The sequence below is a fragment of the Parasulfuritortus cantonensis genome (assembly GCF_004337445.1).
Classification (GTDB): Bacteria; Pseudomonadota; Gammaproteobacteria; order Burkholderiales; family Thiobacillaceae; genus Parasulfuritortus; species Parasulfuritortus cantonensis.
In genome coordinates this window covers 55,551-112,656 of sequence record NZ_SJZB01000014.1, presented here as the reverse complement: position 1 = coordinate 112,656, position 57,106 = coordinate 55,551, and the positions used below count along the sequence as shown (strand labels likewise).

49 protein-coding genes (2 of these 49 only partly in view) are annotated in these 57,106 nt (G+C 69.6%); 30 read left to right on the top strand and 19 right to left on the bottom strand.

Annotated elements, in window-relative coordinates:
• From EZJ19_RS04315 to EZJ19_RS04225, 20 genes are all read left to right on the top strand, one after another.
• Positions 1 to 292 carry the 3' portion of a response regulator transcription factor gene (locus tag EZJ19_RS04315; protein ID WP_131445069.1) on the top strand. 344 nt of this gene lie to the left of the window's left edge, so only the last 292 of its 636 coding nucleotides appear in the window; its start codon lies beyond the left edge, outside the window; it ends in the stop codon at positions 290 to 292.
• Positions 293 to 440: 148 nt separating this feature from the next.
• A complete protein-coding gene (locus EZJ19_RS04310) occupies positions 441 to 842 on the top strand; it encodes an ANTAR domain-containing protein (RefSeq protein WP_131445068.1) in 402 nt (133 codons plus the stop codon).
• A complete protein-coding gene (locus EZJ19_RS04305; protein WP_131445067.1) occupies positions 839 to 5,257 on the top strand; it encodes a PAS domain S-box protein in 4,419 nt (1,472 codons plus the stop codon). The genes EZJ19_RS04310 and EZJ19_RS04305 overlap by 4 nt, the downstream gene beginning before the upstream one ends.
• Positions 5,236 to 6,690: an HD domain-containing phosphohydrolase gene (locus EZJ19_RS04300; RefSeq protein WP_131445066.1), complete on the top strand. Its 1,455-nt coding sequence runs from the start codon at positions 5,236 to 5,238 to the stop codon at positions 6,688 to 6,690. The genes EZJ19_RS04305 and EZJ19_RS04300 overlap by 22 nt, the downstream gene beginning before the upstream one ends.
• Positions 6,691 to 6,907: 217 nt before the next feature.
• Positions 6,908 to 7,987 (top strand): hydrogenase small subunit, encoded by a 1,080-nt coding sequence (locus EZJ19_RS04295; RefSeq protein ID WP_131445065.1) that lies wholly within the window; start codon positions 6,908 to 6,910, stop codon positions 7,985 to 7,987.
• A gap of 12 nt (positions 7,988 to 7,999) precedes the next feature.
• Entirely contained in the window at positions 8,000 to 9,787 is a 1,788-nt protein-coding gene (locus EZJ19_RS04290; protein WP_131445064.1) for a nickel-dependent hydrogenase large subunit, read from the top strand.
• 26 nt (positions 9,788 to 9,813) lie between these two features.
• Complete coding sequence (cybH, locus tag EZJ19_RS04285) at positions 9,814 to 10,530, top strand: Ni/Fe-hydrogenase, b-type cytochrome subunit (protein ID WP_131445063.1); 717 nt, start codon at positions 9,814 to 9,816, stop codon at positions 10,528 to 10,530.
• Positions 10,439 to 10,921 carry a HigA family addiction module antitoxin gene (locus EZJ19_RS16765; RefSeq protein WP_420813099.1) on the top strand — a complete coding sequence of 161 codons (483 nt, stop codon included), beginning with the start codon at positions 10,439 to 10,441 and terminating at the stop codon, positions 10,919 to 10,921. The genes cybH and EZJ19_RS16765 overlap by 92 nt, the downstream gene beginning before the upstream one ends.
• 11 nt (positions 10,922 to 10,932) lie before the next feature.
• Positions 10,933 to 11,616, top strand: a complete 684-nt coding sequence (locus EZJ19_RS04275; RefSeq protein ID WP_131445061.1) for a HyaD/HybD family hydrogenase maturation endopeptidase — start codon at positions 10,933 to 10,935, stop codon at positions 11,614 to 11,616.
• Entirely contained in the window at positions 11,616 to 11,921 is a 306-nt protein-coding gene (hypC, locus tag EZJ19_RS04270) for a HypC/HybG/HupF family hydrogenase formation chaperone (protein WP_131445060.1), read from the top strand. The genes EZJ19_RS04275 and hypC overlap by 1 nt, the downstream gene beginning before the upstream one ends.
• Positions 11,918 to 12,355 carry a thioredoxin domain-containing protein gene (locus EZJ19_RS04265; protein ID WP_131445059.1) on the top strand — a complete coding sequence of 146 codons (438 nt, stop codon included), beginning with the start codon at positions 11,918 to 11,920 and terminating at the stop codon, positions 12,353 to 12,355. Before hypC ends, EZJ19_RS04265 begins: the two co-directional genes overlap by 4 nt.
• An 8-nt stretch (positions 12,356 to 12,363) precedes the next feature.
• Positions 12,364 to 13,185, top strand: coding sequence for a hydrogenase expression/formation C-terminal domain-containing protein (locus EZJ19_RS04260; RefSeq protein ID WP_131445058.1), 822 nt, complete (start codon positions 12,364 to 12,366; stop codon positions 13,183 to 13,185).
• A 10-nt stretch (positions 13,186 to 13,195) separates the two neighbouring features.
• A complete protein-coding gene (locus tag EZJ19_RS15765) occupies positions 13,196 to 13,411 on the top strand; it encodes a rubredoxin (RefSeq protein ID WP_165873458.1) in 216 nt (71 codons plus the stop codon).
• Positions 13,404 to 13,886, top strand: a complete 483-nt coding sequence (gene hybE / locus EZJ19_RS04255) for a [NiFe]-hydrogenase assembly chaperone HybE (protein WP_165873457.1) — start codon at positions 13,404 to 13,406, stop codon at positions 13,884 to 13,886. The genes EZJ19_RS15765 and hybE overlap by 8 nt, the downstream gene beginning before the upstream one ends.
• On the top strand, positions 13,883 to 14,977 hold the full coding sequence (locus EZJ19_RS04250; protein ID WP_131445056.1) for a nickel-dependent hydrogenase large subunit: 1,095 nt from the start codon (positions 13,883 to 13,885) through the stop codon (positions 14,975 to 14,977). Before hybE ends, EZJ19_RS04250 begins: the two co-directional genes overlap by 4 nt.
• Positions 14,970 to 15,311 (top strand): hydrogenase maturation nickel metallochaperone HypA/HybF, encoded by a 342-nt coding sequence (locus EZJ19_RS04245; RefSeq protein ID WP_131445055.1) that lies wholly within the window; start codon positions 14,970 to 14,972, stop codon positions 15,309 to 15,311. Before EZJ19_RS04250 ends, EZJ19_RS04245 begins: the two co-directional genes overlap by 8 nt.
• A 40-nt stretch (positions 15,312 to 15,351) precedes the next feature.
• Positions 15,352 to 16,701: a hydrogenase nickel incorporation protein HypB gene (hypB, locus tag EZJ19_RS16760; protein WP_131445054.1), complete on the top strand. Its 1,350-nt coding sequence runs from the start codon at positions 15,352 to 15,354 to the stop codon at positions 16,699 to 16,701.
• A 77-nt stretch (positions 16,702 to 16,778) separates the two neighbouring features.
• On the top strand, positions 16,779 to 19,028 hold the full coding sequence (locus EZJ19_RS04235; protein ID WP_131445053.1) for an SLC26A/SulP transporter family protein: 2,250 nt from the start codon (positions 16,779 to 16,781) through the stop codon (positions 19,026 to 19,028).
• A gap of 58 nt (positions 19,029 to 19,086) precedes the next feature.
• Positions 19,087 to 19,503 carry a VOC family protein gene (locus tag EZJ19_RS04230; RefSeq protein WP_131445052.1) on the top strand — a complete coding sequence of 139 codons (417 nt, stop codon included), beginning with the start codon at positions 19,087 to 19,089 and terminating at the stop codon, positions 19,501 to 19,503.
• 27 nt (positions 19,504 to 19,530) lie between these two features.
• Complete coding sequence (locus EZJ19_RS04225) at positions 19,531 to 19,932, top strand: NifB/NifX family molybdenum-iron cluster-binding protein (RefSeq protein ID WP_131445051.1); 402 nt, start codon at positions 19,531 to 19,533, stop codon at positions 19,930 to 19,932.
• 15 nt (positions 19,933 to 19,947) lie between these two features.
• Here the strand turns inward: EZJ19_RS04225 and argB are convergent, their stop codons facing one another.
• Together argB and EZJ19_RS04215 are read right to left on the bottom strand one after the other, a co-directional pair.
• Positions 19,948 to 20,835 (bottom strand): acetylglutamate kinase, encoded by an 888-nt coding sequence (gene argB, locus EZJ19_RS04220; protein WP_131445050.1) that lies wholly within the window; start codon positions 20,833 to 20,835, stop codon positions 19,948 to 19,950.
• Positions 20,836 to 20,920: 85 nt separating this feature from the next.
• On the bottom strand, positions 20,921 to 21,349 hold the full coding sequence (locus EZJ19_RS04215; protein ID WP_131445049.1) for an Hsp20/alpha crystallin family protein: 429 nt from the start codon (positions 21,347 to 21,349) through the stop codon (positions 20,921 to 20,923).
• A 186-nt stretch (positions 21,350 to 21,535) separates the two neighbouring features.
• On the opposite strand from EZJ19_RS04215, the gene EZJ19_RS04210 reads away from it, so the two are divergent.
• Positions 21,536 to 21,925 (top strand): HvfA family oxazolone/thioamide-modified RiPP metallophore, encoded by a 390-nt coding sequence (locus EZJ19_RS04210; RefSeq protein WP_131445048.1) that lies wholly within the window; start codon positions 21,536 to 21,538, stop codon positions 21,923 to 21,925.
• A 42-nt stretch (positions 21,926 to 21,967) separates the two neighbouring features.
• Here the strand turns inward: EZJ19_RS04210 and EZJ19_RS04205 are convergent, their stop codons facing one another.
• The gene (locus EZJ19_RS04205) at positions 21,968 to 23,551 is read right to left on the bottom strand and encodes an inorganic phosphate transporter (protein ID WP_131445047.1); all 1,584 of its coding nucleotides are present in this window, start codon (positions 23,549 to 23,551) and stop codon (positions 21,968 to 21,970) included.
• A 130-nt stretch (positions 23,552 to 23,681) separates the two neighbouring features.
• On the opposite strand from EZJ19_RS04205, the gene phoB reads away from it, so the two are divergent.
• Together phoB and phoR are read left to right on the top strand one after the other, a co-directional pair.
• Complete coding sequence (phoB, locus tag EZJ19_RS04200; RefSeq protein WP_131445046.1) at positions 23,682 to 24,374, top strand: phosphate regulon transcriptional regulator PhoB; 693 nt, start codon at positions 23,682 to 23,684, stop codon at positions 24,372 to 24,374.
• A 33-nt stretch (positions 24,375 to 24,407) separates the two neighbouring features.
• On the top strand, positions 24,408 to 25,745 hold the full coding sequence (gene phoR / locus EZJ19_RS04195; RefSeq protein WP_131445045.1) for a phosphate regulon sensor histidine kinase PhoR: 1,338 nt from the start codon (positions 24,408 to 24,410) through the stop codon (positions 25,743 to 25,745).
• Here phoR and EZJ19_RS04190 read toward each other — a convergent pair.
• Entirely contained in the window at positions 25,690 to 26,115 is a 426-nt protein-coding gene (locus EZJ19_RS04190; protein WP_131445044.1) for an HIT family protein, read from the bottom strand. The two genes, phoR and EZJ19_RS04190, sit on opposite strands and share 56 nt — an antisense overlap.
• Positions 26,112 to 29,885, bottom strand: coding sequence for a DUF3683 domain-containing protein (locus EZJ19_RS04185; RefSeq protein WP_131445043.1), 3,774 nt, complete (start codon positions 29,883 to 29,885; stop codon positions 26,112 to 26,114). Before EZJ19_RS04185 ends, EZJ19_RS04190 begins: the two co-directional genes overlap by 4 nt.
• 152 nt (positions 29,886 to 30,037) lie before the next feature.
• Between EZJ19_RS04185 and EZJ19_RS04180 the strand changes: the two genes are divergently transcribed.
• From EZJ19_RS04180 to ptsP, 3 genes are read left to right on the top strand one after another with little or no spacing between them, the layout of a single operon-like run.
• Positions 30,038 to 30,442 (top strand): PTS sugar transporter subunit IIA, encoded by a 405-nt coding sequence (locus tag EZJ19_RS04180; protein ID WP_131445042.1) that lies wholly within the window; start codon positions 30,038 to 30,040, stop codon positions 30,440 to 30,442.
• On the top strand, positions 30,435 to 30,704 hold the full coding sequence (locus EZJ19_RS04175; protein WP_131445041.1) for an HPr family phosphocarrier protein: 270 nt from the start codon (positions 30,435 to 30,437) through the stop codon (positions 30,702 to 30,704). Before EZJ19_RS04180 ends, EZJ19_RS04175 begins: the two co-directional genes overlap by 8 nt.
• Entirely contained in the window at positions 30,701 to 32,422 is a 1,722-nt protein-coding gene (ptsP, locus tag EZJ19_RS04170) for a phosphoenolpyruvate--protein phosphotransferase (RefSeq protein ID WP_131445040.1), read from the top strand. Before EZJ19_RS04175 ends, ptsP begins: the two co-directional genes overlap by 4 nt.
• Before the next feature lie 3 nt (positions 32,423 to 32,425).
• Here ptsP and EZJ19_RS04165 read toward each other — a convergent pair whose 3' ends face one another.
• From EZJ19_RS04165 to EZJ19_RS04100, 14 genes are all read right to left on the bottom strand, one after another.
• Complete coding sequence (locus EZJ19_RS04165; RefSeq protein WP_131445039.1) at positions 32,426 to 33,286, bottom strand: HDOD domain-containing protein; 861 nt, start codon at positions 33,284 to 33,286, stop codon at positions 32,426 to 32,428.
• A gap of 19 nt (positions 33,287 to 33,305) precedes the next feature.
• Positions 33,306 to 33,680, bottom strand: coding sequence for an ATP-binding protein (locus EZJ19_RS04160; protein ID WP_165873456.1), 375 nt, complete (start codon positions 33,678 to 33,680; stop codon positions 33,306 to 33,308).
• Complete coding sequence (locus EZJ19_RS04155) at positions 33,671 to 35,014, bottom strand: SpoIIE family protein phosphatase (protein ID WP_131445037.1); 1,344 nt, start codon at positions 35,012 to 35,014, stop codon at positions 33,671 to 33,673. Before EZJ19_RS04155 ends, EZJ19_RS04160 begins: the two co-directional genes overlap by 10 nt.
• The gene (locus EZJ19_RS04150; protein ID WP_131445036.1) at positions 35,014 to 35,319 is read right to left on the bottom strand and encodes an STAS domain-containing protein; all 306 of its coding nucleotides are present in this window, start codon (positions 35,317 to 35,319) and stop codon (positions 35,014 to 35,016) included. Before EZJ19_RS04150 ends, EZJ19_RS04155 begins: the two co-directional genes overlap by 1 nt.
• A 29-nt stretch (positions 35,320 to 35,348) precedes the next feature.
• Positions 35,349 to 36,389, bottom strand: a complete 1,041-nt coding sequence (locus tag EZJ19_RS04145; protein WP_131445035.1) for a protein-glutamate methylesterase/protein-glutamine glutaminase — start codon at positions 36,387 to 36,389, stop codon at positions 35,349 to 35,351.
• Positions 36,390 to 36,429: 40 nt separating this feature from the next.
• Entirely contained in the window at positions 36,430 to 37,041 is a 612-nt protein-coding gene (cheD, locus tag EZJ19_RS15990) for a chemoreceptor glutamine deamidase CheD (RefSeq protein WP_131445034.1), read from the bottom strand.
• Positions 37,038 to 37,892: a CheR family methyltransferase gene (locus EZJ19_RS15985; RefSeq protein ID WP_131445033.1), complete on the bottom strand. Its 855-nt coding sequence runs from the start codon at positions 37,890 to 37,892 to the stop codon at positions 37,038 to 37,040. The genes cheD and EZJ19_RS15985 overlap by 4 nt, the downstream gene beginning before the upstream one ends.
• Before the next feature lie 47 nt (positions 37,893 to 37,939).
• Complete coding sequence (locus EZJ19_RS16570; RefSeq protein ID WP_131445032.1) at positions 37,940 to 40,687, bottom strand: methyl-accepting chemotaxis protein; 2,748 nt, start codon at positions 40,685 to 40,687, stop codon at positions 37,940 to 37,942.
• A 54-nt stretch (positions 40,688 to 40,741) separates the two neighbouring features.
• Positions 40,742 to 43,531, bottom strand: a complete 2,790-nt coding sequence (locus tag EZJ19_RS16565) for a methyl-accepting chemotaxis protein (RefSeq protein WP_131445031.1) — start codon at positions 43,529 to 43,531, stop codon at positions 40,742 to 40,744.
• Between the two features lie 13 nt (positions 43,532 to 43,544).
• A complete protein-coding gene (locus EZJ19_RS04120; RefSeq protein WP_131445030.1) occupies positions 43,545 to 44,027 on the bottom strand; it encodes a chemotaxis protein CheW in 483 nt (160 codons plus the stop codon).
• Between the two features lie 24 nt (positions 44,028 to 44,051).
• The gene (locus EZJ19_RS04115) at positions 44,052 to 46,421 is read right to left on the bottom strand and encodes a chemotaxis protein CheW (protein ID WP_131445029.1); all 2,370 of its coding nucleotides are present in this window, start codon (positions 46,419 to 46,421) and stop codon (positions 44,052 to 44,054) included.
• A gap of 49 nt (positions 46,422 to 46,470) precedes the next feature.
• Positions 46,471 to 46,836, bottom strand: a complete 366-nt coding sequence (locus EZJ19_RS04110) for a response regulator (protein WP_131445028.1) — start codon at positions 46,834 to 46,836, stop codon at positions 46,471 to 46,473.
• 18 nt (positions 46,837 to 46,854) lie between these two features.
• A complete protein-coding gene (locus tag EZJ19_RS16560) occupies positions 46,855 to 48,024 on the bottom strand; it encodes a methyl-accepting chemotaxis protein (RefSeq protein WP_131445027.1) in 1,170 nt (389 codons plus the stop codon).
• 88 nt (positions 48,025 to 48,112) lie between these two features.
• A complete protein-coding gene (locus EZJ19_RS04100; protein WP_131445026.1) occupies positions 48,113 to 49,120 on the bottom strand; it encodes a Crp/Fnr family transcriptional regulator in 1,008 nt (335 codons plus the stop codon).
• Positions 49,121 to 49,621: 501 nt separating this feature from the next.
• Between EZJ19_RS04100 and EZJ19_RS15755 the strand changes: the two genes are divergently transcribed.
• From EZJ19_RS15755 to gltB, 4 genes are all read left to right on the top strand, one after another.
• Positions 49,622 to 51,340 carry a hypothetical protein gene (locus tag EZJ19_RS15755; protein ID WP_165873454.1) on the top strand — a complete coding sequence of 573 codons (1,719 nt, stop codon included), beginning with the start codon at positions 49,622 to 49,624 and terminating at the stop codon, positions 51,338 to 51,340.
• Positions 51,229 to 52,224 (top strand): RecB family exonuclease, encoded by a 996-nt coding sequence (locus EZJ19_RS04095; RefSeq protein WP_165873453.1) that lies wholly within the window; start codon positions 51,229 to 51,231, stop codon positions 52,222 to 52,224. The genes EZJ19_RS15755 and EZJ19_RS04095 overlap by 112 nt, the downstream gene beginning before the upstream one ends.
• 66 nt (positions 52,225 to 52,290) lie before the next feature.
• Positions 52,291 to 53,565 carry a bifunctional O-acetylhomoserine aminocarboxypropyltransferase/cysteine synthase gene (locus EZJ19_RS04090; RefSeq protein WP_131445024.1) on the top strand — a complete coding sequence of 425 codons (1,275 nt, stop codon included), beginning with the start codon at positions 52,291 to 52,293 and terminating at the stop codon, positions 53,563 to 53,565.
• A gap of 140 nt (positions 53,566 to 53,705) precedes the next feature.
• Positions 53,706 to 57,106, top strand: partial view of a glutamate synthase large subunit gene (gene gltB, locus EZJ19_RS04085; protein WP_131445023.1) — the 5' portion only. 1,054 nt of this gene lie beyond the right edge of the window; only the first 3,401 of its 4,455 coding nucleotides appear in the window; its start codon is at positions 53,706 to 53,708; its stop codon lies beyond the right edge, outside the window.

Sequence of the window (57,106 nt, the reverse complement as noted above, 5' to 3'; positions counted from 1 at the left end):
GCTCAGGACCGTCCTGTCCGGCAACGTCTGGCTGTCCGCGGTGATCTCGCCGCACGTCCTCGGCAAGGCGGCCGCGCCGGCCGCCGGCCGGGAGGCGGAGCTGACGCCCAGGCAGCAGGTGGTGCTCAAGCGCCTGGCCGAGGGGGCCAGCGTCAAGGAGATCGCCTACGAGCTGGACCTGAGCGTGAAGACGGTGGAGACCTACCGGGCCCAGATCATGGAGCGCCTCGGCCTGGGCGACCTGCCGGCCCTGGTCCGCTACGCCATCCGGAACGGCATCACCCAGCTCTGAGCGCAGCGCGGCTCAGGTATTTCGAAGTCGATCCCGCGGATTCCCTGATACCGGCGAGCGGGCCGCGACGCTAGCCTTGAAACCGTAACGTCAGGCCGTCTGCCGCGTCCGCCCAAACCGGGCGGCGGGCCGGCCGGGGGAGCGGGATATGCAAGCGATCCGGGTGGTGGTGGTCGAACGCGACGACGGCGTGCGGGCCCAGCTGGCGGCACGCCTGCGGGAACTGGGCGTGGCGCCGGTCTGCGCGACGGCCGACCTGGAGGACGCGTTGGACCTGTGCGCGGCCCAGGCGCCGCAACTGCTGTTGTGCGGCCTGCCCGTCGGCCTGCCGGACTGCCTGGGCCTGCTCCACGGCGTGGCCGCCCTGAAGCCGGCGCCGGCCGTGGCCTTCCACGGCGCCGACAGCGACATCGACCAGCTCGAGACGGCCTGCCTCAATCTCGGCCTGCGCTACCTCGGCCTGCTGGCCGCGCCGGCGAGCCAGGCCCGGCTGCAGCGCATGGTCGGCCAGTTGCGCGCCTTCCCGGCGGACCGGGAGGCCAGGTCGTGAAAGCGCCCCTGCGCCCCCTGGTCCCGGCTGCCGCCGTCCTCGGGCTGGGCTGCCTGTTCGCCCTCTGGTTGCGCGGCGGCATCGTGCAGGCGCAGCAGACCGAAAAGGCGGCCCGCTTCGACGGCCTGGCCCAACGCATCGCCGGCCAACTGGGGCAACGCCTGCAGACCTACGAATACGGCCTGCGCGGGGCGCGCGGCGCCGTCATCAGCGCGGGTCCGGAGGGCATCACCCAGGCGCGTTTCCTGGCCTACAGCCGGTCCCGCGAACTGGACCGGGAATTCCCCGGCTCGCGCGGCTTCGGCTTCATCCGCCGGGTGGCGCCCGGCCAGGAGGCGGCCTTCCTGCGCCGGGCGCGCGCCGACGGCAAGCCCGACTTCGCCATCCGGGAACTGGCGCCCCACGGCGGCGACCGCCTGGTCATCCAGTACATCGAGCCGGAGGCCAACAACCGCCAGGCGGTCGGCCTCGACATCGCCTCCGAAGCCAATCGCCTGCAGGCCGCCGCCACGGCCATGCGGACGGGGACGCCGGTCCTGACCCGGCCCATCACCCTGGTCCAGGCCAGCGGCAAGCCTAAACGCGGTTTTCTGTTCCTGCTGCCGATCTACCGGTCGGGCATGGCCCTCGATACGCCGGAGCGGCGCGCCCGGGCGGCCTACGGCCTGGCCTACACGCCCCTGGTGATCGACGACGTGTTGGCCGATTTCGACCTCGGCGGCGGCACCGTCGCCCTGGCCCTCCACGATGCCGACCGCAAGGCGGCGCCGGACCGCTTCTATGCCTCGGCCGGGGCCGACGGCGCCGCCGCGGACGGCCTCGCCAAGCGCCTCCCGGTCTCCCTGTACGGGCGCGACTGGCTGGTCGAGGTCAAGGCGCAGCCCGGCTTCGTCGCCGGCCTCAACCTGGCCGACCCCGACCGCGCGGCCCTGGAAGTGGTGGCGGCGGCCGCTCTGGTGGCCATCCTGGCCTACGGCTTCCTGGCCAGCCGGGAACGGCGCCGCCAGGCCCTGCTCGACCAGGGCCGCCTGGCGGCCATCGTGGCCAGTTCCAACGACGCCATCATCGGCAAGACCCTGGCCGGGGTGGTCACCAGCTGGAACCGGGCGGCGGAGAAGATATTCGGCTATCGGGCCGAGCAGGCGATCGGCCACACCCTGACCGAGCTGACCGTTCCAGCGGAACTGTACGCCGAGGAGGCCGACATCCTGGCCCGGGTCGGCAACGGCGAAACCGTACCGCACTTCACCACCCGTCGCCGGCGCAGCGATGGCCGCCTGATCGACGTTTCGATCACCGTATCGCCCCTGCGCGACGAGGGCGGCCGGGTCGTCGGCGCCGCCAAGACGGTGCGCGACATCACCGAGCAGAAGCGCAGCGAGGCACGCTTCCACCTCGCCGTGGAGGCGGCGCCCACGGCCATGCTGATGGTCGACGCCGGCCAGCTCATCACCCTGGCCAACCGCAAGGCCGAGGAGCTGTTCGGCTACACCGGCGCGGAACTGCTCGGCCTGCCGCTGGCCCGGCTCATCCCGGACCGCTACCGCGCCGCCCACGCCGGCCACGTCGAGGCCTTCGTCGGCCACGCCAGCGCCCGCGCCATGGGGGCGGGCCGGGAACTGTTCGGCCTGCGCAAGGACGGCAGCGAAGTGCCGGTCGAGATCGGCCTCAACCCGGTCGAAACGCCGGACGGGCCGCTGATCCTGGCCTCGATCACGGACATCTCGGTGCGCCGAGGGCTCGAGCATCGCCTGCAGGCCACCGTCGAGCGCCTCAAGCTGGCCGTCGACGCCGCCGGCCTGGGCATCTGGGTCTGGCACCTGGCCGACAACCGCCTGGACTGGGACGAGCGCATGTTCGAGCTCTACCGCGCCCCCGCCTCGCTGCGCGACAGCGGTCTGCACTACGACTTCTGGCGCGACCACGTCCATCCCGACGATGTCGCCATGGCGGAGCGCAAGCTGCACCAGCACCTCGACGGCGTCGGCGTCTACGATCCGACCTTTCGGGTCATCCGGGACGACGGCAGCGTCCGCTACATCCAGGCCGCGGCCATCCTCGAACGGGGCCCGGACGGCCGCCCGGTGCGCATGGTCGGCATCAACCGCGACGTCACCGGGGCCAAGGCGGCGGAGGCCCGCATCCTGGAACTGAACGCCACCCTGGAGGCCCAGGTCGCCGAACGCACCGCCGAGCTGCACCGGGCCATGGGGGTGGCGGAGCGCGCCAACCAGGCCAAGTCCGAGTTCCTCGCCAACATGAGCCATGAGATCCGGACGCCGATGAATGCGGTCCTCGGTCTTTGCTACCTGCTCGAAAAACAGGAGCTGACGCCGGTTTCGCGCGACATGGTGCAGAAGATCCACGGCGCCGGGCGGTCGCTGCTCGGCATCATCAACGACATCCTGGACTTCTCCAAGATCGAGGCCCAGCGCCTGGTCATCGAGCAGGTGCCGTTCCGCCTCTCCGACGTCCTCGACAACCTCGCCAGCATCATGTCCTCCGCGGTCGGCAGCAAGGCCATCGAGGCGGTGGTGGCGCCCGTCCCGCTCGGTGCCGACTTCCTGCGCGGTGACCCGCTGCGCCTGGGCCAGGTGCTGATCAACCTGGCCGGCAACGCCATCAAGTTCACCGATGAGGGCGAGGTGGTGATGGCGACCGAACTGGTCACCTCGGACGCCGACGGCGTCCGCCTCCGGTTCAGCGTCCGCGACACCGGCATCGGCATCCCGCCGGACAAGCAGGAGGCCATCTTCAGCGCCTTCACACAGGCCAACAACTCGACCACGCGCAGCTTCGGCGGCACCGGCCTGGGGCTGACCATCAGCCGCCGCCTGGTCGAGCTGATGGGCGGCACCCTGCGGGTCGCCAGCGAGCCCGGCAAGGGCAGCGCGTTCAGTTTCGAGCTGCCCTTCGAGTTCAGCGACCCGGCCCACAACGCCATGCCCGAGATGCTGCACCAGCGCCTGCTGATCGCCGACGACCAGGCGACCGCGCGCGCGGTCCTGGCCGAGACGGCGGCCAGCCTGGGCTGGCACGCCGACGCCGTGCCCGACGGCGACGGGGCCGTCGAGTTGACGAGCCAGTCCGGCGCCCACCCCTACGACGTCCTGCTCCTGGACTGGCGCATGCCGGGCCTCGACGGCCTCGCCGCCGCCAGCCGCATACGCGCCCGCTTCGAGCACGGCGACGCGCCCATCATCGTCATGGTGACGGCGTTCGACCGCGACCTCCTGGCCGGGCAGCCCGGCGCCGACGCCGTCGACGTCGTGTTGTCCAAGCCGGTCACCGCATCGAGCCTGTACAACGCGGTCCTGGAGGCCAAGAACCAGCGCGGCCGCCTGCGCGACGTCGGCCAGCCCGCCCGCGACCAGGGCACGACCCGGCGCCTGGCCGGCCTGCGCGTGCTGGTGGTGGACGACAGCGACATCAACCGCGAGGTGGCGCAGCGCATCCTGGCGGACGAGGGTGCCACGGTCGAACTGGCCGAGGACGGCCAGGCGGCGCTGGCCGTCCTGAACGGCCGCCGGGACCATTTCGACGTCGTCCTCATGGACGTCCAGATGCCGGTCATGGACGGCTACGAGGCGACCCGGCGGATTCGCGCGACGGCCGACCTGGCGGACCTGCCCGTGGTCGCGCTGACGGCGGGGGCGTTCAGGAGCCAGCGCGACGCGGCCTTCGCGGCCGGCGTCGACGACTTCGTCGCCAAGCCGTTCGACGTCGACGAACTGGTCGGCGTGGTCCGCAAGCTGAGCCGGAACGGCCGGGCCGGCGCGGCGGTGGCGCCGGAGCCGACGGCCGAGGAACCGCCCGGCGCCGCCGCCGTCCTCGACCTCGACCGGGCCCTCAAGGTCTGGAAGGACGCCGAGGCCTACCGGCGCTACCTGCGCAAGTTCGCCGATGGCTACGCCGATGCGGCACGGCAACTGGCCGGCCTGGAAGGCGCCGACGCGGCGGCGGCGGCGCACCGGCTGCGCGGCGCGGCCGGCCAGCTGGGCATCGGCGTGGTCGCCGACGCCGCCGCGGACCTGGAGCGCCGGCTGAGCGCCGGCGAGCCGGCGGCGGCCGGGCTGGCGCGCCTGCGGGTGGCACTGGCGGACGCCATGGCGGCAATCGCCGACTACGCCGGCGCCCCGGTCCCGGCGCCCGCCGGGCTGTCCCGGGCGGCGGCGCCGGAGGCCTCGGCGCCGGCCCTGGCGGCGTTGCTGGAGGCCCTCGACGGCGACGACGCCGCACGGGTCGAGCGGGTCCTGGACACCCTGGCCGCCCTGCTGCCGGGCGAGTCGCTGCGCCGCCTGCGCACGCTGGTGGCGAACTACGACTATCGCGCCGCCGAGACGGAGGCCCGCCGCCTGCTCGGCGCAGCCAAGCTGGAAATGGAGGTCATGCCATGTCGAACGCCCCGATCCTGATCGTCGACGACGAACCGCTCAACCTGGACGCGTTGCGCCACATCCTGGAGCAGGACCACCGCCTGGTCGTCGCCCGCAACGGCCGGGAGGCGCTCGCCGCCGTGGCCAAGCACAAGCCGTCCCTGATCCTGATGGACATCCAGATGCCCGAGATGGACGGCTACGACGCCTGTCTCGCGCTCAAGGCCGACCCGGCCACCGAGGCCATCCCGGTGATCTTCGTCACCAGCCTGTCGGAGACCTGGGACGAGGCGACCGGCTTCGAATGCGGGGCGGTGGACTACATCGTCAAGCCGGTCTCGCCCCAGGTGGTACGGGCCCGGGTGCGCACCCACCTGTCGCTGGTGCGGGCCAGCGACCTGGAACGCAGCTATCGCGACGCGATCTACATGCTCGGCCGCGCCGGCCACTTCAACGACAACGACACCGGCGTGCACATCTGGCGCATGGCGGCCTACGCCCGCGAACTGGCGCTCGCCGCCGGCTGGCACCACGACGACTGCCACAACCTGGAGCTGGCGGCCCCGATGCACGACACCGGCAAGATGGGCATCCCGGGCAGCATCCTGCGGAAGCCGGGCAAGCTGGACGCCGACGAATGGCAGGTCATGAAGACCCACGCCCGCATCGGCTACGAGATCCTCCGCGGCAGCGACGCCCCGGTATTCCGGCTGGCGGCCGAGGTGGCGCTGCGCCACCACGAGAAATGGGATGGCAGCGGCTACCCGGACGGCCTCGCCGGCAGCGCCATCCCGGAGTCGGCGCGCATCGTGGCGATCGCCGACGTGTTCGACGCCCTGACCATGCGGCGCCCCTACAAGGAGCCCTGGCCCATGGCGCAGGTCATCGCCCACATGAAGCAGGGCGCCGGCAACCACTTCGACCCGGCCCTGATCGCCCATTTCACCGCGATCCTGCCCCGCCTCCTCGCCATCAAGGCGGAATGGGACGCCCGCGAGGCGGCCTCCGGCGGCGCCGCCGCCGCCGGCGCCGAGGCGGCCCGGCCGGCCGAGCGGGCGCTGGTATTGAGCGCGAAGGAGGTCATCCACGCGCACCGGGAATGGAAGGTCCGCTTCCAGCGCGCGATGGCCCAGCGCCTGCGCCTGAACGTCGAGGAGATCGCTTCCGACCAATGCTGCCCGTTCGGGAAGTGGCTCGGCTGCCTGGGCCACGGCCGCCGTCGCCCGCCGGCCAGCCACGAGGACTGCGCCGCCCTGCACCGGGCCTTCCATGCCGAGGCCGGCCGGGTCGCCGACCTGATCAACCGGGGCGACTTCCGGACCGCCGCGCGCATGCTCGCCCACGGCTCAGTCTATGCCCAGGCCTCGGACCGCCTGGTCGCCGGCGTCAAGGTGCTGTTCCGGGAGGTCCAGGAAGGGCAGGCGGTCGGCCACGAACCGGCGCTGGCGCGGCCGGTCGCGGCGCGGGGATGACGGCAGGATGTCGCCGGCCGGTCCGCCCGGATAAATGGCAAGCCAATTTCCTATTTTGGCGGCCGATAAAAAGAAAATAACTTTTTCTTTTTTGCGGCGCGATCCGTCCGGAGGTTTCGAAAATATTGATTTATATGAATAAAAAATAAACGTCCGGGCTGGCACGGAACTTGTTGTGACCTCTCCACCCATTCGACCGAGCGTCAGGAGGAGAGACATGACGGAAACCTTTTACGAGGTGATGCGCCGGCAGGGCATCACCCGCCGCAGCTTCATCAAGTTCTGCAGCCTGACGGCGGCATCCCTGGGCCTCGGCCCGTCCTACGTCGGGCGCATCGCCAACGCCATGGAGACCAAGCCGCGCACGCCGGTGATCTGGCTGCACGGCCTGGAATGCACCTGCTGCTCGGAATCCTTCATCCGCTCCGCCCATCCGCTCGCCAAGGACGTCGTCCTGTCCATGCTGTCGCTCGACTACGACGACACCCTGATGGCCGCCGCCGGCCACCAGGCCGAGGCCATCATCGCGGAGATCAAGGCCAAGTACAAAGGCAACTACATCCTCGCCGTCGAGGGCAACCCGCCCCTGAACGAGGACGGCATGTTCTGCATCCACGGCGGCCGGCCCTTCGTCGAGGTGCTCAAGGAGACCGCCGCCGACGCCAAGGCGGTGATCGCCTGGGGCGCCTGCGCCTCCTGGGGCTGCGTCCAGGCCGCCAAGCCGAATCCGACCCGGGCCACGCCGATCGACAAGGTCATCTCGGGCAAGCCGATCGTCAAGGTGCCCGGCTGCCCGCCCATCGCCGAGGTGATGACCGCGGTGGTCACCTACATGCTCACCTTCGACCGCATCCCCGAGCTGGACCGCCAGGGCCGGCCGAAGATGTTCTACGGCCAGCGCATCCACGACAAGTGCTACCGGCGGCCGCACTTCGACGCCGGCCAGTTCGTCGAGGCCTGGGACGACGAGGCCGCGCGCAAGGGCTACTGCCTCTACAAGATGGGCTGCAAGGGGCCGACCACCTACAACGCCTGTTCCACCACGCGCTGGAACGACGGCGTCTCCTTCCCGATCCAGTCCGGCCACGGCTGCATCGGCTGCTCCGAGGACGGCTTCTGGGACAAGGGCTCGTTCTACGACCGCCTGACCGGCATCAACCAGTTCGGCATCGAGGCCAACGCCGACAAGGTCGGCGCCACGGCGGCCGGCGTGGTGGGCGCGGCGGTGGCGGCGCACGCGGCGGTGAGCGCGCTCAAGCGCGGCCGCCTGGAACAGTCCGACGGCGACAACAAGTAATCAGGAGCGAACATGGCATACGAGACTCAAGGCTTCAAACTGGACAACTCCGGCAAGCGCGTCGTCGTCGACCCGGTGTGCCGGATCGAGGGCCACCTGCGCGTCGAGGTCAACCTCGATTCCAGCAACGTGATCCGCAACGCGGTCTCCACCGGCACCATGTGGCGCGGCCTGGAGGTCATCCTCAAGGGCCGCGACCCGCGCGACGCCTGGGCCTTCACCGAGCGCATCTGCGGCGTCTGCACCGGCACCCACGCGCTCACCTCGGTGCGCGCGGTCGAGGACGCCCTGGCCATCCAGATCCCGGAGAACGCCAACAGCATCCGCAACATCATGCAGCTGACCCTGCAGGTGCACGACCACCTGGTGCACTTCTATCACCTGCACGCGCTCGACTGGGTCGACGTGGTGTCGGCCCTGTCCGCCGACCCCAAGAAGACCTCGGAACTGGCCCAGAGCATCTCCAACTGGCCGCTGTCCTCGCCCGGCTATTTCCGCGACCTGCAGAACCGCCTGAAGAAGTTCGTCGAGTCGGGCCAGCTCGGCCCGTTTATGAACGGCTATTGGGGCAACCCGGCCTACAAGCTGCCGCCCGAGGCCAACCTGATGGCGGTGGCCCACTACCTGGAGGCGCTCGACTTCCAGAAGGAGATCGTCAAGATCCACACCATCTTCGGCGGCAAGAACCCGCACCCGAACTGGCTGGTCGGCGGCGTCCCGTGCGCCATCAACCTGGACGGCACGGGCGCCGTCGGCGCCGTCAACATGGAGCGCCTGAACCTGGTCAAGAGCATCATCGACCGTTCCATCGAGTTCACCGAGCAGGTCTACATCCCCGACCTGATCGCCATCGCCAAGTTCTACAAGGGCTGGCTGTACGGCGGCGGCCTGTCGTCCAAGAGCGTCATGTCCTACGGCGACATCCCGGACAAGGCCAACGACTACTCGGCCGGCAACCTGCTCCTGCCGCGCGGCGCCATCATCAACGGCGACCTCGGCAAGGTCCACGACGTCGACCTCAAGGACCCCGAGCAGATCCAGGAATTCGTCACCCACTCCTGGTACAAGTACCCGGACGAGACCAAGGGCCTGCACCCGTGGGACGGCGTCACCGAGCCCAACTTCGTGCTCGGCCCCAACACCAAGGGGACCAAGACCAACATCCAGGAGCTGGACGAGTCGGGCAAGTATTCCTGGATCAAGTCGCCGCGCTGGCGCGGCAACGCCATGGAGGTCGGCCCGCTGGCCCGCTACATCATCGGCTACGCGCAGAAGAAGCCCGAGTTCAAGGAACCGGTCGAGGCCTTGCTCAAGGAGCTCGACGCCCCGGTCCAGGCCCTCTTCTCGACCCTCGGCCGGACCGCCGCACGCGGCCTGGAATGCCAGTGGGCGGCGCACAAGATGTCCTACTTCTTCGACAAGCTCATGGCCAACCTGAAGGCCGGCGACCTGAGCACCGCCAACGTCGACAAGTGGGAACCGGCGACCTGGCCCAAGGCCACCAAGGGGGCCGGCTTCACCGAGGCGCCGCGCGGCGCCCTGGGCCACTGGGTGAAGATCCAGGACGGCAAGATCGACAACTACCAGTGCGTGGTGCCGACCACCTGGAACGGCAGCCCGCGCGATCCCAAGGGCCAGATCGGCGCCTTCGAGGCCAGCCTGATGGACACCCCGCTGGCCAAGGCCGACCAGCCCCTGGAGATCCTGCGCACCCTGCACAGTTTCGACCCCTGCCTGGCCTGCTCGACCCACGTCATGGCGCCGGACGGCCAGGAAATGACCAAGGTACGGGTGCGTTGACGCGCCGCTGAACCAAGGAGACAGACATGCTTTCAGCACAGGACATGCAGGAGGCCGCCGCCCACGGGCGCTCGGTCAAGGCGATCTACGTCTACGAGGCGCCGGTACGGCTGTGGCACTGGGTCAACGCCCTGGCCATCACCATCCTGGCGATCACCGGCTACTTCATCGGCTCGCCCCTGCCCAGCATGCCGGGCGAGGCCAGCCAGCACTTCGCCATGGGCTACATCCGGTTCGCCCACTTCGCCGCCGGCTACGTGCTGCTGGTCGGCTTCCTGGGCCGCATCTACTGGGCCTTCGTGGGCAACCAGCACGCCCGCCAGCTGTTCAAGCTGCCCATCTTCAACCCCAGGTGGTGGCGCGAGGTGCTGTTCGAGCTGCGCTGGTACCTGTTCCTGGAGCCGGACCCGAAGAAGTACGTCGGCCACAACCCGCTCGCGCAGCTGTCCATGTTCTTCATGGTCACCCTGACCATGGTGTTCATGATCTGCACCGGCTTCGCCCTCTACGGCGAGGGCGCCCAGGACGGCAGCTGGGCGCACACGGTATTCACCTCCTGGGTGATCCCCCTGTTCGGCCAGAGCCAGGACGTGCACACCTGGCACCACCTGGGCATGTGGGTGATGGTCCTGTTCGTCATGCTGCACGTCTATGCCGCCGTGCGCGAGGACATCATGTCGCGCCAGAGCATGGTCTCCACCATGTTGTCCGGCTGGCGCCTGTTCAAGGACGACAAGCCCTGAGCCCGGCCCGGCCATGACCGTTTCTCTCCTTCCTTGCTCCTTCGCAGCAGGCTTTGTCGGCGCCGCGCACCGCTCCGGTGCGCCGGCCCGGCCTCTTTTCTTGCGTACTCCGCCCGGCCTTTCCAGCCGCCGGCCGCCCCATCCGGGGCGCATGCTGCAGAGCCATTTCCTGGCCCCCAGCGGCATGACCCAGGGCGAACTCGCCCGCCTCCTCGGCGTCTCCCGGCGCCGCATCAACGAACTGCTGAACGGCCGCCGCGGCATCAGCCCGGACACCGCCCTGCGCCTGGCCGGCCATTTCGGCACCGACCCCACCCTGTGGACCGCCTGGCAGGCCGCCTTCGACCTGCACCAGGCCTGGCGCGCCCTGCGCCGGTCCGCGCAAGCCTGAGAGCCCGCGCCATGAACCCCACACCTGCCGCAGCCAGCCCTGTTACGGACCCCGTAACAAGGCGGCCGCTCGACTACGCCTGCGACACCCTGGTCCTGGGCATCGGCAACCTGCTCTGGTCCGACGAGGGCTTCGGCATCCGCGCCCTCGAGGCGCTGCACGCGCAGTGGCGCTTCGGGCCGCAGGTGCACCTGCTCGACGGCGGCACCCAGGGCCTCTACCTGTTGCCCTACGTGGAAGGCTGCCGGCGCCTGCTGGTGCTCGACGCGGTCGACTACGGCCTGGCGCCCGGCAGCGTCAACGTCGTGCGCGACGACGACGTCCCGGCCTTCATGGGGGCCAAGAAGATGAGCCTGCACCAGACCGGCTTCCAGGAGGTCCTGGCGGTGGCCGGCCTGCGCGGCTGGCGGCCCGAGGCGGTGGCCCTGGTCGGCGTCCAGCCGGCCATGCTGGAGGACTACGGCGGCAGCCTGACCGACACGGTCAAGGGCGTCCTGCCCGCGGCGGTCGCCGCCGCGCTCGGCCTGCTGGCCGAATGGGGCGTCGCGGCGGAGCCGCGCACGGCGCCGCCGGCCGCCGACGAACGCATCACCCTGGCCAGCCTGGACATCGTCCCCTACGAGGCCGAGCGGCCGAGCGCCGAGGCGGCCTGGCGCCTGGGCGACGCGCGTTTCCTGAACGAGGGGGTGGCCTGATGTGCGTCGGCATCCCCATGCAGGTGCTGACCTGCGACGGCCTCAGCGCGCAGTGCCTGGGCCGCGCCGGCGAGCGTCGCGTCGACCTCGCCCTGGTCGGCGCCCAGGCCCCCGGGACCTGGCTGCTGACCTTCCTGGACGCCGCCCGCGAGGTCATCGACGCCGAAGCCGCCGGACGCATCGAGGCCGCCCTGGACGGCCTGGCGGCGGCCATGAACGGCGAGACCGACCTGAGCCGCTTCTTCGCCGACCTGATCGACCGGCCGCCCGAGCTGCCGGAATTCCTGAGAGGAGAACCGAAATGACCATGAACCATCCCTTGCTCGACCGCCTGGCCGAGACCGTCGGCCGCACCCTGGCCAGCGAGGCCGACCTGGCCGCCCTGGCCGCCGAACCGGGCGACTGGGTGCTGTTCTGCGGCGGCAACCCGAGCCAGTTCCCGGAGTGCCTGGACGTTGCCGTGGTGCTGCCCGAATTGCTCGCCCTGCGGCCCGGCCGCCTGCGCGCCGCCGTCGTGGCGCCGGGCCTGGAGGCGGCGGTGCAGGCGCGCTACGGCTTCAGCCGCTGGCCCAGCCTGGTCTTCCTGCGCCAGGGCGACTACGTCGGCACCCTGTCGGGCATGCAGGACTGGACCGTCTTCGTGGCCCGGCTGGGCGAGATGCTGGCCGCCCCGGCCAGCCGCCCGCCCGGCATCGGCATTCCGGTCGCCGCCGCCCAATCCGCCCACGCCTGCCATTGAGGTCCGCCATGAAGCCCTTCCCGATCCCCGTCCACGCCGTCGGCCCCGGTTCCCAGCCCGAGGACGACGCCCTCAACTACATGCCCATGCCGCACGACATGCAGACCTACCGGCCGCCGGTGCTGCCCGAGCCCGAGCAGATGCAGGGCCGGGCCGGGGCCCGCCGGGCGCTGGCGGCGGTGCTCGCCGTCCTGGCCGGCGGGCAGCCGGGCCGCGTCGACCTCGGGGACCTCGAGCCGGCCGCCCTGGAACTGCTCGGCCAAGTGCTCGGCGAGGGCGAGGTGAGCGCCCGGGCGGAATCCGGCGATAGCCTCGTCCTGGCTCAGGAGAGCGTGTTCGCGGGCGTCTGGCGGGTGCGCGAACAGGCCGCCGGCCTGACCGTCGCGGACGCCGTCGAGGTCGCCGACGTGCCGGCCGCCTTGCGCGCCCGACTGCACGCCCCGGTGCCCGCCATCGCCCGTCCCGAAGCCGGCGCCGGGGTGGCCAACGCCCCGGCCCTGCTGGCCGAGATCGAGGAACAGCTCGGCCTGGGCACGGCCCAGCACGTCATCAACCTGACCCTGCTGCCCTTCACCCCGGGCGACGGCGACTACCTGGACCAGGCCCTGGGCCGCAACGGCGTCACCATCCTGTCGCGCGGCTACGGCAACTGCCGGATCACCGGCACCGGCGTGCCCCGGGTCTGGTGGGTGCAGTACTTCAACGCCCAGGACGCGCTCATCCTCAACACCATCGAGATCGCCGACGTGCCCGAGGTGGCGCGCGCCGCCGCCGACGACCTGGCCGACAGCCGGGAACGCCTGGCGGAAGTGCTGGACTGGATCGGCTGAGGTCGGCACCATGCAGACCTTCGAAGGCTCCTACCTGGGCGACGCCGCCCGCATCGACCCGGATGCGCGGCTGGAGTGCAAGATATGCTGGTACGTCTACGACCCGGCCGAGGGCGACCCGGTCTGGCAGGTGCCGCCCGGCACCGCCTTCGCCGACCTGCCCGAGCATTGGCGCTGTCCGCACTGCGATGGCGCCAAGGAACAATTCATGGTGTTGCATGACTGACAGACAAGACGATCCCAGTGCCCGCCTGGAGGCCACCTTCAGCCGCATCGCCGCCGAGCGCATGGCCGGGCTGCCCATCCTCAACCCCGCCCTGGCGGTGGCGGCGGTGGGTTTCCGGCCTTGGCAGGACTACTGGCTCGGTGTCCTGGTGACGCCCTGGTTCCTGAACCTGGTGGCCTGCCCGACCGGCGCCGACGAGGCGGCCGACCTGAGCGAGCGCGTCCTCGCCCTGCCGTCCGGCAATTACGAGTTCGCCGCCGCCCACGAGGACGGCCTCGGGCTCTACTTCGCCTGCCCGCTCATCTCGCCGATGTCCCAGTTCGCCAGCCAGGCCGACGTCATGGCGGTGGCCGAGGAAATCGCCAAGCGGGTCTTCGTGGCCCCGGCCAAGCCGGCGCCGCCGGCCAAGGACGAGCCGGACCAGGGCCGGCGCGGTTTCTTCCGCGCCCTGATCCCGGGCGCCAAGCAGGCATGATCGGGCTGCCCGAGGGCCGCATCGACGTCGCCCTGACGCGGCGTCCGGGCCGGCCCCCCGAGGTCGCCATCGCCAGCACCCGGCGGCCGCTCGCCCAACGCCTGCTCGCCGGCCAGACGCCGGAGCGCGCCGTGCAACTGGTCGGCATGCTGTTCAGCCTGTGCGGCCAGGCCCAGCGCAGCGCCGCCGAACTGGCCACCGAGGCGGCCGCCGGCCGGCCCGCCGCCGGGCCCGGGCCGGACCGGGCCGGCCGCATCCTGGCCGAGATGGCCCATGAGCATGCCTGGCGCCTCCTCCTCGACTGGCCGCGCCAGGCCGGCCTGGCCGACGCGGCGGCGGATCTGCGCCGGCTGCGGCCCACCGGGGCCGGCCTGGACCGGGCGCTGCTCGCCGACCTGGTGGCCGGGTCGGTCCTGGGCGAGGCCCCGGCCGCCTGGCTGGAACGGGTGTCCGGGCCGGACGGCCTGGCCGCCTTCGACGCCTGGCGGAACGCCGGCGCGACCCTGCCGGCCCGCCTCTGCGCCGGCCTCGAACGCGAGGCGGCGGTGGCCGCGCCGGCCCTGCTGCCGCCCCTGGCCGGCCTGGAGGCGGCCGCCATCGAGGCGGTGGCGCGCCAGGCCCTGGCCGACGAGGACTACGCCATGCGGCCGCGCCTGGCCGGTGCCCGGGTCGAGACCGGCGCCCTGGCGCGCGGCCGCGCCGAGCCGCTGCTGCGCGCCTGGTCGGCGGCCCGTGGCGCCGGCTTCGGCGCCCGCATGCTCGCCCGCCTGCTCGAACTGGTGCGCCTGGCGGTACGTCCGGCGGACGCCGGCGCCGGCCTCGCCGCAGCCTGGAACCCCGCCCCGGGACTCGGCATCGCCGCGGTGGAGACGGCGCGCGGCCTGCTCATCCATGCCGTGGCGCTGGAGTCGGGGCGCGTCGCGCGCTACGCTATCGTCGCCCCCACGGAATGGAACTTCCAGCCCGACGGTCCGTTGGCGGCGGCCCTGCGCGGCCTGCCCGACGCGGCCGACCTGGCGGCGCGGGCGCGCCGCATGGTGCTGGCCATGGACCCGTGCGTGGCGTGCGGGATCGAGGTGAGCGATGCATGAGATGTCCCTGGCCGAAGGGGTCATGGAGATCGTCGAAAAGGCGGTCGCCGAGGCCGGCTGCAGCAAGGTGAAGGAAATCCGCCTGGAGATCGGGGCCCTGTCCGGCGTCGAGGTGGAGGCCATGCGCTTCTGCATGGACGCGGTCCTGCGCGGCGGCCCGGCCGAGGGCGCGGCGGTGGTGTTCGAGGTCACGCCCGGCCTGGGCTGGTGCATGCAATGCGCCGACAGCGTGCCGATCGCGGCCCTGTACGAGGCCTGTCCGCGCTGCGGCAGCTACCAGGTGCAGGCGACCGGGGGCATGGAGATGCGGGTCAAGGACCTGCTGGTGGAATAAGGGGCCGCCCCGGCGGGGCGGTCCGAGTCAGGAGAACGGAATGTGCACGGTATGCGGTTGCGGTAAGGGCGAGACCCGGATCGAGGGTGAGGAACTGGAACACGAACACGTCGGCGCGGACGGCACGGTATACCGGCACGTCCACAGCCACGGCTACGGCCTGGGCGGCCACAGCCATGGCCACGAGCACGCGCATCAGCACGAGCACGGCCACGAACACAGCCACGCGCACAGCCACGCCGACGGCACCGTGCACGAGCACCCGCACGGCCATGTCCACAGCCATGAGCACGCCCACGAGCATGACCATGCCGACGCGGCGGCCGGCCACGGCCACGGCGAGCTGCACCCGGCCGATGCGCCGCACGGCCACGACCACGGCGAGGCCGAGCTGCACGCCGGCGCGCCGGGCCACGAGCACGAGCATGCCCACGGCCACGCGCACAGCCACGAACACAGCCATCAGCACGAGCACAGCCATTGGCACGACGACGGCACCGTGCACAGCCACGCCCACGGCCATGCCCACAGCCACGAACACCAGCACATGCACGTCCACGACGACGCCGGCACCGCCCACGACCATGGCGAGCTGCACGGCGCCGGCCTGGCGCACGAGCATGGCCACGGCGATGCCGCCCTGCACGCGCCCGATGCCCCCCATCAGCACGGCCACGACCTCCACTACGGCCTCGGCCCGGCCCATGCCCACGCGCCCGGCCTGAGCCAGGACCGCATGGTCCGGATCGAGCAGGACATCCTGGGCAAGAACGATGCCCTGGCGGCGCAGAACCGCCGCTGGCTGGCCGAGCAGGGCGTCTTCGCCGTCAACCTGGTATCCAGCCCCGGCTCCGGCAAGACCACCCTGCTGGTGAAGACCATCGAGGCCCTGGCCGGCGAACCGCCGGTCAGCGTCGTCGAAGGCGACCAGCAGACCAGCAACGACGCCGACCGCATCCGCGCCACCGGGGCGGCGGCGGTGCAGGTCAACACCGGCAAGGGCTGCCACCTGGACGCCCTGATGGTCGGCCAGGCCTTGACCCGGCTGACGCCGGCGCGCGGCAGCCTGCTGATGATCGAGAACGTCGGCAACCTGGTCTGCCCGGCCGCGTTCGATCTCGGCGAGGCGCACAAGGTGGTGATCCTGTCCGTGACCGAAGGCGAGGACAAGCCGCTCAAGTACCCGGACATGTTCCACGCCGCCGACCTGATGCTGCTCAGCAAGGTCGACCTGCTGCCGCACCTCAGCTTCGACGTCGAACGCTGCGTCGACTACGCGCGCCGGATCAACCCCAAGCTGGCCGTGCTCAAGGTGTCGGCGGTCAGCGGCGAGGGCATGGCGGCGTGGCTCGACTGGCTGCGGGCCGGCGCGCGCATCGCCGCCGGCTAGCCGGCGGCCCGGTGACGCGGCCCTGACACGGTCGCGCGCCATACTGCGCCGGTCCCGCGCAAACCAACGGCCGCCCGGTGCCGGAAAACGAACCGCAACACCCCCTCCCGGGCCGCGCGCCCAAGCCGCCCGCCGCCGGCCTGAGCGCCTACGCCGGCGCCGGCGCCGTGACGGCGCTCGGCCTGTTCGCGACCGACGTCGGCTACGGCTTCCTGGCCTACGCCGGCCTCGGCCACGGCTTCGCCAATACCGGCATCGTCGCCGCCTTCCTGGCCTCCGTGCTGGGCAGCCTGGTGCCGGCCCTGGTGGGCGGTTCCGGGCCGAGCTTCGGCGGCCCGCGCCCGGCCCAGACGCTGATCTTCGCGGCCCTGCTGGCCGGACTGGCCGGTCCGGGCGGCACCTTCGACCCGGCCCGGGTCGCCTTCGTCGCCATGGCCTGCGTCGTCCAGGCCGGCCTGATCCAGGCGGCCTTCGGGCTCTTCGACCTGGGCCGGATCATCCGCTTCACGCCGCTGCCGGTGCTGGCCGGCTTCACCAACGGCGTCGCCCTGTCCATGATGCTGGGCGCCCTGGCGATCATCTTCTCGGCCACGGGCGGCCAGGCCGGCAGCGGGCCCGGTGCCGTCGAAGTCCTGTCCCGGCTGCTGGTCGCGCTGGCCCTGCTGCTGCTCATGTACCGGGTCCAGCGCCGGCTGCCCAAGCTGCACTGGTCGCTGGTCGGCCTGGCGGCCGGCACCCTGGCCTATTTCGCGTTCGGCCACTGGCTGCCCGGCCTGGACCTGGGCGAGATGCTGCCGGCGGTCGCCGTCGCCACCCCCAGCAGCGGGGTCGCGGCACTCGACTTCACGTCGGCGGCCGGCCTCGACTGGCGCCGCGACCTGCTCCTCGCCCTGGTGCCGGCGCTCTCCGTCGCGACGCTGAATTCCCTCGAGGCGCTGGTCATCGCCAACCAGCAGGACCTGGTCGACGGCACCCGCCACGACAGCCGCCGCTTGCTGCTCGGCCAGGGCCTGGCCAACTGCCTGTGCGGGCTGCTCGGTGCCCTGCCCAGCGCGCCGTCCAACTCCAGGCAACTGGTCGCGCGCCAGGTCGGCGGCCACGGCCGCCTGGCCAGCGTCGCCTTCGCCGGCACCATGGCCGCCCTGTTGCTCATGACGCCCCTGTTCGTGGCCTGGATTCCCAAGCTGGCGGTGGCGGTCCTGCTGCTCTACATGGCCGGGAGCATCGTCGACCGCTGGGGGCGCATGCAGCTGCGCGCCTGGTGGCGGGGCGAGGGCAATGCCGAGTTCCAGGCCCAGGTGCGCAGCAACCTGGCCGTGATGGCGGTGGTCATGGCCGTGGCGGTCACGGTCAACCTGCTCGCCGCCATGGCGGCCGGGGTCCTGCTCGCCATGGTCCTGTTCGTCCGCCACCACAGCCGTTCCATCGTCGCCCGCGTCTATCCGGGCGACCGGCGCCACTCGGCGGTCATGCGGCCGCTGGCGGACATGGAGGTACTGCGCCGGCAGGGTGGCCGGATCGCCCTGGTCGAACTGTCCGGGCCGCTGTTCTTCGGCAGCGGCGAACTGCTCATGGACGAGGTGGAGGCCCTGGCCGGCGAGGTGCGCCACATCATCCTGGATTTCCGCCAGGTGGGTACGATCGAGGCCTCGGGGGCGGGGGCGATCCAACGCATCGCCCGGCAACTGGGCCAGCGCGGCATCACCCTGGCGCTCGCCTCGATCACGCCGGAGGAGACGCGCGGCCGCCTGATCGTCGAGTCCAGCGTGCACAACCGCCTGCCCGCGGCCGTCTGGTATGACGATGCCGACCTGGCCCTGGAGGCGGCCGAGGATGTCCTCCTGGCGGCCGACCAGGATGCCGCCGGCAAGCCGGCCGGACACGGGATCGACGCCCTGCACGGCCTGGACGCCGCGCAGGTCGCCGTCCTCCTCGAGTACACCGGCCGGCACCGCTACGGCAAGGGCGAGGCGCTGTTCCGGCGCGGCGATCCGGGCGATACCCTGTACCTGCTCCTGGCCGGCCGCATCGAGATCCGGGTCCCGCTCGGCGAGGGCGGCCGCTTCAAGCGCCTGGTGGTGCTGCGGGCCGGCGCCTTCTTCGGCGAGATGGCGATCCTGCGCGGCGCGCCGCGCTCGGCCGACGCCATCGCCACCGCCGACGGCTCCGAGGCGCTCAGCCTGCACGAGGGCGACATGGCGCGGCTGCACCGGGAGCACCCGGACATCGCCCTCGCCCTGATGCGCGACATCGGCGCCCATCTGTCGGCCCGCCTCGCCTCGGTCACCGACGAGTTGCGCCATGCCCTGGCCGGGGCGCGCGAATAGCCGGCCCGGCCGGGAAGCGGCTATGCTAGCGGCCGGGCATGCGAGAAGGACTACGGCAATGAAATATCTCCACACCATGGTACGGGTGCGCGACCTCGATGCGTCGCTGGCCTTCTACGGCGTCCTCGGCCTCGCCGAGGTCAGGCGCTCCGAGCATCCGGAGGGGCGCTACACCCTGGTCTTCCTGGCCGCGCCGGGCGACGAGGCGGCGCAGATCGAGCTGACCTACAACTGGGACGACGAGGATTACGGCACGGCCCGCAACTTCGGCCACGTCGCCTACGCGGTCGACGACGTCTACGCCGTGTGCCGGCGCCTGCAGGAGGCCGGCGTCACCATCAACAGGCCGCCGCGCGACGGCCGCATGGCCTTCGTGCGCTCGCCCGACCTGATCTCCATCGAGTTGCTCCAGCGTGGCCCGGCCCTGGCGCCGCAGGAGCCCTGGGCGTCGATGCCGAACACCGGCGTCTGGTAGGCGGACCGGCCGGGAAAGGACACGGACATGCGCATCGCGGTGGCGAGTCGGGACGGCCGCACGGTGGCCGGGCACATCGGCAAGTGTGCCGACTGGATCGTCTACGAGGCCGAGGCCGGCAGCCCGGGCGAGCCGGCGCGGGTGGCCGAGGTCGGCCGGGTCGCCCTGGCCAAGGAATTCGTGTTCCACCACTACCAGGGCGACGCGCCGCATCCGCTGGCCGGCTGCACGGCGGTGATCGGCGCCAGCGCGGGCGACAGCTTCGTCGCCAAGATGGCCAAGCGCGGCATCGAGGCGGTGCTCACCGCCGAGCCGGACCCGGCCCGGGCCGCGGCCGACTACGTCGAACACCACGTGACGCCGGCCAAGCCGCGTCCCATCGGCGGCCTCATCTGCAAGTTGCGCGACGCCCTCTCGGGCGAGAAGTAGCGCGCGCCGGCCCGCTCAGGACGACTTGATCAGGGTGCCGACGCCCTGGTCGGTCATGATCTCGAGCAGGAGGGCGTGCTCGACCCGGCCGTCGATGATGTGCACCGCCTTGACGCCGCTCTTGGCGGCTTCCAGGGCCGAGCCGATCTTGGGCAGCATGCCGCCGGACAGGGTGCCGTCGGCGACCAGTTCGTCGATCTTCTTCGGGGTCAGGCCGGTGAGCAGGTTGCCGTCCTTGTCCAGCACGCCGGGCGTGTTGGTGAGCAGGACCAGCTTCTCGGCCTTGAGTATCTCGGCCAGCTTGCCGGCCACCACGTCGGCATTGATGTTGTAGGTCTCGCCCTCCTCGCCGACGCCGATGGGGGCGATCACCGGGATGAAGTCGCCGGAGTCCAGGAAGGCGATCAGGCTGGGGTCGATCTTGGTGATCCGGCCGACGTGGCCGATGTCGATCAGGTCGCCCGGGTTGTTCTTGTCCTCCATCATCAGCTTCTGGGCGCGGATGAAGCGGCCGTCCTTGCCGGTCACGCCGACGGCCTTGCCGCCGGCCTGGTTGATGAGGTTGACGATCTCCTTGTTGACCTGGCCGCCCAGGACCATCTCGACCAGTTCCATGGTCTCGGCGTCGGTCACCCGCATGCCCTGGATGAACTTGCCCTCCTTGCCGACCCGCTTGAGCAGGTCCTCGATCTGGGGCCCGCCGCCGTGCACCACGACCGGGTTGAGGCCGACCAGCTTGAGCAGCACCACGTCGCGCGCGAAGGCCGCCTTGAGCACCGGGTCGGTCATGGCGTTGCCGCCGTACTTGATCACCACGGTCTTGTCCCAGAAACGCTGGATGTACGGCAGGGCCTCGGCGATCACCCTGGCCTTGTCGGTGGCGGAGATGTGGGAGAGCGGCATGGCGGGTTCCTAGGGCTGTGGGTTGCGCGGATTTTACAAAAGAAAAGGGCGGCATCGGCCGCCCTTTTGTACCAGCGCGCCGCCTTTATTCGATCGCCAGGCGGCGGCTCGCCGACGTCGCCCGCTTGGGCAGCGTCAGTTCCAGGACGCCGTTGTCGAAGCGGGCCTTGGCGTTGGCGTCGTCGACCTCCTGGCCGAGCGAGAAGCTACGCGACACCGTGCCGTAGTAGCGTTCGCTGTGGAGCACCTTTTCGCCTTCCTTCTGCTCGCTCGCCCGCTTCACTTCGGCCGCGATGGTGACCAGGCCGCCCTCGACGCTGACGTGGATGTCTTCCTTCCTGGCACCCGGCATCTCGGCGTGCACGGTATAGGCCTTGTCGTCTTCCTTGACGTCCATCTTGATCTGTACGGCTTCGCCGCTCGGGTAGCGCACCGGACGGACGAAGAAGCCCTTCATCAGATCGTCGAACAGGTCGTCTACTGCAAATGGATCACGGCGTACGATGTTGGCCATATCGAACCTCCTTTCTGATCTGGCTGGCGGTGTACCCGCCTGGTACTTTCAATATAGGCGTCCAGGCCGTTTTCAAGATCGACGTATCTTGTTAATTCGGCTCATTAAAATCGCCGAAGCGGGGGTAATATGGCGGCTCCCGGCGGCCCGCCCTGCGGCCGCCCGTCACGTTCCGAGGAGATCGCCATGCAACGCAAGCAAAAGAACCTGTCGTCCCTGGCCTGGGCATTGGCCGCCGGTGTGACCTTCGCCTTGCCGGCGGCGGCGGCCGACAACCCGTTCGCGACGCCGGCCGGCAACGGCGCCTTCCACCAGGCGGCGGCGGACGAGGCCAAGTGCGGCAAGTGCGGCGCCGCCATGGGCATGGGCGACGCCAACAAGGCGGAACCGGGCAAGACCAGCGCCGAGAAGGCGACCGCCAGCAAGGACAAGGCGAAGGCCGCCAAGGACAAGGCGAAGAGCAAGGCCAAGAGCACCGAGGCCAAGGCCGGCGAAGCCAAGTGCGGCGAGGGCAAGTGCGGGGCCGCCATGGGCATGCCCGAGCCGAACAAGTGCGGGGCCGGCAAGAAGCAGTAAGGCCACGCCGGTGCGGGTCCGGCGCCGCGGCGCCGGGCCGCTTCAGCCCAGCATCATGCCGCGGATCATGTAGTAGAGCAGGGCCGCCATCAGCGCCGAGGCCGGCACGGTGATCACCCAGGCGGCGCCGATGCGCAGCAGTTGCGAGCGCTTCACCAGTTCGTGCCGGTAGATCTTCTTCAGCCCCTTGCGCTCCAGCTTGGAGAAATGCGCCGGGTCGAGGGACTGCTTGGCCTGCTCCTTGAGGTCGGTGAGCATGTGTCCCTTTTCCTCGATCGAGGCGATCCGGAACTTGGCCATGAAGGCGTCGATGGCGGCCTGGTCGTCCTCGGCATGGTGCGCCTTGATCACCTCCAGCATGCGGGCGTAGTTGCTCTTCAGGTATTCGCGCAGGAAGCCGACCCCGAAGACGCCGCCCACGGCGATGTGGGTGGAGCTGACCGGCAGGCCCAGCTGCGAGGCCAGGATGACGGTGACCGCGGCGGCCATGGCGATGCAGTAGGCACGCATCTGGTCCAGCTCGGTGATCTCCGAGCCGATGGTGCGGATCACCTTGGGGCCGTACAGGCCGAGCCCGATGGCGATGCCTAGGGCGCCCACCACCATCACCCAGAGCGGGATGGAGGCCTTGGCGCCGACCTCGCCGCCGCTGTGGACGATGACGTCGGAGATGGCGGCCAGGGGGCCGACCGCGTTGGCGACGTCGTTGGCGCCATGGGCGAAGCTGAGCAGGGCGGCGGAGAAGATCAGCGGCGTCGTGAACAGCTGGTTGACGCTCTGCTTGGGGGTCTCGCCGGTGAGTTTCTTGTTGGCGGCCAGGGGGCCGACGATCAGGTAGATCATGATGGCGATCACCAGGCCGGTCAGCGAGGCGTTCAGGAAGTCGGTCTTCCAGACCTTGTTCAGGCCCTTCAGGATCAGGTAGGTGGAAAACGCCCAGGCCATGACCGCGACCAGCAGCGGCACCATCCGGCGCCCGGCGGAGATCATGTCGGGCTTGTAGGTGATGCTGCGCTTGATGAAGTACAGGAAGGCCGCCGCGACCACGCCGCCGAGGATCGGCGAGATCACCCAGCTGGCCGCGATGGTGCCCATGGTGGCCCAGTTGGCGACGTCGAAGCCCTGGGCGGCGATGCCGGCGCCGAGGACGGCACCGACGATGGAGTGGGTGGTCGAGACCGGCGCCCCCATGGCGGTGGCGATGTTTAGCCAGAGGGCGCCGGCCAGGAGGGCCGCCATCATCAGCCAGATGAAGGAATCGCCGTTGCCGGTCCGGGTCGGGTCGATGATGCCGTTGCGGATGGTCTCGACCACGTCGCCGCCGGCGATCAGCGCCCCGGCGGCCTCGAACACGGCCGCCACGATCAGGGCGCCGGCCAGCGTGATGGCCTTGGAGCCGACCGCCGGGCCGACGTTGTTGGCGACGTCGTTGGCGCCGATGTTCATCGCCATGTAGCCACCGATCATGGCGGCGATCACCAGCATCAGGCTGCCGTGGCCTTCGCCGCGCATGGCGACGTACATCATGACGCCGACCACGAAGAGCAGGCCGATGCCGAAACGGAAGAGTTCGTTCTGGCCGGACTTGGTGGCCTTCTCGATGTCGTTGAGGTGTTTGAATTCCATGGTGCTCGGGGGTTGCGGCACGCCCCGTAATCAGACGTGATTGTCGATTATCGGTTATCCGCCGGTTGTCACAAAATTTTCATCCAATCGTCATAACATCCTGGCAACGCCATTCAACGTGGAGACCGTGATGTCCGCCACCATTCTGGTCGTCGAGGACGAGCCGGGAATCCAGGAGGTACTGAAGTTCAACCTGTCGCAGCAGGGCCATGACGTGATCGTCGCCGGCGATGGCGAGGACGCCATGAATCTGCTGCGCGGCGCGCTGCCCGACCTGATCCTGCTCGATTGGATGCTGCCCGGCATGTCCGGCGTCGACGTCGCCCGCCGGGTGCGCGGCGACAGCCGCCTGAAGGGCATCCCCATCATCATGCTGACCGCGCGTGCCGACGAGCGCGACAAGATACTCGGTTTGGACACCGGTGCCGACGACTACATCACCAAGCCGTTCTCGCCGCGCGAGCTGACCGCCCGCATCAAGGCGGTACTGCGCCGGCGCGCGCCCGAGATGACCGAGGACCCGGTCGAGATCGGCGGCCTGCGCCTCGATCCGATCAGCCACCGCGTCCACGGCGGCGAGGTCGCGCTCGACCTCGGCCCGACCGAGTTCCGCCTCCTGCACTTCTTCATGACCCACCCGGAGCGGGTCTATTCGCGCTCCCAACTGCTCGACCACGTCTGGGGCGACCACGTCTTCGTCGAGGAGCGTACCGTCGACGTGCATATCCGGCGCTTGCGCGGGGCCCTGGAATCGTCCGGCCACGACCGCCTGATCCAGACCGTGCGCGGGGCCGGTTACCGCCTGTCGGCGACTTTGAACTAATATTGGCCCTCCCTCGGCAAAACCCTTCCTGACATGTGGCCTTACTGGTGGCGGCGCCTGCCCCTGGTGGGTGTCCTGGTCTCGGTCTTCCTGATCTTCCTGGCCAGCCACGGCCTGGTGGTGGCGCTCTCGGTCACCCTCCTGATCCTGGCCACCTACGTGGTGCGCCACCTCTGGCAGCTCGCCCAGCTGGACCGCTGGCTGCGCAACCCGGGCGGGCCGGCGCCGAGCGGCGTCGGCGAGTGGGGCGACGTCTTCTACCTGCTCAACAAGCACCTGCGCAGCAGCCGGCACGGCCAGGACATCGCGACCGCCGGCCTGGAGCAGATGCTCCAGGCCACCCGTTCGCTGCCCGACGGCGTCGTCATCCTGGACAAGCGCGACCGTATCGCCTGGCTCAACGACGCCGCCGAGCGCTACCTCGGCCTGTCGCGCACGCGCGACATCGGCCAGTTCATCTACTACCTGCTGCGCAACGCCCGCTTCGTCGAATGGCTGGCCATGGACGACCACGGCCAGTCCCTGCGCATGCGCGCCCCGATCCTGCCGGAGGTGACCCTGAGCCTGCAGCTGGTGCGCATGTCGCTCGACCAGCGCATGCTGCTGGCCCACGACGTCACCGAGCTGGAACGCGTCGACGCCATGCGGCGCGACTTCATCGCCAACGTCTCCCACGAGCTGCGCACGCCGGTGACCGTGATCGCCGGCTTCCTGGAGACCTTCGACGAGATGGAGCGGCCCGATCCCGGCGCCCTCAAGAAGCACTTCCGCCTGATGCGCGAGCAGTCCGACCGCATCCGCCACCTGCTCGACGACCTCCTGGTTCTGGCCAAGCTGGAGGGCGAGCAGGACATGAAGAACGAGACCGTCGACGTGCCGGGCATGGTCGAGGTGCTGGCCGGCGAGGCCCGCTCGCTCAGCCAGGGCCAGCACGAGATCGCGGTCGAGATCGCCACCCGGATGAAGCTGATCGGCAGCAGCCAGGAGCTGCGCAGTGCCTTCGGCAACCTGGTCAGCAACGCGGTCCGCTACACCCCGGCCGGGGGCCGCATCACCCTGCGCTGGCGCCTGGCCGAGAGCGGCAACGCCGAGTTCTCGGTGGTCGACACCGGCGAAGGCATCGACGCCAAGCACATCCCGCGTCTGACCGAGCGCTTCTACCGCGTCGACCGCGGCCGTTCGCGTGCCAGCGGCGGCACCGGCCTGGGCCTCGCGATCGTCAAGCACGTGCTGCAACGCCACCAGGGCAAGCTCAAGGTCGACAGCGCGGTCGGCAAGGGCAGCACCTTCACGGCCTCCCTGCCGGCCGACCGGGTCATCCCGGAGACGGTCCCAGACGCTGAGCCAGCGCCTCGCTCAGCCGTGGCCTGACGGCGTCGGCCGGCGCGGCCGGACCGGCCGCACGCCGGGGCGGCGCCCAGATGGCGTCCGGGAAATGGCGGTCGCCGGCGAAGCGCGGGATGACGTGCCAATGCAGGTGCGGCACCATGTTGCCCAGGCTGGCCAGGTTGACCTTGTCGGGCGCCAGCACCGCGCGCACGGCCGCCTCGACCGCGAACACCACCGCCATCAGGCGCGTGCGCTCGGCCTCGCCGAGATCGGTCATCTCCTTGACGTGGCGGTTCAGGATCACCCGGCAGAAGCCCGGATAGTCGGCGTCGTCGACCAGGATCACCCGGCACAGGTCGTCGCGCCAGAGGACATCCAGGCCGGCCTCGGCGCAGAGCGGGCAGGCGGTCAAAGGAGGACCTTCTCGATCACGTCGCCCTGCGTGGCGCGGGCGACGAAGTCGGCCATCCAGTTCGGCCCGAGCAGGTGCTTGGCCAGTTCGACGACGATGTAGTCGGCCGTGGTGCCGGCCTCGTCGCCGTAGCGGGACAGGCCCTGCAGGCAGGACGGGCAGGAGGTGACCAGCTTGACCTCGGCGCCGGGGCGTTCGCTGCGCAGGCCGTCGGCGACCCGGCGAATCTCCTCCGACTTGCGGAATTTCACCTGGGTGGCGATGTCTGGCCGGTTGGCCGCGAAGGTGCCGGCCTCGCCGCAGCAGCGTTCGCTCAGCTTCACCTCGCCGCCCAGCAGGGTCTTGGCGGTGCCGAGCGGGCTGGCCAGCTTCATGGGCGTGTGGCAGGGGTCGTGGTACATGTAGCGGACGCCGTCGACGGCGTCCAGCTTGACGCCCTTCTCGGCCAGGTACTCGTGGATGTCGAGGATGCGGCAGCCGGGGAATATCTTGCCGAACTCGTACTTCATCAATTGGTCCAGGCAGGTGCCGCAGGACACCAGCACGGTCTTGATGTCGAGGTAGTTGAGAGTGTTGGCGACCCGGTGGAAGAGCACCCGGTTGGCCGTCGTGATGGCCTCGCCGCGCTCGCGGTCGCCGACCGAGATCTGCGGGTAGCCGCAGCACAGGTAGCCGGGCGGCAGCACGGTCTGGGCACCGACCTCGTGGAGCATGGCGAGGGTGGCCAGGCCGACCTGGGAGAACAGCCGTTCCGAGCCGCAGCCGGGGAAATAGAACACCGCCTCGTTGTCGTCGCCGTTGCCGCCCTTGCCGTGCAGGACCGGCACCACCTTGGCGTCCTCGAGGCCGAGCAGGGCGCGCCCGGTCTTGTTGGGCAGGCCGCCGGGCAGGGGCCGGTTGAGGAAGTGGACGACCTGTTCGGCCACCTTGGGACGGCCGACCGAGGCCGGCGGCAGGCGCTTCTGGGTGCGTTCCAGGGCCAGGCGGTGGACGAACTGGTAGCCCAGGCGCTGGCCCAGGTAGCCGAATTCGATCATGCCCTTGCGCAGGAAACGGATGGCGCGCTCGTCGGTGCTGTTGAGGAACCACTGGGCCAGGCTGCTCATCAGGCGCGGCTTCTTCTTGCCGGTGCTCTTGAGCAGGTGGCGCATGGCCGTGGAGACGTCGCCGAAGTCGATGTCGACCGGGCACGGGTTGACGCACTTGTGGCAGACCGTGCAGTGCTCGGCGACGTCGTCGAACTCGTCGAAGTGCTTGAGGCTGACGCCGCGCCGGGTCTGCTCCTCGTACAGGAAGGCCTCGATCAGCAGCGAGGTGGCCAGGATCTTGTTGCGCGGCGAATAGAGCAGGTTGGCGCGCGGCACGTGGGTGTTGCACACCGGCTTGCACTTGCCGCAGCGCAGGCAATCCTTGATGGAGTCGGCGATGGCGCCGATCTCCGACTGCTCCATGATCAGCGACTCGGTCTCCAGCAGGCTGAAGCTGGGCGTGTAGGCGTTCGACAGGTCGCCGCCGTGGGCCAGCTTGCCCTTGTTGAAGTGGCCGTGCGGATCGACCCGTTCCTTGTAGGCGGCGAAGGCGCGCAGCGCCTCCTCGGGCAGGAACTCCAGCTTGGTGATGCCGATGCCGTGCTCGCCCGAGATCACGCCGCCCAGGCCGACCGCCAGTTCCATGATCCGGGCCACCGCCGCGCTGGCGGTGGCCAGCATGGCGTAGTCGTCCGAATTGACCGGGATGTTGGTGTGCACGTTGCCGTCGCCGGCGTGCATGTGCAGGGCGACGAAGACGCGGCCCTTGAGGACCTGCTTGTGTATCCGGTCGCAGGCGGCCAGGACGGGCTCGTACTCGCGCCCGGTGAACAGCTGGCGCAGTTCGTGGCGGACCTCCTTGCGCCAGGAGATGCGATCCTCGTGCAACTGGATGGCGCGGAACACCGCTTCCTCGCCCAGGCGCTCGAGCCGGTCCAGCCAGCGGGTCCGGACGCGGCCGAGCAGTTCCAGGGCACGGCCGCGCCGTTCCTCGGTGAGCCGGGGATCGGCACTGACGTCGTCCTCCTGCTCGAAGAGGGGCAGGGTGCCCTTGAAGAAGGTCTCCACGGCGGCCAGCAGGTCGAGCTTGTTGGCGATCGACAGCTCGATGTTGATGCGCTCGATGCCGTCGCTGTAGTCCGCCAGGCGGTCGAGCGGGATGACCACGTCCTCGTTGACCTTGAAGGCGTTGGTGTGGGCGGCGATGGCCGCGGTGCGCGAGCGGTCGAGCCAGAACTTCTTGCGCGCTTCCGGGGTGCTGGCGATGAAGGCCTCGCCGCCCTTGCCGCGCGCCAGCTCGGCGATGTGGGCGGCCGCGGCATCCACCGCCGCCTCGTCGTCGGCGGCCAGGTCGGCGAGCAGGAGCATGCTCGGCCGGCCGGTGCGGTTGGACTTGGTAGCGTAGCCGACCGCCTTGACGTAGCGGGCGTCCAGGTGCTCAAGGCCGGCCATCAGGCAGCCGCCCGGCTGGCCGTCCATGTGCGCCTTGATCTCGACGATGGCCGGTACGGCATGGTGGATGGCGCCGAAGAACTCCAGGCACACGGTGCGCTGGTGCCGGGGCATGCGGTGCAGGATGAAGGTCGCCTGGGTGATCAGGCCGTCGCAGCCTTCCTTCTGGATGCCGGGCAGGCCGGCCAGGAACTTGTCGGTGACGTCCTTGCCCAGGCCCAGCTTGCGGAAGGCCGGGCCGGGGATGGCGAGCAGCTCGGGTTCGCCCTTGGGCTTGCCGTCGGCATCGTAGCGGCGCAGTTCGAAGCGCGCGGTCTCGACGTCGTGGATCTTGCCCAGGTTGTGGTCGAGGCGGACCACCTCGAGCCAGTCGGCCTCCGGGGTGACCATCTTCCAGGAGGCCAGGTTGTCGAGTGCGGTGCCCCAGAGGACGGCCTTCTTGCCGCCCGCGTTCATGGCCACGTTGCCGCCGATGCAGGAGGCGTCCGCGGAGGTCGGGTCGACCGCGAAGGCGAGCCCGGCCGCCTCGGCCTGCTCCATGACCCGGCGCGTGACCACCCCGGCGCCGCAGCGGACCACCGGGGTGGGCGCCGCGTGGCCGGGCAGGACGACCTGCTCGATGTCCGACTTCCAGTCCAGCTTTTCCGTGTTGATCACCGCCGCCTTGGCGGTCAGGGGCACGGCGCCGCCGGTGTAGCCGGTGCCGCCGCCGCGCGGGATGACGGTGAGCCCGGCCTCGACGCAGCCCTTGACCAGGCCGGGGATCTCCTCCTCGGTGTCCGGGTAGAGGACGACGAAGGGGTATTCGACCCGCCAGTCGGTGGCGTCGGTGACGTGGGAGACCCGGGCGAAGCCGTCGAAGGCGACGTTGTCGCGCCGGGTGACGTGGGCCAGGCGGTGCAGGATGTCGCGGCGCAGGTCGGCGGTCTCGGCGAAGCGGGCGGCGAAGGCGTCGACCGCCTGGTGGGCCAGCCGGAGCAGGGCGCCGACCCGCTCGTTGCCCTGGCGCCGGGCCTCGATCTCGCGCAGGCGATGGCGCAGGGCGTCGATCAGGAGGTCGCGCCGCTTCGGGTTGGCGAGCAGGTCGTCTTCCAGGTAGGGGTTGCGCGACACCACCCAGATGTCGCCCAGGACTTCGAACAGCATGCGCGCGGAGCGGCCGGTGCGGCGTTCGGCGCGTAGCTCCTCGATCAGCCGCCAGCCTTCCTGGCCGAGCAGGCGCAGGGCGATCTCGCGGTCGGAGAACGAGGTGTAGTTGTAGGGGATTTCGCGGATACGTTCGCCGGACATGGGTGCAGGAGCCGGCGCGGCCGGCCCGAAAGTTTGCAAGCGCGGATTTTATCCCACACCGGCACATTTATGACCCTGCCGTCCGCCGCCTAAACCGCCGCAGCCTCCCGGGATGGGTCTAGAATGGGCGCGTCACCGCAATCGACGTCACCATGATCGGTCTCCTAATCGTCGCCCACGGCAGTCTGGGCGAGAGCCTTATCCAGTGCGCCACCTACGTGCTCGGTCAGCGGCCCGAGCGCCTGCAGGCCCTGGATTTGATGGCCTATCCGGATGCCGACGCCATGCTGGCGGTCGCCAAGGAGCACATCGAGGCCCTGGCCGCCGGCAACGACGGCGTCCTCGTCCTCACCGACGTCTACGGCGCCACGCCCTGCAATACCGTCTGCAAGCTGCTCCGCCCGGGCCGGGTCGAGGGCGTCGCCGGGGTCAACCTGCCCATGCTGCTCAAGGTGCTCAACTACCGCAACGAGCCGCTCAACCTGCTCGCCGACCGGGCCGCCAACGGTGGCCAGGCCGGGGTCATGCACATCCGTTTCGAGCACTGCGATGCTTGAGCGCGAGGTCGAGATCGTCAACAGGCTGGGCCTGCACGCGCGCGCCTCGGCCAAGCTCACCCAGACCGCGTCCAGCTTCCAGTCCGACGTCTGGTTGTCGCGCAACGGCCGCCGGGTCAACGGCAAGAGCATCATGGGCGTGATGATGCTGGCGGCGGCCATGGGCACCACCATCAAGATCGACATCGAGGGACCCGACGAGACCGAGGCGATGTCCGCCCTGGTCGGGCTGATCGGCGACCGCTTCGGGGAGGGCGAATGACCTTCACCCTGCATGGCATCGGCGTCGCCGGCGGTTTCGCCATCGGGCACGCCCAGCTCTACTCCAACGACCGCCTGGAGGCGCCCCACTACGTCCTCGGCCAGGACGCCATCGAGCCCGAGGTGACCCGCTTCGACGACGCCATCCGCGAAGTCCGCTGCGAGTGCGAACAACTGCGCGAGCACCTGCCCGAGGGGGCCCCGGCCGAACTGGCCGCCTTCCTCGACCTGCATCGCCTGATCCTCAACGATTCCATGCTGTCGCAGGTGCCCAAGGACCTGATCCGCGGCACCGCCTGCAACGCCGAGTGGGCCCTGGCGCAGCAGACCGAGGCGTTGCTGGCGCAATTCGACAGCATCGAGGACGCCTACCTGCGCGAACGCCGCCAGGACATCAAGCAGGTCGCCGACAAGGTCCTCAAGGCCCTGCTCGGCCACCCCGGCCAACTGCCGGTGAAGGTCTCCGACGAGCCCACCATCCTGGTCGCCCACGACCTCAGCCCGTCCGACATGGTGCTGTTCAAGCGCAGCCCGTTCGCCGGCTTCATCACCGACCTGGGCGGCGCCACCTCGCACACGGCGATCCTGGCGCGCAGCCTGGGCATCCCGTCGGTGATGGCGCTGCACAACGCGCGCACCCTGATCCAGGAGGGCGACCGGATCATCGTCGACGGCAACGCCGGGGTGGTGATCGTCGACCCGGACGAGAACATCCTCGAGGAATACCGGCTGCGCCAGAACGAATGGCGCCTGGAGCAGCAGAAGCTCAAGCGCCTCAAGAGCAGCCCGTCGGCGACCCTGGACGGCCTGGCCGTGGAGCTGATGGCCAACATCGACCAGCCGGAGGACGTCAAGGAGGCCCTGCAGGAGAACGCCGCCGGCATCGGCCTGTTCCGCAGCGAATTCCTGTTCCTGAACCGCACCGACCTGCCCTCCGAGGACGAGCAGTTCGAGGCCTACCGCAAGGTGGCCAAGGCGATGAAGGGACGGCCGGTGGTGATCCGCACCCTCGACATCGGCGCCGACAAGTCGCCCGCCTGGCTGCATGCCGACAGCGTCAACCCGGCCCTCGGCCTGCGCGCGATCCGCCTCTGTCTGGCCGAGCCGCCCCTGTTCCTGGCCCAGTTGCGCGCCATCCTGCGGGCCGGCCGCTACGGCCCGGTGCGCATCCTGATCCCCATGCTCGCCAGCCTGGGCGAACTGGACCAGGTCCTGGAACTGATCGACGTCGCGAAAGCCAGTCTGGACAAGGACGGCATCACCTACGGCAAGGACACCCAGATCGGCGGCATGATCGAGGTGCCGGCCGCCGCCCTGGCGGCGGAATGGTTCGCGCGCAAGCTGGACTTCCTGTCCATCGGCACCAACGACCTGATCCAGTACACCCTGGCCATCGATCGTGCCGACGACACCGTCGCCCACCTGTACGACCCCCTGCACCCCGGCGTCATCCAGCTCGTCGCCCATACCCTGAAGGTGTGCCAGCGCCTGAAGCGGCCGGTATCGGTATGCGGCGAGATGGCCGGCGACCCGCGCCTGACCCGGCTGCTGCTCGGGCTCGGCCTGCGCAGCTTCTCCATGCACCCGGCCCACCTGATGGCGGTCAAGCAGCAGGTCCTGCGCAGCCATGTCGCCAGCCTGGCGCCCATAGCCGGCAAGCTGGCCCGGGCCGGCCGCCCGGAACGCATCCAGGGCTACCTGGAACGCCTGAACGGCTGAGACTCAGCCGCTCAGCGCCTCGACCAGGTCCTCGGCCAGGTCGCGCAGTTCGTCCTCGTGCAGGCCCAGATAGGCCACCGCCTTGTCGTACAGTGCGCCGACCTCGTGGTCCGGCTCGCCCAGGCCGTCGCTGATCAAGCGCTCGGCGACCTGGGTCACCGCGATCAGGGCCAGCGATTCCGCGGCCAGGCTGCCCCGGGGCATCTCGTAGGCGCCGACGTCGTGGTGGTGGCGGATGGCCGCCGCCAGCGTGGCGGGCAGGCCCCAGTTGCGCGCCAGCAGGGCCCCGACCACGGCATGGCTGCAGCGGTAGCGGGCATCCTCGATGGCGACCAGGGGCTGCTCCTGGGTCAGGGCGAGGTCGAACACCTCGCCGTAGTCCGGGAAGCGGCGCATCATGACCGGGACGGCGGCATCGTGGAACAGCCCGTAGGTGTAGGCCAGGTCGGCGGGGATGCCGCGCAGCTTGCGCGCCACCATGCCCGACGCCAGGGCGGCGGCGTTCGAGCGGTTCCAGAAATGGTCCAGAAATTCGGCCGGCAGGGCGTCCGCCAGGCTGTTGCGCAGGGCGACCGCGACCACGATGCAGACCACGTTGCGGGTGCCCAGGCGGGCGATGGCCTGGCCGACGTGGTCGGTCACCGCGCCACGCCGGAACAGCACGGAATTGGCCATCTTGAGGGCGTACGCGGACATGCCGACGTCGCCGGCGATGATCCGGGTCAGCACGGTGATGTCGGGGCTGTCCTTCTGGGCCTCGGCCATGACCGCGGTGACGGTGTTCGGGCAGGGCGGGATGTCTATCCCGGCCAGGGCCTCGTCCATCTCCGCATAGCTGAGTTCGTGCGGCGTCGACCGCTCCATCTTTCTCTCCCGTTGGTGCCTATAGGGCGTAGCGCGCGAATACCCGGTTGCCGTTGTCCTTGTAGGTGACTTCCTCGCACAGGGTCTTGACCAGGCGGATGCCGCGGCCGTGGGTCTGGTACAGGCTCTGGTCGTCGTCCGGGGCGTCGATGTAGGCGTGGTAGTCGAAGCCGCGGCCGCTGTCGCGCACCTGGATGTCCAGGAAGGGGCGCTGGTCGGCCATGTGCAGGTGGAAACCGATGTCGATGACGCCGTCGTTGAGTTCGGCCAGGCGGCGCTCGCGTTCCTCCAGGTAGCGTTCGAAGCCGCCTTCCAGGCTCTTGGTGCGCGAGTCGAGACCCAGGACGCCGTGGTCGAGGGCGTTGTTGAACAGCTCCGAGACGATCAGGAACAACTGCCCTGGTGCGGCTGCAAGGGTTTGATCTGGCCGATGAAGCCGAGCATGGCGGGGACCACGTCGATGCCGCGCAATTCGTCGGCGCCCCAGCGCAACTCCATGCGCCACTCGGACAGGCTGTGGGCCGTGGCGGCGGCCGGCTGGGCGCGCAGGGTCCGGCGGCGCTCGATCGGGACCCGGACGACCAGGACCGAGAGGTCGTCGTGTTCGAGCCGGCCGGCCAGCTGGCGCTTGACGCCGTCTTCGATGGCGGCCAGGCGCAGGCCGGTCGGGGCCTGGCCCAGCAGGGCATCCAGGCCGGCCTGGTTGAGGCGTTGGCCGTCCGGGCTCTCGGCCTCGATGATGCCGTCGGAGACCATGACCAGCTCGCCCGGGCGGGCATAGTTGACCACTTCGGTGGCGCCCGAGAACAGCTCCGGCGGCAGGATGCCGAGCGGCGGATGGCGCGACGGCCAGCGCATGGTGACCTGGCCGTCGTCGTCGACGAACAGGACCTCGGGGTTGCCGCCGTTCCAGATCTCGATGGTCTGGTTGCGGGTGTCGATGGCGGCCAGGGAGGCGGCCACGAAACGGTCGATGGGCAGGAATGCCTTCAGCTTGCTGTTCAGTTCCTCGGCGATGGTGTGGATCGGGAAGCCCTTGAACACCATGCCGTGGAACACCTGGGTGAGCGGCAGGGCGGTCAGGGCCGCCGACAGGCCGTGGCCGGCGGCATCCGCCAGCATCACGTAGAGCACCTCGCCGGGGCCGCGCGCCGCGCACACCAGGTCGCCGCTGAAGCTCTGCGCCGGGGTGTTGCGCCACTGGATCATGGGGTCGCGCAGGCCCTTGGAGTCGAGCAGGCGACCGATGATGTACTGGCCCAGCTTGTTCTGTTCCTCGGCCTCGTCGCGCCAGGCCGCCAGTTCGCGGGCGTAATGCAGGCTCTGCTCCTGCATGCCCAGGGCGCGGGCGTAGCCGTTGATCTTGGCCCGGATCACCTGCAGGTTGGCCGGCTTGACCATGTAGTCGTCGCCGCCGATCTCGAAGCCGCGCAGGATGTCGGACAGGCTGTCGAGCGCCGAGTAGAAGATGATGGGCACCCAGCGGTCGCAGGGCAGTTCGCGGATGCGCCGGGCCGCCTCGATGCCGTCCATCCTGGGCATCATGATGTCCATGATGATCAGCTCGGGCGCCTCGGCCTGGTATTTCTCGATCGCCTCGACGCCGTCCATGGCGGTCACCACCTCGTGGCCGAGCTTGCGCGCCACCGCCTCCAACTGCTTGATGTTGGTGACCGTGTCGTCGACGACCAGTATCTTGATCGGCTTGGCCTGGGCGTTGGCGGACATTATTCGATGGCGAACAGTTTGCCGAAGTTGGCGATCTCGAGGACCTGCTTGACCGAGCCGGTCAGCTTGGTCAGCCTGACCTTCTTGCCGCCCGCCTCGGCCTTCTCGCGCAGGAGCAGGAGCATGCCCAGGGCGGAGGAGTCGAGGTAGTCGACCCGGGCGAAGTCGATGAGGATGTCGCGGATGTCGGCACGGCCGAGCAGGGCATCGTAGGAAGCGCGGAAATCGCGGTGGGAATGGAAGTCGAAACGCCCTTCCAGACTCAGGCGGGCCGTGTTGCCGTCGATCTTTTCGGAAATCTGCATATGTTTTTCTCCTGCAGTGGCGCGAGGGTTCAGGTCAGCCGTTTGAGAATACACCCGGCGATATTGGCGAGGGGGGCGATTTCCTGCACCGCGCCGATCTCCACGGCCGCCTTGGGCATGCCGTAGACGACGCAGCTGGCCTCGTCCTGGGCGATGGTGTAGGCCCCGGCCTGGCGCATGGCCAGCATGCCGGCGGCGCCGTCCTTGCCCATGCCGGTGAGCATGACCGCGACGGCGTTCTGGCCGACCACCCGGGCGGCGCTCTCGAACAGGACGTCGACCGAGGGCCGGTGCCGGTTCACCGGGGCCTCCTGGGACAGCTCGGTGTAGTAGTAGGCGCCGCTCTTCTTTACCCGCAGATGCGAGTGGCCGGGTGCCAGGTAGGCATAGCCGGGCAGCACGCGCTCGTTGTGCTCGGCCTCCTTGACGGTCATCGCCGAGAGCCCGTCCAGGCGGGCGGCGAACGACTTGGTGAAGGACTCCGGCATGTGCTGGGTCATCATGATGGCCGGCGACTCCGCCGGCATGCGCGACAGCACCTCCTTGAGCGCCTCGGTACCGCCGGTCGAGGAGCCGATGAAGACGACCTTTTCCGTCGTCGACAGGATGTGGCCGGCGAGCGGCCGCGGCGCCCCGATGGCCGCCGTCGCGCCGGTCTGGCGGCGCACGTGGGCGCGCGCCGCGGTGCGGATCTTGTCGGTGATGTCCTGGACCAGTTCGGCCATGGCCTCGCTGACCCCCAGTTTGGGCTTGGCGACGAAGTCGACCGCGCCCAGTTCGAGCGCCTTCAGGGTCACCTCGGAACCGTGCTCGGTCAGGGTGGAGATCATCACCACCGGCGTCGGGCGCAGGCGCATGAGCTTCTCCAGGAACTCGAGACCGTTCATCCTGGGCATCTCGACGTCCAGGGTGAGGACGTCGGGGTTGCTCTGCTTGATCAGATCGCGCGCCACCAGCGGGTCGGGCGCCATGCCGACCACCTCCATGTCGGGCTGGCCGTCGATGATCGCCTTCATCACGCTCCGGATCAGGGCGGAGTCGTCGATGATCAATACCTTGATCTTGCTCATCTCGATTCGCCTCCTCGGGCGGTCGGCGTCGGCCGGCGGGTCATGCGAACAGCTCCACGTCGCCCGCCATGTCGGCGGTCTGCAGGCGGCTGCCGTATTCCTGCTCGCGCTGCACGATGGTGTCGTTGTGCACGCGCTTGAGCTTCTTGACCAGGACCCGGCCGCTGACCGGGAAGAAGTACACCTTGCGCGGATAGATGTCGCGCAGGTCCTCCGCGGTCACCCGGATGCGCTCGCGCGCCAGGTATTCGAGCACGAAATCGCTGTTGCGTTCGCCGACGTTGTGCAGGGTGAAGCCGCGCATGATGGCGCCGCCGCCGAACACCTTGGCCTCCAGGCGGGTGCGGCTGGCCCCCAGCTTCAGGAGCTGGTTGAGCAATATCTCCATGGCGTAGCCGCCATAGCGTGCGCAGGCGGAGAGCGGGTTGTGCACGTCGCCGCCCTCCGGGAGCATGAAATGGTTCATGCCGCCGACGCCGGCAACGGGGTCGCGGATGCAGGCGGAGACGCAGGAACCGAGCACGGTCACCAGCATCATCTCGCGCCCCGTGACGTAGTACTCGCCGGGCAGGATCTTCGCGGCTTCGGTCTGGAAATGGCGGTCATAGTAGTGGTTGGGGGCGAGGAGCTCCTCGTAGCCGTGCCGGGTCACGCGGGCTTCCTCTGCGGCCGCGCCTCGATGTGCTCGTAGACGGTCTGGCCGCGCAGGCGGAACAGGTCGGCGGCGTGGTACAGGGCCTCCGAATGGCCCATGAACAGCAGGCCGTCCGGCTTCAGCAACGGCTTCATCCGGGTCAGTATCCGGTGCTGGGTGGGCTTGTCGAAGTAGATCATCACGTTGCGGCAGAAGATGGCGTCCAGGGTGCCCTGGATCGGCCAGTTCGGCGCCAGCAGGTTGAGCTGGAAGAAGTCGACCATGGCGCGCAGTTCCGGTTTCACGCGGGCGTAGCCGGCGCGGTCGCCGGTGCCGCGCAGGAAGAAGCGGCGCTGGCGTTCCGGCCCCAGCTTGGCCAGGCGCTCGATCGGATAGACGCCGTCCTGGCATTTCTTGAGCACGTTGGTGTCGAGGTCGGAGGCGACGATGCGCACCGGGGCGTCGAAGCCGCCGAAGGTTTCGACCGCGGTCATGGCCATCGAGTAGGGCTCCTCGCCGGTGCTCGACGCCGAACTCCAGAGCCGGATCGGGTGGTCGTGGCGCTGCCTGAGGAAGTCCTTCAGGAGAACGAAGTGGTGGTTCTCGCGGAAGAAATCGGTCAGGTTGGTGGTCAGCGAGTTGACGAACGCCTCCCACTCCTCCTCGTGGCCGGTCTTCAGGTGGTCCAGGTAGGCGCCGAAGCTCTTCAGGCCGGTGGCGCGCAGGCGCCGGGCCAGGCGGCTGTAGACCATGTCCTCCTTGGCGTCGGACAGGGCGATGCCGGCGTGGTCGTAGATCAGCTTGCGCACCTCCTCGAAGTCCCGGTGGGAAAAGTGGAACTCGCGGTCGCTGCGGATGGGGTCGGCCATGGCGTGTCCAGGTGCGGGCGGCCGCCGGGCCGCCCGCGCGGGTCAGGTCAGAATTCCTCCCACTCGCCGTCGTCGGAGGCGGGCGGCTTGGGCAGGCGGGCGGCCGGTTTGGCGGCGGGGGCGGCCAGGCGCGCGGGGGCGGCCTTGGCGGCGACGGCCCGCTTGCCGGTGGCGGCGACCCGGAACACGGCGACCGCCTCGGCCAGGCCGTTGGCCTGGTCCTGCAGGGACTCGGCCGCGGCGGCGGCCTCCTCCACCAGGGCGGCGTTCTGCTGGGTCATCTCGTCCATCTGGGTGACGGCGGTGTTGACCTGGCCGATGCCCTGGGACTGCTCGACCGAGGCGGCGGTGATCTCGCCCATGATGTCGGTGACGCGCTTCACGGCATCGACGATCTCCTGCATGGTCTGGCCGGCGTTCTCGACCTGCTTGTAGCCGTTGTTGACCTTGTCGACGGAGTCGGAGATGAGCTCCTTGATCTCCTTGGCGGCGGCGGCGGAGCGCTGGGCGAGGTTGCGCACCTCGCCGGCGACGACGGCGAAGCCGCGGCCCTGTTCGCCGGCCCGGGCGGCTTCCACGGCGGCGTTGAGGGCCAGGATGTTGGTCTGGAAGGCGATGCCGTCGATGACGCTGATGATGTCGGCGATCTTCTTCGAGGATTCGGCGATCGCCCCCATGGTGCCGACCACGTGGCCGACGATGTCGCCGCCCCGTATCGCGATGTCGGAGGCCCCCTTGGCGAGTTGGTTGGCCTGGCGGGAGTTGTCGGCGTTCTGCTTGACGGTGGAGGTGAGCTCGTCCATGGAGGAGGCGGTTTCCTCGAGGGAGGAGGCCTGGGACTCGGTGCGGGAGGAGAGGTCGGCGTTGCCGGTGGCGATCTCGCGGGCGGCGGTGTTGATGGCGTCGGTGGCCTCGCGGATCTGGCCGATGATCTCCTGGAGCTTGCCGACGGTGGCGTTGGCGTTGTCGCGCAGCTCGGCGAACAGGCCTTGGTAGTCGCCCTGCATCTGGCGCGTCAGGTCGCCGTCGGCGAGTGCCTTGAGGACGCTGCCGACGTCGTGGATGCCCTGTTCGGAGGTGTCGACGACCCGGTTGATGCCTTCCGCCAGCTGCTTGAAGAAGCCGGCCTTGCCTTCCAGGCCGATGCGCTGGCTGTAGTCGCCGCCGGCCGCGGCCTGGACCAGGTTGGCGACTTCCTGCTCGACGGCGACCTCGGTGGTGCGGTCGACCCACTGGCTGACCCGGCCGATGTGCTTGCCGCGGGCATCCGTGATCGGGCCGGAGTCCCAATGCAGGACGTGGCCGTTGAAGGTGAACTCGACCGCCTCGCGGGCGTCCATGGCGTGCTTGAAGCGGGCCGTGATGGCGGGGTCGTCGAAGAAGTCGGTCAGCTTGCTGCCGATCAGGTTGTCGGCCTTGCGGCCCTGGCGGCCGACCGCGTTGAACAGCTTGATGGCGGCCGGGGTCATGTGCTTGAGCAGGCCGTCGACGTCGGAGATGGTGATGGCGGCGGTCGAGCTGTCGAGGGCGATCCGGATGCGCAGGTTCTCGTCGGCGATCTTCCTGGCCTCGAGGATGTCGAAGCCGAGCTTGGTCTGCATGGCCTCGATGGCCTCCATGACCAGGCCGATCTCGTCCTTGCGGTCGAGCGGAATCTTGCTGTCGTAGATGCCTTCGGCCAGGCGCAGGAAGATCTCGTCGGTGCGCTTGAGGCGCCGGGCCAGGTTGCGGCCGATCAGGGTGAAGACGAACAGGGCGACGACGACGGTGAGACCGGCCAGCACGATGACCTTGGTACGGGCGGAACTCGAGGCCTCGTTGACCTGGGTGTGCATCTGCTCGGACGCCTTCTCCTGTTCGGCGATGCCGTCCAGGATAACCTTCTTGACGTCGCGCCAGAGCGGTGTCGTGTCCTTGTTCAGGTTCTCCACGGCGGCGGCGGCTTCGCCGGCCTTGACGTGGCCGAACAGGGTGTCCTCGCTCGCCTTCATGCGCTCGAAGATCGCCGTGATCTCCTTGAGCCGGGCTTGGCCGGTGGCGCTGTCGTCCAGCAGGTCGATCTCGCCGAGCAACTGGGCGATGTCGGCACGGGCCTTGTCGTAGTTGTCGTAGGCCTTCTTGTTGGCGGGGTCGAGCATGATGTTGCGGGTCGCCTGGCCGACTTGCAGGCCTTGGGCGTAGAGGGCCTCGTACTTCTTCTCCAGAACCACTTCGCGGTTGAGGTAGTTCTCGTAGGAGGACTTCTGGGCGCCCATGCCGCCGACCACGGCATAGAACAACGCCAGGCTCACCACCAGGCCGCTGGCGGCGGCGGCGCCGATCAGGGTTTGGTGCACGGTGACGCGTTTCAGCCAGGCACGCCAGCCACCCGGGTGCAGCTTGGCCTTGCCGTCGCGGATCTGCTTGTACAGGGCCTCGGCGGCCGCGACGGCTTCGCGGGTCGGCTTGCGGCGCACCGACAGGTAGCCGGTCAGCTGGCCGCTCTTCCAGATCGGCGCGACGTGCGCCTCCACCCAGTAGTGGTCGCCGTTCTTGCAGCGGTTCTTGACCAGGCCGATCCAGGGCTTGCCCGCCTTGATGGTGTCCCAGAGGTCCTTGAACGCCTCCGCCGGCATGTCGGGGTGGCGGAATATGTTGTGCGGGGCGCCGATCAACTCGGCCTCGGTGAAGCCGCTGATCTCGACCAGGTAGCGGTTGACCAGGGTGATGATGCCCTTGGTGTCCGTCGTGGAGATGATTTCCTCGTCGTCGCGCATCATCCGCTCGACGCCGGTCACGGGCATGTTGATTCGCATGGTTCGTCCTTGTGGTCGATTATTCTGGCGGGTCCGTGGTCCAGTCTGCTCGGGTCAGAACTCCTGCCACTCGCCGTCGTCGGAGGCGGCCGGCTTGGGCAGGCGGGCGGCCGGCTTGGCGGCGGGGGCGGCCAGGCGCGCGGGGGCGGCCTTGGCGGCGACGGCCCGCTTGCCGGTGGCGGCGACCCGGAACACGGCGACCGCCTCGGCCAGGCCGTTGGCCTGGTCCTGCAGGGACTCGGCCGCGGCGGCGGCCTCCTCCACCAGGGCGGCGTTCTGCTGGGTCATCTCGTCCATCTGGGTGACGGCGGTGTTGACCTGGCCGATGCCCTGGGACTGCTCGACCGAGGCGGCGGTGATCTCGCCCATGATGTCGGTGACGCGCTTCACGGCATCGACGATCTCCTGCATGGTCTGGCCGGCGTTCTCGACCTGCTTGTAGCCGTTGTTGACCTTGTCGACGGAGTCGGAGATGAGCTCCTTGATCTCCTTGGCGGCGGCGGCGGAGCGCTGGGCGAGGTTGCGCACCTCGCCGGCGACGACGGCGAAGCCGCGGCCCTGTTCGCCGGCCCGGGCGGCTTCCACGGCGGCGTTGAGGGCCAGGATGTTGGTCTGGAAGGCGATGCCGTCGATGACGCTGATGATGTCGGCGATCTTCTTCGAGGATTCGGCGATCGCCCCCATGGTCTGGACCACCTGGCCGACGATGTCGCCACCCTTGACGGCGATGTCGGAGGCCCCCTTGGCGAGTTGGTTGGCCTGGCGGGAGTTGTCGGCGTTCTGCTTGACGGTGGAGGTGAGCTCGTCCATGGAGGAGGCGGTTTCCTCGAGGGAGGAGGCCTGGGACTCGGTGCGGGAGGAGAGGTCGGCGTTGCCGGTGGCGATCTCGCGGGCGGCGGTGTTGATGGCGTCGGTGGCCTCGCGGATCTGGCCGATGATCTCCTGGAGCTTGCCGACGGTGGCGTTGGCGTTGTCGCGCAGCTCGGCGAACAGGCCCTGGTAGTCGCCCTGCATCTGGCGCGTCAGGTCGCCGTCGGCGAGCGCCTTGAGCACCTCGGCGACGTCGTTGATGCCCTGTTCGGAGGTGTCGACGACCCGGTTGATGCCTTCCGCCAGCTGCTTGAAGAAGCCGGCCTTGCCGGCCTGGTCGATGCGCTGGCTGAAATCGCCGGCGGCCGCGGCGGCCACCAGTTCGGCGACCTCCTGCTCGACGGCGACCTCGGTGGTGCGGTCGGTCCACTGGCTGACCCGGCCGAGATGCTTGCCCTGGCTGTCGGTGATCGGGCCGGAATTCAGGCGCAGGGTGAAGGACTTGAACGGAAATTCCTCGGCCTCCGCGCTATCCATGGCGTGCGCCAGCTTGGCCGTGATGGCGGGGTCGTTGAAGAACTCGGTCAGCTTGGTGCCGAGCAGGTCGTCGGCCCGGCGCTCGCCGCCGACCAGGGCGGAGAACAGTTTGCCGGCCGACGGGGTCATGTGGCGCAGCAGGCCTTCGTCGTCGGAGATGGTGATGGCGGCGGTCGAACTGTCCAGGGCGATGCGCACGCGCAGGTTCTCGTCGGCGACGCGCTTGGCCTCGGCGACGTCGAAGCCGAGCTTGGTCTGCATGGACTTGAGCGACTCCAGGACCTTGCCGACCTCGTCGTGGTTCTCGACCTCGATGGGGTTGTTGTAGTTGCCCTGGGCGATCTGCTCGAAGAAGCCGATGGCCTTGTCGAGCGGCCGCACGATGGCGCGCACCAGGCCGACGCCGAGCCAGGCCGCCAGCGTGATGCCGGCCAGGATCAGGGCCAGGGCGACCGCCCGGATGGTCGTGTAGCGGCTCTGCGCGGCGAGGTACTCGGCCTTGGCCTCGTCGACCAGGCGGCTCTTCAGCGCCTCGACGCTCGCCGCCACCGGTTGGTAGAGGGCGACCACGGCGTTGTCGTTGATCAGCATGGCGCCCGGTACGTCGTCCTTGCGCAGGGCCTCGACGGCCGGCTTGAGGCCCTGGCCGACGAACTGCTTGCGTTCCTCGGCGAACTGGTCGGCCAGCTTCTTCACCTCCGGCGTCATTGCGCTGGTCATGAAGGTCTGCCAGATGCCGGTGATGGCGTCGATGTTGCGCTCGACCTCGTCGGCGTTCTTCTTCACGTTGGCGGGGTCGGGGTTGAGGATGGATTCCTGGATGGCGACCCGGTTGCGCAGGATCAGGCGATTGATGTCGCTGATCCGGTTGCTGGCCACCATGCGGTCCTCGTAGACGCCGCGCAGGGCGTCGTTGGTCATGCTCAGACCGATCAGGCCCATGCCCCCGATGACCAGCAGGAGCAGGGACAACATGCCGATGACGACTTGCAGTCGGGACTTGATGGTGAGGTTGCTGAGCATCGTTTGTATCCTTCCGAGTTTGGATGCCTTGATGACGCGGCCTTCGTAGAGCTGGATGGCGGAATCGCCGGCGCGGATGGCCTGGTAGAGGTCCGTGGCGGCGGCGATTTCGGCGCGGCTGGGCTTGCTGCGCACCGACAGGTAGCCGGTGACCTGCCCGCCCTCGCGGATCGGGGTGACGTTGGCCTTGACCCAGTAGTGGTCGCCGTTCTTGCAGCGGTTGATGACCAGGCCGGTCCAGGGCTTGCCGCGCTGGATGGTGGCCCAGAGGTCGGCGAAGCCGGCCGCCGGCATGTCCGGGTGGCGCACGATGTTGTGCGGCGCGCCGAGCAGTTCCGCGGCGGCAAAGCCGCTGATGCGCACGAAGGTGTCGTTGACGTGGGTGATGACGCCGCGCAGGTCGGTGGTCGAGGTGATCTCCTCGCCATCCCGCATCTCCCGCTCGACGCCGGTCACCGGCATGTTCACGCGCATGGCCGGTCTCCGATCAGGCCGCCGCGGCCTCGACGAGTGCCATCTCCTGGCTGCTCATCAGTTGCTCGATGTCGACGACGATGATCATGCGTTCGTCCAGCGTGCCCAGGCCGAGGATGTAGCGGGTGTCCAGGGCGGAGCCGAACTCCGGCGCCGGGCGCAGGTTGCCGGGGCTCAGCTGGATGACGTCGGAGACGCCGTCGACGACGATGCCGACCACGCGCTTGCCGATGTTGAGGATGATCACCACGGTGAACTGGTCGTAGGTCGGCTCGCCCAGGTTGAACTTGATGCGCAGGTCGACGATGGGGACGATGACGCCGCGCAGGTTGATCACGCCCTTGATGAAGGCGGGCGCGTTGGCGATCCGGGTCGGCGTCTCGTAGCCGCGGATTTCCTGCACCTTGAGGATGTCGATGCCGTATTCCTCGCGGCCCAGGGTGAAGGTGAGGAATTCGCCCGAGCTGACGATGCTGCCGTCGCTGCTGTTGTCCATCGTATCCGTCCTCTCAGTGGTTGCTCAGGCCGCCATGCGCTTGGCCGGGTGGTCCAGGCCGATGCGGGTGACGGCGGCGATGTCCAGGATCAGGGCGACGTTGCCGTCGCCCATGATGGTGGCGCCGGAGATGCCCGGCACCTTGCGGTAGTTGGCCTCCAGGCTCTTGATCACGACCTGGTGCTGGCCCAGCAGGGCGTCGACGAACAGCGCCGCCTTGCCCTCCTCGCTCTCGACCACGACGATGATGCCGTTGTCGAACGCGGCCGGCTCGGGCTCGCCGAACACCTTGGTGAGGGGAATGATGGGCAGGTATTCGCCGCGGATGTGGATGACCCGGGAGTTCCCCGCCATGGTCTTGATGTCGTCCGCCTGCGGCTGCAGCGACTCCACGATGGCGGTGAGCGGGACGATGAAGACGTCGCCGTCGACGCCCACCGACATGCCGTCCAGGATGGCCAGGGTGAGCGGCAGGCGGATGGCGATGCGGGTGCCGTGGCCGGGCGAGGACTCCAGTTCGACGCGGCCGCCCAGGCCCTCGATGTTCTTCTTCACCACGTCCATGCCGACGCCGCGCCCGGACACGTCGGTGACCACCTCGGCGGTCGAGAAGCCGGGCGCCATGATGAGTTGCCAGACCTCGCCGTCGGACATGCCGTCGTGGACGTTCATGCCCTTCTCGCGCGCCTTGGCCAGGATGCGCTCGCGGTTCAGGCCGGCGCCGTCGTCGAGCACCTCGATGACGATGTTGCCGCCCTGGTGCGAGGCCTTCAGGGTGATCGTGCCCTTGGCCGGCTTGCCGGCGGCGACGCGCCTGTCGGGCGTCTCCAGGCCATGGTCCAGGCTGTTGCGGATCAGGTGGGTGAGCGGGTCGGTGATCTTCTCGATCAGGCTCTTGTCCAGCTCGGTGTTCTCGCCCACGGTCTTCAGGTCGACCTGCTTGTTCAGCTTGCCGGCCAAGTCGCGCACCACGCGCGGGAAGCGCGAGAAGACCATGGACATGGGCAGCATGCGGATGGACATCACCGATTCCTGGAGGTCGCGCGTGTTGCGGGCCAGGAGGTCGATGCCGGAGATCAGCTTCTCGGCCTGGATGGGGTCGAGGTAGCCGGCCGCGTCGGCGATCATGGCCTGGGTGATGACCAGTTCGCCGACCAGGTTGATGAGCTGGTCGACCTTGTCGACCGAGACGCGGATGCTGGAGGCCTCCGCCGAGGCCGAGGTGACGGTCTTGTCGGTCTCGCGCCGGCCGCCCTTGGCCACTTCGACGCTGGGCTGGTCGGAAGCGCGCCGGCCGAAGTTGCTCGCCGCCGGAGCGGCGGCGGCCGCGGCGGTGCGGCTGCCGGGGGCGCCCGGGAAGAGGCCCATGCCGGCGGGGGCGTCGATGAACAGGCCGTAGCCCTCGGCCTCGATCGCGGCCGGGGAATCGCCCGGCTTGACCGGCGTGGCGTGGCTGAATTCGGGCTTGCCCGGGGCGTCGTCGAAGAGGCCGAAGGAATCGTCCGCCGCCTCGGCGGCCGGGGCACCCGGGGCGGCGTCGAAGAAGCCGAAGCCGGCGTCCTCGGGCGGGGCCGCCTGGGCCGGTGCGCCGGGGGCGCTGTCGAAGAATCCGAAACCGTCGTCTTCGGCCGCGCCGACCGGGACGCCCGGGGCGTCGTCGAACAGGCCGAAGGAATCGTCCTGGATCGCGGCGGCCGCACCGGCCGGCTCGATGGCGATCGTGCCGGCGTCGGCGTAGAAGGCCAGGAGGTCGCGCAGCTCGGCGTCGGCGAAGGTGGTGGTGACGTGGGCGCGGAAGCGCGGCGCCTCGGCGCTCGGGCGCGCCAGCACGTCGCAGGCGACGGTCTCGCAGAAGCCGTCGACCAGGTTGGCGACCGCGGCCGGGTCGCCGGCGACCTCGGCGGGCAGGTCGAAGCTGACCGCCAATTCGCGTACCGGTCCGGCGGCCGCCCCGGGGCCGGTGCCGGTGTCGGCCGGCGCGCTCTCGGCGGGGCTGGCGGCCGGGCCGCCGGTGGCCAGCGACTCCAGGGTCGCGCAGACCGCCTGGATGCTGTCCGGGTCCGCCTCGGGACCGCCCTGGTGGTGTTCGAGCTGGGCGCGCAGGACGTCGCCGGCCGCCAGGAAGGCGTCGACCATCTCGGGCCGCAGGGCCAGCTCCTGCTTGCGCAGCTTGTCGAGCAGGGTCTCCAGGATGTGGGTCACCGACGTCATGTCGGTGAAGCCGAAGGTGCCGCTGCCCCCTTTGATCGAGTGCGCGGCACGGAAGATGGCGTTGAGGTCCTCCAGGTCGGGGGCCTCGACGTCCAGGTCGAGCAGCAGGCTTTCCATGTTCGCCAGGTGTTCCCCGGCTTCATCGAAGAACACCTGGTAGAACTGGCTCATGTCGACGGTCATGACGGCTCCGGAATCAGAAGGCGTCGGCGCGGTGGCGCGGGGACTCGGCTCAGCCGATCACTTTCTTGACGACCTCGAGCAGCTTTTGCGGGTCGAACGGCTTGACCAGCCAGCCGGTGGCGCCGGCCGCCCGGCCGGCCGATTTCATGGCGTCGGACGACTCGGTGGTCAGCATCAGGATCGGCGTGCTCTTGTACTGGGGCAGGGTACGCAGGGTCTTGATGAGGGTGATGCCATCCATCTTGGGCATGTTCTGGTCGGTCAGCACCAGGTCGGCGCCGCGGCCCTTGGCCTTGGCCAGGCCGTCCTCGCCGTCGACCGCCTCCATGACCTCATAACCGGCGCTTTTCAGGGTGAAGGCCACCATCTGGCGGATGGAGGCGGAGTCGTCGACCGTCAATACGAGTTTTGCCATGTTTGTCCCTTGGGGTGCTCAGAATAGTTCGATGTCACCCGACTGCATGTCTTCCTGTTTCACGGGGGACGTGCGTTCGGAGGCGGTGCGGGCGGTTTCCTGGATGCGTTGCCGGGCCGCGGGCAGGCCGCTGGCGATGTTGTCGGTATCGTGCACCGCCAGGTCCAGGCTGGAAATGATCTGCCTCAATGTTTCCAGGTGCAGGCCGACCTGGCCGATCAGCTGGCAGGTGAGGTCCTGGAACTGCAGGGCCTGGGCCGCCGAGTTGACCTCGTCGCGCACCATCCCCGCCAGCTCGTCGATCCGCAGCACCGCCTCGCCCATCTCGCGGTTCATCCGGTTCAGGCGCGCCATGGTGTCCTGCAGCCGGCTCTTCGACTGGAGGGCGAAGTTCATGTCCATGGAGGCGACCGACAGGATGGCGTCGTGGGCCTCGTTCATGGAGTTGTACACCTGGTTCATGTGGCTGCGGATGACGTTGCTGAAGTGGTTGGTCCGCATCGACAGGTTGCGCACTTCGTCGGCCACGACGGCGAACCCGCGGCCCGCCTCGCCCGCGCGCGCCGCCTCGATGGCGGCGTTGAGGGCGAGCAGGTTGGTCTGTTTGGAGATGGCCTCGATCTCGCCCAGGATCTCCTGGACTGAGCTGACCTGGTCGTTGATGGTCTCCATGGTCTCGACCAGGCCCATGGCGATCTTGCTGGTCGACACCGTGCTGTCGACGAAGGAGTCCAGGGTCTTCGAGGTGTCCAGGATGAATTCCGAGAAGTGCAGGCTGCCGTCCGTCTCGCCGCCCGACCCGCCCAGCGTGGTGGCCACCTGCAGGGCGGTCTCGCGCTGGCTCTGGACATGCTGGTAGACCGTGTTGAAGTTGTTCAGCAGCGTGCCGGAGGCATTGTGGATCAGGTCGAGGGTGCGCTTGAGTTCGTCCTCGCCGCCCTGGCATTCGGCCTCGGTGGCTGCCATGAGGTCGTCGGCCAGACCCTTGACGTCGGCCGCGGGGACGCCGGGCGCCACCTTGGCCTGGTCCTGCGCGGCGCTCACGCCGTGCCGGCTGGTCAGGCGCCAGACCAGCACGGCCGCCCCCAGCACCGCGGCAACGCGAAGCCCGGCGGGCGCAAACCAGGCAACGATGGCGACGACAATGGCTACTGCCGCGATCAGCGCGGCGTGTTTTCCGGACGTCAAACCGATTCCCCTACTCAGCGTACTGTTGGCATGTGCCCGCTATTACGGTTGCGGCACGGCAAACTTTAGGGGCCGCAGGGCGCCCCGCCTAAAGGTTTTCACGCAGAAAACGGGCATAGCCGGCGGCACTGACGATATGGGTGCCATCGCAGTTGAACTGCATGTGGATGGCGTCCTTGAGGATGCCGATGGTGACGCTGCGGATATAGAAGTTCGGGATGCTGCGCAGCAGGGGCAGTTGCTTGATGGTCTTGGCGACTTCCTCGGCGGGGACCGGCTGCCATTTCTCGAAATAGTGGCTGAAGCCGTGCTGCAGGTGGGTCGGCAGGCCGGCGAAGAAGGCGTCGTCGCCGATGTCGCGGTAGCGGCGCCGGATCATGGCGGTCTTGCTGGCGTAGTCGATCTTCGGGAAATGACGTTCGACGTAGGAGCCGTCCAGCAGGCGCATGGCGGGGTGGAACTCCTCCGCGAAGGGGTCGAGGAGCGTCGACAGGCGGATCTCGCCGTTGTTGAAGCCGACCAGGATGCGGTGCACCGTGCGGTTGAGCAGGAGGTCCTCGAAGCAGGTCACCAACTCGGGCAGGAAACGGTCGACGACGCTCTCGTAGCGCGCCCGCTCCATGGCCGATTCGCGCAGGGAAGGGTCGCCCTTGATGCCGATGTGCATGTCGCGGCCCTGGGCGCCGCCGATGCTGACCATCTTCTCGTCGAGTACCAGTTTCTCGTTGCGCCGGTCGACCAGTTCGCGGATCTTCACCTCGATGGCGGGGTCGCTGGCGAGGAGGCCGCGGAACGCCTCCTTGCCGACCCGCAGGAAGGCGGTGTCCTCGACGGTCGCGGCCGAGGCGGTGCGCCGGCCGCCGCTGTAGAGGGCCATCTCGCCGAACCAGTCGCCGCTGCCGGCGCGCTGGATTTCGATCCGGGTGTTGAATTTCTCGATGAACAGCGATACCGAGCCGGTATGCACGAAGTACAGGAAGTCCGCCTCGTCGCCCTCCCGGAACACCGGTTCGTTGGCCTTGACGGTCACTTGCTCGCCGAGCAGGCGGATCTTCGCCACCTCGTCGTCATGCAGATCCTGGAACACTGAAGCCATTTGCGTCTCCTCCTGCGTCTCGCGGTTACGGCCGGGTGGCCGGACGGCGGGGACACGCCGGCCAACGCGGCTGAGTGGTTGTACTTAGTTGTGTGGCCCGAATCATAGGGGGAGACGGGCATCGGCGTAAACGCCCTCCGGGCCGGTCTCCGCCAGTTCGCCGGACAGCGCAACCGGCGCGTTTGTTGCAAACAGGCAACGGCACGTCCGGCGACTGGACGGCCGGGAAAACCCCTATTGACAGTCGGGGATAAAATTCATACATTCCGGTCTGAAATGTGTGTAAACGGCGGCCACGCTGGCGTGGCGGTGGAACGCGTTTCATGTCGTATCCTGCCGCGGTGCTCGAGCCATCTGGCGCCAAGGCAGGGATTGTTGGTCGCGCGCCCGCACCGGCGCGGCTGACATCCTCCTCCTCTCTTCGCCCCGGTTAACGTCCGGGGTTTTTTTTGCCTGCTCGCCGGCGCCACGCCGGTCGGCGCCAGCGGCTAGAATCGCGCCATGTCCGCCAGTTTCGATGCCGCCGCCAGCGTCCTGCTCGCCGAGCAGGGCGGGCGCCTGCCCGACCTCTCCGGCGTCACCGTCTTGGTGCCCAACCATCATGTCGCGGCCGGCTTCCTCGCCGCCTTGCGCCGGCAGGTGGCGGTGCCCGTGTTCCTGCCGCCGCACCTGGTCTCGCTGCCCGCCCTGGCCGCCTCGGCCGGGCCGGCCGAGGCCCAGGCCGACAGCCTGCGCCTGGCCGCCCTGCACGGTTTCCTGGCCCGCCAGGGCTGGCTCGACGAGGCCGCGCTGTGGCCGCTCGCCCAGGGCCTGCTCGACCTGCTCGGCGAACTCGACGACGCCAGGCTGGTGCCGCCCGACGACTATGCCGGCTTTCTCGCCCGCATCGAGCGCGCGGCCGCCCCGCCGGAGCGCGAGGCGCGCCTGGTGTTCGAACTCTGGCGCGCCTTCCAGCGCGCCGCGCCGTCGCCGCGGCGCGCCTATGCCGAGGGCCTGGCGCGCTGGCTGGAGGCGGCGGCCGGGCCGCTCTACAGCCTCGGCTTGAGCGGCCTGAGCCGCCTGGAGGAGCATTTCCTGGCGGCCTGCCGGGACGCCGTCGGCCTCGTCGAGTTGCCCCTGGCGGAGCCGTACCCGGCCCGGCGGGCACTGCTCGACGTCGTCTGGCGGGCGGGCCCCGAGGCGGCCGGGTTGCGGACCCGGGCGCAGGACTGGGCCGCCGCCATGCCGGCCAGCCCGCTCGGCCTCGAACTGCTCGCCGCCGCCGACCTGGAGAGCGAGGCGCGCGCGGTCGCCCGCCGCATCCGCGCCTGGCTGACGGAGGGGCGCCGGTCGATCGCCATCGTCGCCCTCGACCGCCTCGCCGCCCGGCGCCTGCGCGCGCTGCTCGAACGCGACGGCATCCTGGTCCAGGACGAAACCGGCTGGACCTTCTCCACCGCCACGGTGAGCCATGTCCTGGACCGCTGGCTGGCCCTGCTCGCGGACGGCTTCTATCACCGCGACCTGCTCGATTTCCTGAAGTCGCCCTTTCTGTTCGGCGACCTGCCCATGTCCGAGCGGCTGGCCGCGGTAACCGCCTTCGAACGCGTCGTCGCCCGCCAGAACACGGTGGCGGGCCTGGACCGGTTCATGGCCCTGGCGGCCGCCGAGGCCCCCGGGGTGACGGCCATGCTGGCGCGCATCGCCGACGCCGCCCGGGCCTGGCGGGGCGGGCGCCGGACCTTGTCCGGCTGGCTCGAGCTACTGTTCGCCAGCCTCGACCGGCTCGCTGCCCGGGGGCCGGTGCAGGCCGACATGGCCGGCCGCCAGCTGCTCGACCTGCTCGGCCGCCTGGCCGGCGAACTGGCCGGTGACGAGACGCCGTATCCGCTTGCCGGCTGGCGCGCCTGGCTCGACCTCCAGTTGGACCGGGCCACCTTCGTCGCCGACGAGGTCGAAAGCCCGATCCGCCTCACCCACCTGGCCGCCGCCCGCCTGCGCGATTTCGATGCCGCCGTGATCCTGGGGGCGACGCCGCGCACCTGCCGGGCATCGGCGACCCCGGGCTGTTCAGCGACGCGGTGCGCCAGCAACTGGGGCTGCCCGGGGAACGCCAACGGCACGCCGAGGTGCTGGCCGATCTCATCGACGTGCTGGCCCGGTCCGGGCGCGCCCTGGTCACCTGGCAGGCCTGGCGCACGGCCGAGCCGAATGCCGGCAGTCCCTGGCTGGAACGCCTGACGGTGTTCCACCGCCTCGCCTATGGCGACGACCTGGTGCGCCGTGCCGGGCCGGTGCCCGTCGCGCCGGCCGGCCCGCCGGCGCCGACGCCGGCCGCGCCCCGCCTGGCCGGCGCGCCGAAGCGCCTGTCGGCGAGCGCCTGGCAGGCCATGGTGGATTGCCCGTACCGCTTCTTCGCCCGCCACGGTCTCGGCCTGGGCGAAGCGGAGGAGGTGGCCGAGGGAATGGAAAAGGCGGACTACGGCGAACGGGTGCACGAGATACTGCGGCGTTTCCATGCCGACCACCCGGTCCTCTCGGCGAGCCCGCGCGAAGTCCTGCTGGCCGACCTGGAAGCCACCACCGAGGCCGCCTTCCGGGGCCGCGAGCGGGACGACTACCTGGCCCTGGCCTGGCGCCAGCGCTGGCTCGGCCACCTGCCGGCCTACCTGGACTGGGCCCTGGCGCGCGAGGCCTCCGGCCGGCGCTGGCGCGAGTCGGAAACCCGGTTCGAGAAGGAATGGCCGCTACCGGGCGGCGGCGCGGTGACCCTGTACGGCCGCCTCGACCGCATCGACGACGGCCCGGCGGGCCCCGAGTTGCTCGACTACAAGACGCAGAACCGGAGCGTCCTGCGCAGCCGCCTGAAGGTGGCCGGCGAGGATGTCCAGTTGCCCTTCTACGGCCTCCTGGCGGGGGCCGCCGAGGCCGGCCTGGTCGCCCTCGACGACGACCGGGTGGAACTGGTGGCCCTGCCGCGGCCGCTGGCCGAGGCCAGTGCCGAGGAGGGCGCCCGTCTGGCGGCCACCCTGGCCGCGCTCGCGGCGGGCGCCCCGCTGCCCGCCCACGGCGCACCGGAAACCTGCCGCCGGTGCGAGATGCGGGGGCTCTGCCGGCGCCCGTAAGGCGGCCAATGACAGCTCGCCGCAACGGGACAATAATGACTGCCCCGTTAGGCGGAGTAGCCATCCATGAAGATCGAAACCCTGGCCGTGCACGCCGGTTATGTCCCCGAGCCCACCACCAAGGCGGTGGCGGTGCCCATCTACCAGACCACCTCGTACGCCTTCGACAGCACCCAGCACGGCGCCGACCTGTTCGATCTCAAGGTCCAGGGCAACATCTACACCCGCATCATGAACCCGACCACCGATGTGCTGGAGAAGCGCGTCGCGGCGTTGGAGGGCGGCATCGGCGCCCTCGCCGTGGCGTCCGGCATGGCGGCGGTGACCTACGCCATCCAGACCATCGCCGAGGCGGGCGACAACATCATCAGCAGCGGGACCCTGTACGGCGGCACCTACAACCTGTTCGCCCATACCCTGCCGCAGTACGGCATCCAGGTGCGCTTCGCCGACCACCGCGAGCCGGCCAGCTTCGAGGCGCTGATCGACGAGCGCACCAAGGCGATCTACTGCGAATCCATCGGCAACCCGCTCGGCAACGTGGTCGACATCGGCGCCCTGGCCGAGATCGCCCATCGCCATGGCATCCCCCTGATCGTCGACAACACCGTGCCCACCCCGGCCCTGTGCCGGCCGTTCGAGCACGGTGCCGACATCGTCGTGCACGCCCTGACCAAGTACATGGGCGGCCACGGCAACTCCATCGGCGGCTGCATCGTCGACTCCGGCAAGTTCCCCTGGGCCGAGCACAAGGCCCGCTTCAAGCGCCTGAACGAACCCGACGTGTCCTACCACGGGGTCGTCTACACCGAGGCCCTGGGCGCCGCGGCCTACATCGGCCGGGCCCGCGTGGTGCCGCTGCGCAACATGGGCGCGGCGCTCTCGCCGTTCAACAGCTTCCTGATCCTGCAGGGCCTGGAGACCCTGCCCCTGCGCATGGACCGGATCTGCGACAACACCCTCAAGGTGGCCGAGTACCTGGCCGGCCATCCGCTGGTGGCCTGGGTCAACTACGCCGGCCTGGCCGACCACGTCAGCCGGCCGCTGGTCGACAAATACATGGGCGGACGCGCCTCCGGCATCCTGTCGTTCGGGATCAAGGGCGGTCGCGAGGCGGGCGGCCGCTTCATCGACGCCCTGAATCTGGTCGTGCGCCTGGTCAACATCGGCGACGCCAAGTCCCTGGCCTGCCACCCGGCCTCGACCACCCACCGCCAGTTGTCGCCGGCCGAGATGGCCAAGGCGGGGGTGTCCGAGGACATGGTACGGCTGTCGATCGGCATCGAGCACATCGACGACATCCTGTCCGACCTGGAACAGGCACTGGCGGCCGCCGGCTGACCCGGGATGGTGCCGACGGCGCCCCAATGTTGGGCATCCGGGGGCGCCATCCCACACTGACGGTCGGGTTGGCGCAAGCCCTTGAACGCGCTAGAATTCCCGCCCTTTTATCCGTACTCCATCCCTCGGCGATCAGAAAAATGGACGATCGACAAAGCCGCTTGTGCGGCACGCTATACAGCCCTGATTTCGAACAGGACAGCTGCGGCTTCGGCCTCATTGCGCAACTGGACGACCAGGCCACCCACAAGCTGGTGCAGACCGCCATCTCCTCCTTGGCCTGCATGACCCACCGGGGCGCCGTGGCGGCCGATGGCAAGTCGGGCGACGGCTGCGGCCTCCTGTTCAAGAAGCCCGATGCCTTCCTGCGCACCGTCGCCGCCGAGGCCGGCTTCGGCCTGGCCGAGCGCTATGCCGCCGGCCTGGTGTTCCTGAGCCAGGACAGTGGCAAGGCCCAGCGTGCCCGCGACCTGCTGTTCGCCGAGCTGCGGGGCGAAGGGCTGGAGCCGCTCGGCTTCCGCAAGGTGCCCACCGACAACAGCGCCCTGGGCGAGTACGCCCTGAAGAGCCTGCCGGTGATCGAGCAGTTGTTCGTCAACTGCCCGGATGCCGTCGACGCCGAGATCTTCGAGCGCAAGCTCTACATCGCCCGGCGCAAGGTGGAGAAGGCCGTCCACGACGACGACGCCACCTTCTATATGCCGACCCTGTCCGGCCGCGTCATCTCCTACAAGGGCCTGGTGATGCCGGCCTACCTGCCGGTGTTCTACCCGGATCTCAACGACGAGCGCTTCGCCTCCGCCCTGGCGGTGTTCCACCAGCGCTTCTCGACCAACACCTGGCCGGAGTGGCGCCTGGCCCAGCCGTTCCGCTACCTGGCCCACAACGGCGAGATCAACACCCTGCAGGGCAACCGCAACTGGTCGCGCGCCCGGGAACGCAAGTTCGAATCGCCCCTGATCCCCAACATGGCGGACGTCCGGCCCATGGTCGGCAGCCGCGGCTCCGACTCCATGAGCTTCGACAACATGCTGGAAGGCCTGGTCATGGGCGGCGCCGGCTTGTTCCGCGCCATGCGCATGATGGTGCCGCCGGCCTGGCAGAACGTCACCAACATGGACCCCGAGGTCAAGGCCTTCTACGAGTACAACTCCATGCACATGGAGCCCTGGGACGGCCCCGCCGGCATCGTCATGACCGACGGCCGCTACGGCGTCTGCCTGCTCGACCGCAACGGCCTGCGCCCGGCCCGCTGGGTGATCACCAAGGACCGCTACGTCACCATCGCCTCGGAAGTCGGCGTGTGGGACTACGGCGGCCCCGAGAACATCGTCGCCAAGGGCCGCGTGCGCCCGGGCCAGATGGTCGCCGCCGACCTCGAGACCGGCAAGTTCCTGCTGCCCGAGGACATCGACGCCGAACTGAAGGGACGCCATCCCTACCGCCAGTGGCTGAACCAGAACGCCCACCGGCTGGACCTGGGCACCGAGCAGGACGCCAATGCCCCGGCCATGGACGCCGCCTCCGTGGCGACCTATCAGAAGCTGTTCAACGTCAGCTTCGAGGAACTCGACCAGGTCGTCCGCGTGCTCGCCGAGGCCGGCCAGGAGGCGGTCGGCTCCATGGGCGACGACACCCCCATGGCGGTGCTCAGCCAGAAGGTCCGCTCGCCGTTCGACTACCTGCGCCAGCAGTTCGCCCAGGTGACCAACCCGCCCATCGACCCGATCCGGGAAGCGGTGGTGATGTCGCTGCACACCGAGTTCGGCCGCGAGATGAACCTGTTCAAGGAGACGCCGGAACACGCCAAGCGCATGGAGGTCACCTCGCCGGTGCTGTCGCACGACAAGTTCACCGCCGTGACCACCAGCGCGGACCCGTCCTACGCGTCGATCTCCCTGAATCTCAACTACGATCCCGCGGCGACCGACCTCAAGGGCGCCCTGGTCCAGCTGGCCGCCGACGCGGTCAGCGCGGTCAAGGACGGCAAGGTGATCATCGTCCTGTCCGACCGCAACGTCGCCAAGGACCGCCTGCCCATCCATGCCCTGTTCGCCATCGGCGCCGTGCACCACGGCCTGATCGACGCCGGCCTGCGCTGCGACTGCAACCTGGTCGTGGAGACCGGCGCCGCGCGCGACCCGCACCAGATCGCCTGCCTGATCGGCTACGGTGCCACCGCGGTCTACCCGTACCTGGCCTACCAGAGCATCCTGGAGCTGGTGCGCAGCGGCGAGGTCAAGCTGACCCCGTACAAGGCCCTGGCCAATTTCCGCAAGGGCATCGACAAGGGTCTCCTGAAGGTCATGTCCAAGATGGGCATCTCGGCCATCGCCAGCTACCGCGGCGCCCAGCTGTTCGAGATCGTCGGCATGCACGAGGCGGTCGTCGACATGTGCTTCCGGGGGACCGTGTCGCGCGTCTCCGGCGCCGCCTTCGAGGACTTCGAGGCGGACCAGAAGAAGCTGGTGCGCGCCGCCTACAACCCGCTCAAGCCGGTGCCCGCGGGCGGCCTGCTCAAGTTCATGTACGGCGAGGAATACCACGCCTACAACCCGGACGTCGTCCAGGCCCTGCAGAAGGCCGTGAAGACCGGCGACTACGCGGCCTACAAACAGTACGCCGAGATCGTCAATTCGCGCCCGGTCGCCATGTTCCGCGACCTCATGCGCCTGAAGGCGACCACGCCGGTCAGCCTGGACGAGGTGGAGCCGGTCGAGAAGATCCTCAAGCGCTTCGACTCCGCCGGCATGTCGCTGGGCGCCCTGTCGCCCGAGGCCCACGAGTCCCTGGCCGAGGGCATGAACCGCATCGGCGGCCGCTCCAACTCCGGCGAGGGCGGCGAGGACCCGGCCCGCTATGGCACCGTCAAGATGTCCAAGATCAAGCAGGTGGCGTCCGGCCGCTTCGGCGTCACGCCGCACTACCTGGTCAACGCCGAGGTCCTGCAGATCAAGGTCGCCCAGGGCGCCAAGCCCGGCGAGGGCGGCCAACTGCCCGGCGGCAAGGTCAACGAGCTGATCGCGACCCTGCGCCACACCAAGCCCGGCATCACCCTGATCTCGCCGCCGCCGCACCACGACATCTACTCGATCGAGGACCTGGCCCAGCTGATCTTCGACCTCAAGCAGGTCAACCCGGAGGCCCTGGTGTCCGTGAAGCTGGTGGCCGAGCCCGGCGTCGGCACCATCGCCGCCGGCGTCGCCAAGGCCTACGCCGACCTGATCACCATCTCCGGCTACGACGGCGGCACCGGCGCCTCGCCGCTGACCTCGGTCAAGTACGCCGGCACCCCGTGGGAACTCGGCCTCACCGAGGCCCAGCAGGTGCTGCGCGCCAACGGCCTGCGCGGCCGCGTGCGGGTGCAGACCGACGGCGGCCTGAAGACCGGCCTGGACGTGATCAAGGCGGCCATCCTGGGCGCCGAGTCGTTCGGCTTCGGCACCGCCCCGATGATCTCCCTGGGCTGCAAGTACCTGCGCATCTGCCACCTGAACAACTGCGCCACCGGCGTCGCCACCCAGGACGCCAAGCTGCGCAA

Bases quoted from the DNA above. Each gene is read 5' to 3' on its own strand.
- EZJ19_RS04310 (WP_131445068.1), top strand. From the start codon at position 441: ATGCAAGCGATCCGGGTGGTGGTGGTCGAACGCGACGACGGCGTGCGG.
- EZJ19_RS04300 (WP_131445066.1), top strand. From the start codon at position 5,236: ATGTCGAACGCCCCGATCCTGATCGTCGACGACGAACCGCTCAACCTG.
- EZJ19_RS04295 (WP_131445065.1), top strand. From the start codon at position 6,908: ATGACGGAAACCTTTTACGAGGTGATGCGCCGGCAGGGCATCACCCGC.
- EZJ19_RS04290 (WP_131445064.1), top strand. From the start codon at position 8,000: ATGGCATACGAGACTCAAGGCTTCAAACTGGACAACTCCGGCAAGCGC.
- cybH (WP_131445063.1), top strand. From the start codon at position 9,814: ATGCTTTCAGCACAGGACATGCAGGAGGCCGCCGCCCACGGGCGCTCG.
- EZJ19_RS16765 (WP_420813099.1), top strand. From the start codon at position 10,439: ATGCCGCCGTGCGCGAGGACATCATGTCGCGCCAGAGCATGGTCTCCA.
- EZJ19_RS04275 (WP_131445061.1), top strand. From the start codon at position 10,933: ATGAACCCCACACCTGCCGCAGCCAGCCCTGTTACGGACCCCGTAACA.
- hypC (WP_131445060.1), top strand. From the start codon at position 11,616: ATGTGCGTCGGCATCCCCATGCAGGTGCTGACCTGCGACGGCCTCAGC.
- EZJ19_RS04265 (WP_131445059.1), top strand. From the start codon at position 11,918: ATGACCATGAACCATCCCTTGCTCGACCGCCTGGCCGAGACCGTCGGC.
- EZJ19_RS04260 (WP_131445058.1), top strand. From the start codon at position 12,364: ATGAAGCCCTTCCCGATCCCCGTCCACGCCGTCGGCCCCGGTTCCCAG.
- EZJ19_RS15765 (WP_165873458.1), top strand. From the start codon at position 13,196: ATGCAGACCTTCGAAGGCTCCTACCTGGGCGACGCCGCCCGCATCGAC.
- hybE (WP_165873457.1), top strand. From the start codon at position 13,404: ATGACTGACAGACAAGACGATCCCAGTGCCCGCCTGGAGGCCACCTTC.
- EZJ19_RS04250 (WP_131445056.1), top strand. From the start codon at position 13,883: ATGATCGGGCTGCCCGAGGGCCGCATCGACGTCGCCCTGACGCGGCGT.
- EZJ19_RS04245 (WP_131445055.1), top strand. From the start codon at position 14,970: ATGCATGAGATGTCCCTGGCCGAAGGGGTCATGGAGATCGTCGAAAAG.
- hypB (WP_131445054.1), top strand. From the start codon at position 15,352: ATGTGCACGGTATGCGGTTGCGGTAAGGGCGAGACCCGGATCGAGGGT.
- EZJ19_RS04230 (WP_131445052.1), top strand. From the start codon at position 19,087: ATGAAATATCTCCACACCATGGTACGGGTGCGCGACCTCGATGCGTCG.
- EZJ19_RS04225 (WP_131445051.1), top strand. From the start codon at position 19,531: ATGCGCATCGCGGTGGCGAGTCGGGACGGCCGCACGGTGGCCGGGCAC.
- argB (WP_131445050.1), bottom strand. From the start codon at position 20,835: ATGCCGCTCTCCCACATCTCCGCCACCGACAAGGCCAGGGTGATCGCC.
- EZJ19_RS04215 (WP_131445049.1), bottom strand. From the start codon at position 21,349: ATGGCCAACATCGTACGCCGTGATCCATTTGCAGTAGACGACCTGTTC.
- EZJ19_RS04210 (WP_131445048.1), top strand. From the start codon at position 21,536: ATGCAACGCAAGCAAAAGAACCTGTCGTCCCTGGCCTGGGCATTGGCC.
- EZJ19_RS04205 (WP_131445047.1), bottom strand. From the start codon at position 23,551: ATGGAATTCAAACACCTCAACGACATCGAGAAGGCCACCAAGTCCGGC.
- phoB (WP_131445046.1), top strand. From the start codon at position 23,682: ATGTCCGCCACCATTCTGGTCGTCGAGGACGAGCCGGGAATCCAGGAG.
- phoR (WP_131445045.1), top strand. From the start codon at position 24,408: ATGTGGCCTTACTGGTGGCGGCGCCTGCCCCTGGTGGGTGTCCTGGTC.
- EZJ19_RS04185 (WP_131445043.1), bottom strand. From the start codon at position 29,885: ATGTCCGGCGAACGTATCCGCGAAATCCCCTACAACTACACCTCGTTC.
- EZJ19_RS04180 (WP_131445042.1), top strand. From the start codon at position 30,038: ATGATCGGTCTCCTAATCGTCGCCCACGGCAGTCTGGGCGAGAGCCTT.
- EZJ19_RS04175 (WP_131445041.1), top strand. From the start codon at position 30,435: ATGCTTGAGCGCGAGGTCGAGATCGTCAACAGGCTGGGCCTGCACGCG.
- ptsP (WP_131445040.1), top strand. From the start codon at position 30,701: ATGACCTTCACCCTGCATGGCATCGGCGTCGCCGGCGGTTTCGCCATC.
- EZJ19_RS04165 (WP_131445039.1), bottom strand. From the start codon at position 33,286: ATGGAGCGGTCGACGCCGCACGAACTCAGCTATGCGGAGATGGACGAG.
- EZJ19_RS04155 (WP_131445037.1), bottom strand. From the start codon at position 35,014: ATGTCCGCCAACGCCCAGGCCAAGCCGATCAAGATACTGGTCGTCGAC.
- EZJ19_RS04150 (WP_131445036.1), bottom strand. From the start codon at position 35,319: ATGCAGATTTCCGAAAAGATCGACGGCAACACGGCCCGCCTGAGTCTG.
- EZJ19_RS04145 (WP_131445035.1), bottom strand. From the start codon at position 36,389: ATGAGCAAGATCAAGGTATTGATCATCGACGACTCCGCCCTGATCCGG.
- EZJ19_RS15985 (WP_131445033.1), bottom strand. From the start codon at position 37,892: ATGGCCGACCCCATCCGCAGCGACCGCGAGTTCCACTTTTCCCACCGG.
- EZJ19_RS16570 (WP_131445032.1), bottom strand. From the start codon at position 40,687: ATGCGAATCAACATGCCCGTGACCGGCGTCGAGCGGATGATGCGCGAC.
- EZJ19_RS16565 (WP_131445031.1), bottom strand. From the start codon at position 43,531: ATGCGCGTGAACATGCCGGTGACCGGCGTCGAGCGGGAGATGCGGGAT.
- EZJ19_RS04120 (WP_131445030.1), bottom strand. From the start codon at position 44,027: ATGGACAACAGCAGCGACGGCAGCATCGTCAGCTCGGGCGAATTCCTC.
- EZJ19_RS04115 (WP_131445029.1), bottom strand. From the start codon at position 46,421: ATGACCGTCGACATGAGCCAGTTCTACCAGGTGTTCTTCGATGAAGCC.
- EZJ19_RS04110 (WP_131445028.1), bottom strand. From the start codon at position 46,836: ATGGCAAAACTCGTATTGACGGTCGACGACTCCGCCTCCATCCGCCAG.
- EZJ19_RS04100 (WP_131445026.1), bottom strand. From the start codon at position 49,120: ATGGCTTCAGTGTTCCAGGATCTGCATGACGACGAGGTGGCGAAGATC.
- EZJ19_RS15755 (WP_165873454.1), top strand. From the start codon at position 49,622: ATGTCCGCCAGTTTCGATGCCGCCGCCAGCGTCCTGCTCGCCGAGCAG.
- EZJ19_RS04090 (WP_131445024.1), top strand. From the start codon at position 52,291: ATGAAGATCGAAACCCTGGCCGTGCACGCCGGTTATGTCCCCGAGCCC.